This window comes from Pseudomonas sp. NPDC087817 (assembly GCF_044742875.1).
Classification (GTDB): Bacteria; Pseudomonadota; Gammaproteobacteria; order Pseudomonadales; family Pseudomonadaceae; genus Aquipseudomonas.
Map to the genome: position 1 here is coordinate 159816 of NZ_JBIUVJ010000005.1, position 54878 is coordinate 214693.

At 58.8% G+C, this 54878-nt stretch carries 62 protein-coding genes, 1 tRNA gene and 1 pseudogene (1 of these 64 only partly in view); 25 read left to right on the forward strand and 39 right to left on the reverse strand.

Annotated features, from left to right (window positions below; translation table 11 throughout):
• From ACIONG_RS07470 to dapA, 3 genes are all read right to left on the reverse strand, one after another.
• Positions 1-812: MBL fold metallo-hydrolase (locus ACIONG_RS07470; RefSeq protein ID WP_401297821.1), on the reverse strand; the 812-nt coding region annotated here is incomplete at its 3' end.
• Between the two features lie 6 nt (positions 813-818).
• Positions 819-1934 carry an outer membrane protein assembly factor BamC gene (gene bamC, locus ACIONG_RS07475; protein ID WP_103305605.1) on the reverse strand — a complete coding sequence of 372 codons (1116 nt, stop codon included), beginning with the start codon at positions 1932-1934 and terminating at the stop codon, positions 819-821.
• A gap of 17 nt (positions 1935-1951) precedes the next feature.
• A complete protein-coding gene (dapA, locus tag ACIONG_RS07480) occupies positions 1952-2830 on the reverse strand; it encodes a 4-hydroxy-tetrahydrodipicolinate synthase (RefSeq protein WP_401297824.1) in 879 nt (292 codons plus the stop codon).
• Positions 2831-3169: 339 nt separating this feature from the next.
• On the opposite strand from dapA, the gene ACIONG_RS07485 reads away from it, so the two are divergent.
• Together ACIONG_RS07485 and ACIONG_RS07490 are read left to right on the forward strand one after the other, a co-directional pair.
• Positions 3170-3730: a glycine cleavage system protein R gene (locus tag ACIONG_RS07485; RefSeq protein ID WP_016984694.1), complete on the forward strand. Its 561-nt coding sequence runs from the start codon at positions 3170-3172 to the stop codon at positions 3728-3730.
• A 10-nt stretch (positions 3731-3740) separates the two neighbouring features.
• Complete coding sequence (locus tag ACIONG_RS07490) at positions 3741-4214, forward strand: peroxiredoxin (RefSeq protein WP_103305603.1); 474 nt, start codon at positions 3741-3743, stop codon at positions 4212-4214.
• Between the two features lie 127 nt (positions 4215-4341).
• Here ACIONG_RS07490 and ACIONG_RS07495 read toward each other — a convergent pair whose 3' ends face one another.
• Entirely contained in the window at positions 4342-5412 is a 1071-nt protein-coding gene (locus ACIONG_RS07495; protein ID WP_103305602.1) for an AI-2E family transporter, read from the reverse strand.
• Between the two features lie 32 nt (positions 5413-5444).
• The gene (locus ACIONG_RS07500) at positions 5445-5684 is read right to left on the reverse strand and encodes a sulfurtransferase TusA family protein (RefSeq protein WP_038358357.1); all 240 of its coding nucleotides are present in this window, start codon (positions 5682-5684) and stop codon (positions 5445-5447) included.
• Between the two features lie 99 nt (positions 5685-5783).
• Between ACIONG_RS07500 and ACIONG_RS07505 the strand changes: the two genes are divergently transcribed.
• A complete protein-coding gene (locus tag ACIONG_RS07505; RefSeq protein ID WP_401297828.1) occupies positions 5784-7217 on the forward strand; it encodes a M48 family metalloprotease in 1434 nt (477 codons plus the stop codon).
• Between the two features lie 78 nt (positions 7218-7295).
• Here ACIONG_RS07505 and ACIONG_RS07510 read toward each other — a convergent pair whose 3' ends face one another.
• The 4 genes from ACIONG_RS07510 to rpoE form a co-directional block, all read right to left on the reverse strand.
• Positions 7296-8726: a DegQ family serine endoprotease gene (locus ACIONG_RS07510; RefSeq protein WP_401297831.1), complete on the reverse strand. Its 1431-nt coding sequence runs from the start codon at positions 8724-8726 to the stop codon at positions 7296-7298.
• A 210-nt stretch (positions 8727-8936) separates the two neighbouring features.
• On the reverse strand, positions 8937-9902 hold the full coding sequence (locus ACIONG_RS07515) for a MucB/RseB C-terminal domain-containing protein (RefSeq protein WP_213027840.1): 966 nt from the start codon (positions 9900-9902) through the stop codon (positions 8937-8939).
• 8 nt (positions 9903-9910) lie between these two features.
• Positions 9911-10498: a sigma-E factor negative regulatory protein gene (locus ACIONG_RS07520; protein WP_034153146.1), complete on the reverse strand. Its 588-nt coding sequence runs from the start codon at positions 10496-10498 to the stop codon at positions 9911-9913.
• Between the two features lie 30 nt (positions 10499-10528).
• A complete protein-coding gene (gene rpoE, locus ACIONG_RS07525) occupies positions 10529-11110 on the reverse strand; it encodes an RNA polymerase sigma factor RpoE (RefSeq protein WP_003172477.1) in 582 nt (193 codons plus the stop codon).
• A gap of 559 nt (positions 11111-11669) precedes the next feature.
• On the opposite strand from rpoE, the gene nadB reads away from it, so the two are divergent.
• Positions 11670-13286, forward strand: a complete 1617-nt coding sequence (gene nadB, locus ACIONG_RS07530; RefSeq protein ID WP_401297836.1) for an L-aspartate oxidase — start codon at positions 11670-11672, stop codon at positions 13284-13286.
• Here nadB and ACIONG_RS07535 read toward each other — a convergent pair.
• Together ACIONG_RS07535 and ACIONG_RS07540 are read right to left on the reverse strand one after the other, a co-directional pair.
• Positions 13255-13707, reverse strand: a complete 453-nt coding sequence (locus ACIONG_RS07535) for a protein YgfX (RefSeq protein WP_401297839.1) — start codon at positions 13705-13707, stop codon at positions 13255-13257. The two genes, nadB and ACIONG_RS07535, sit on opposite strands and share 32 nt — an antisense overlap.
• Positions 13691-13951: a succinate dehydrogenase assembly factor 2 gene (locus ACIONG_RS07540; RefSeq protein WP_103305596.1), complete on the reverse strand. Its 261-nt coding sequence runs from the start codon at positions 13949-13951 to the stop codon at positions 13691-13693. The genes ACIONG_RS07535 and ACIONG_RS07540 overlap by 17 nt, the downstream gene beginning before the upstream one ends.
• A gap of 150 nt (positions 13952-14101) precedes the next feature.
• On the opposite strand from ACIONG_RS07540, the gene ACIONG_RS07545 reads away from it, so the two are divergent.
• Positions 14102-15043: a YgfZ/GcvT domain-containing protein gene (locus tag ACIONG_RS07545; RefSeq protein ID WP_401297843.1), complete on the forward strand. Its 942-nt coding sequence runs from the start codon at positions 14102-14104 to the stop codon at positions 15041-15043.
• A 35-nt stretch (positions 15044-15078) separates the two neighbouring features.
• Positions 15079-15900, forward strand: a complete 822-nt coding sequence (locus tag ACIONG_RS07550) for an HDOD domain-containing protein (RefSeq protein ID WP_401297846.1) — start codon at positions 15079-15081, stop codon at positions 15898-15900.
• A gap of 151 nt (positions 15901-16051) precedes the next feature.
• Here the strand turns inward: ACIONG_RS07550 and ACIONG_RS07555 are convergent, their stop codons facing one another.
• Both ACIONG_RS07555 and ACIONG_RS07560 read right to left on the reverse strand, forming a co-directional pair.
• Positions 16052-17437: a sensor histidine kinase gene (locus ACIONG_RS07555; protein WP_213027837.1), complete on the reverse strand. Its 1386-nt coding sequence runs from the start codon at positions 17435-17437 to the stop codon at positions 16052-16054.
• Entirely contained in the window at positions 17430-18101 is a 672-nt protein-coding gene (locus ACIONG_RS07560; protein ID WP_007898613.1) for a response regulator, read from the reverse strand. Before ACIONG_RS07560 ends, ACIONG_RS07555 begins: the two co-directional genes overlap by 8 nt.
• 236 nt (positions 18102-18337) lie before the next feature.
• On the opposite strand from ACIONG_RS07560, the gene ACIONG_RS07565 reads away from it, so the two are divergent.
• The 5 genes from ACIONG_RS07565 to ACIONG_RS07585 all read left to right on the forward strand — a co-directional run bounded on the left by ACIONG_RS07565 (position 18338) and on the right by ACIONG_RS07585 (position 23775).
• Positions 18338-19630 (forward strand): OprD family porin, encoded by a 1293-nt coding sequence (locus tag ACIONG_RS07565; protein ID WP_103305592.1) that lies wholly within the window; start codon positions 18338-18340, stop codon positions 19628-19630.
• A gap of 109 nt (positions 19631-19739) precedes the next feature.
• Positions 19740-20717 (forward strand): tripartite tricarboxylate transporter substrate binding protein, encoded by a 978-nt coding sequence (locus ACIONG_RS07570; protein ID WP_315447812.1) that lies wholly within the window; start codon positions 19740-19742, stop codon positions 20715-20717.
• 56 nt (positions 20718-20773) lie between these two features.
• The gene (locus ACIONG_RS07575) at positions 20774-21232 is read left to right on the forward strand and encodes a tripartite tricarboxylate transporter TctB family protein (RefSeq protein WP_103305590.1); all 459 of its coding nucleotides are present in this window, start codon (positions 20774-20776) and stop codon (positions 21230-21232) included.
• A gap of 1 nt (position 21233) precedes the next feature.
• Positions 21234-22748: a tripartite tricarboxylate transporter permease gene (locus ACIONG_RS07580; protein WP_213027836.1), complete on the forward strand. Its 1515-nt coding sequence runs from the start codon at positions 21234-21236 to the stop codon at positions 22746-22748.
• Positions 22741-23775 carry an AbrB family transcriptional regulator gene (locus ACIONG_RS07585; protein WP_401297853.1) on the forward strand — a complete coding sequence of 345 codons (1035 nt, stop codon included), beginning with the start codon at positions 22741-22743 and terminating at the stop codon, positions 23773-23775. The genes ACIONG_RS07580 and ACIONG_RS07585 overlap by 8 nt, the downstream gene beginning before the upstream one ends.
• Positions 23776-23914: 139 nt before the next feature.
• Here the strand turns inward: ACIONG_RS07585 and ung are convergent, their stop codons facing one another.
• Positions 23915-24607: a uracil-DNA glycosylase gene (ung, locus tag ACIONG_RS07590; protein ID WP_213027835.1), complete on the reverse strand. Its 693-nt coding sequence runs from the start codon at positions 24605-24607 to the stop codon at positions 23915-23917.
• A gap of 132 nt (positions 24608-24739) precedes the next feature.
• Between ung and ACIONG_RS07595 the strand changes: the two genes are divergently transcribed.
• Positions 24740-25852: an enoyl-CoA hydratase/isomerase family protein gene (locus tag ACIONG_RS07595; RefSeq protein ID WP_401297856.1), complete on the forward strand. Its 1113-nt coding sequence runs from the start codon at positions 24740-24742 to the stop codon at positions 25850-25852.
• A 65-nt stretch (positions 25853-25917) separates the two neighbouring features.
• Here the strand turns inward: ACIONG_RS07595 and ACIONG_RS07600 are convergent, their stop codons facing one another.
• Both ACIONG_RS07600 and ACIONG_RS07605 read right to left on the reverse strand, forming a co-directional pair.
• Positions 25918-26325: a hypothetical protein gene (locus ACIONG_RS07600; RefSeq protein ID WP_401297858.1), complete on the reverse strand. Its 408-nt coding sequence runs from the start codon at positions 26323-26325 to the stop codon at positions 25918-25920.
• Positions 26326-26503: 178 nt separating this feature from the next.
• The gene (locus tag ACIONG_RS07605; RefSeq protein ID WP_401297860.1) at positions 26504-26767 is read right to left on the reverse strand and encodes a hypothetical protein; all 264 of its coding nucleotides are present in this window, start codon (positions 26765-26767) and stop codon (positions 26504-26506) included.
• Positions 26768-27005: 238 nt separating this feature from the next.
• Here ACIONG_RS07605 and ACIONG_RS07610 point away from each other — a divergent pair, with 238 nt between their 5' ends.
• The 5 genes from ACIONG_RS07610 (at position 27006) to ACIONG_RS07630 (ending at position 30875) form a co-directional block, all read left to right on the forward strand.
• Positions 27006-28493: a diguanylate cyclase domain-containing protein gene (locus tag ACIONG_RS07610; protein ID WP_401297863.1), complete on the forward strand. Its 1488-nt coding sequence runs from the start codon at positions 27006-27008 to the stop codon at positions 28491-28493.
• On the forward strand, positions 28486-28716 hold the full coding sequence (locus ACIONG_RS07615; protein WP_103305583.1) for a cysteine-rich CWC family protein: 231 nt from the start codon (positions 28486-28488) through the stop codon (positions 28714-28716). The genes ACIONG_RS07610 and ACIONG_RS07615 overlap by 8 nt, the downstream gene beginning before the upstream one ends.
• A 33-nt stretch (positions 28717-28749) precedes the next feature.
• Positions 28750-29442 (forward strand): pseudouridine synthase, encoded by a 693-nt coding sequence (locus ACIONG_RS07620; protein WP_103305582.1) that lies wholly within the window; start codon positions 28750-28752, stop codon positions 29440-29442.
• A 316-nt stretch (positions 29443-29758) separates the two neighbouring features.
• The gene (locus ACIONG_RS07625) at positions 29759-30643 is read left to right on the forward strand and encodes an alpha/beta fold hydrolase (RefSeq protein ID WP_103305581.1); all 885 of its coding nucleotides are present in this window, start codon (positions 29759-29761) and stop codon (positions 30641-30643) included.
• A 158-nt stretch (positions 30644-30801) separates the two neighbouring features.
• Positions 30802-30875: transfer RNA gene (locus ACIONG_RS07630), tRNA-Gly, on the forward strand.
• Positions 30876-31114: 239 nt separating this feature from the next.
• Here the strand turns inward: ACIONG_RS07630 and ACIONG_RS07635 are convergent.
• Positions 31115-31927, reverse strand: a pseudogene (locus ACIONG_RS07635) (DUF1206 domain-containing protein).
• A gap of 250 nt (positions 31928-32177) precedes the next feature.
• Here ACIONG_RS07635 and ACIONG_RS07640 point away from each other — a divergent pair.
• Positions 32178-32426, forward strand: coding sequence for a CsbD family protein (locus ACIONG_RS07640; RefSeq protein ID WP_123536273.1), 249 nt, complete (start codon positions 32178-32180; stop codon positions 32424-32426).
• Between the two features lie 320 nt (positions 32427-32746).
• Positions 32747-32905 carry a hypothetical protein gene (locus ACIONG_RS07645; RefSeq protein WP_401298026.1) on the forward strand — a complete coding sequence of 53 codons (159 nt, stop codon included), beginning with the start codon at positions 32747-32749 and terminating at the stop codon, positions 32903-32905.
• 125 nt (positions 32906-33030) lie between these two features.
• Here ACIONG_RS07645 and ACIONG_RS07650 read toward each other — a convergent pair whose 3' ends face one another.
• Entirely contained in the window at positions 33031-33705 is a 675-nt protein-coding gene (locus ACIONG_RS07650; protein ID WP_401297869.1) for a hypothetical protein, read from the reverse strand.
• A gap of 90 nt (positions 33706-33795) precedes the next feature.
• Here ACIONG_RS07650 and ACIONG_RS07655 point away from each other — a divergent pair, with 90 nt between their 5' ends.
• From ACIONG_RS07655 to ACIONG_RS07665, 3 genes are all read left to right on the forward strand, one after another.
• Positions 33796-34017, forward strand: coding sequence for a zeta toxin family protein (locus ACIONG_RS07655; protein WP_401298019.1), 222 nt, complete (start codon positions 33796-33798; stop codon positions 34015-34017).
• Positions 34014-34172 (forward strand): hypothetical protein, encoded by a 159-nt coding sequence (locus tag ACIONG_RS07660; RefSeq protein ID WP_315447825.1) that lies wholly within the window; start codon positions 34014-34016, stop codon positions 34170-34172. The genes ACIONG_RS07655 and ACIONG_RS07660 overlap by 4 nt, the downstream gene beginning before the upstream one ends.
• Positions 34173-34384: 212 nt before the next feature.
• A complete protein-coding gene (locus tag ACIONG_RS07665) occupies positions 34385-34789 on the forward strand; it encodes a type II toxin-antitoxin system HicB family antitoxin (RefSeq protein WP_315447886.1) in 405 nt (134 codons plus the stop codon).
• 87 nt (positions 34790-34876) lie between these two features.
• On the opposite strand, the gene ACIONG_RS07670 is transcribed toward ACIONG_RS07665, so the two are convergent.
• Positions 34877-35239: a DUF6124 family protein gene (locus ACIONG_RS07670; RefSeq protein WP_315447827.1), complete on the reverse strand. Its 363-nt coding sequence runs from the start codon at positions 35237-35239 to the stop codon at positions 34877-34879.
• Between the two features lie 571 nt (positions 35240-35810).
• Here ACIONG_RS07670 and ACIONG_RS07675 point away from each other — a divergent pair.
• Together ACIONG_RS07675 and ACIONG_RS07680 are read left to right on the forward strand one after the other, a co-directional pair.
• Complete coding sequence (locus ACIONG_RS07675; protein ID WP_401297872.1) at positions 35811-36539, forward strand: class I SAM-dependent methyltransferase; 729 nt, start codon at positions 35811-35813, stop codon at positions 36537-36539.
• Between the two features lie 142 nt (positions 36540-36681).
• Positions 36682-37926, forward strand: coding sequence for a VWA domain-containing protein (locus ACIONG_RS07680; RefSeq protein ID WP_401297875.1), 1245 nt, complete (start codon positions 36682-36684; stop codon positions 37924-37926).
• 90 nt (positions 37927-38016) lie between these two features.
• On the opposite strand, the gene ACIONG_RS07685 is transcribed toward ACIONG_RS07680, so the two are convergent.
• The 14 genes from ACIONG_RS07685 to tam form a co-directional block, all read right to left on the reverse strand.
• Positions 38017-38595, reverse strand: a complete 579-nt coding sequence (locus ACIONG_RS07685) for a TerD family protein (protein WP_401297878.1) — start codon at positions 38593-38595, stop codon at positions 38017-38019.
• Positions 38596-38622: 27 nt separating this feature from the next.
• The gene (locus ACIONG_RS07690; RefSeq protein WP_103305570.1) at positions 38623-39198 is read right to left on the reverse strand and encodes a TerD family protein; all 576 of its coding nucleotides are present in this window, start codon (positions 39196-39198) and stop codon (positions 38623-38625) included.
• Between the two features lie 32 nt (positions 39199-39230).
• On the reverse strand, positions 39231-40232 hold the full coding sequence (locus tag ACIONG_RS07695) for a TerC/Alx family metal homeostasis membrane protein (RefSeq protein WP_103305637.1): 1002 nt from the start codon (positions 40230-40232) through the stop codon (positions 39231-39233).
• 44 nt (positions 40233-40276) lie between these two features.
• A complete protein-coding gene (locus tag ACIONG_RS07700; RefSeq protein WP_103305569.1) occupies positions 40277-40726 on the reverse strand; it encodes a tellurite resistance TerB family protein in 450 nt (149 codons plus the stop codon).
• Between the two features lie 46 nt (positions 40727-40772).
• On the reverse strand, positions 40773-41990 hold the full coding sequence (locus ACIONG_RS07705) for a TerD family protein (protein WP_401297883.1): 1218 nt from the start codon (positions 41988-41990) through the stop codon (positions 40773-40775).
• Positions 41990-42574 (reverse strand): TerD family protein, encoded by a 585-nt coding sequence (locus ACIONG_RS07710; protein WP_213027821.1) that lies wholly within the window; start codon positions 42572-42574, stop codon positions 41990-41992. The genes ACIONG_RS07705 and ACIONG_RS07710 overlap by 1 nt, the downstream gene beginning before the upstream one ends.
• A gap of 2 nt (positions 42575-42576) precedes the next feature.
• A complete protein-coding gene (locus ACIONG_RS07715) occupies positions 42577-43332 on the reverse strand; it encodes an HAD family hydrolase (protein ID WP_401297886.1) in 756 nt (251 codons plus the stop codon).
• Positions 43329-44279, reverse strand: a complete 951-nt coding sequence (locus ACIONG_RS07720; protein WP_103305565.1) for an HpcH/HpaI aldolase/citrate lyase family protein — start codon at positions 44277-44279, stop codon at positions 43329-43331. The genes ACIONG_RS07715 and ACIONG_RS07720 overlap by 4 nt, the downstream gene beginning before the upstream one ends.
• Positions 44279-45373, reverse strand: a complete 1095-nt coding sequence (locus ACIONG_RS07725) for a cysteine protease StiP family protein (protein ID WP_401297889.1) — start codon at positions 45371-45373, stop codon at positions 44279-44281. The genes ACIONG_RS07720 and ACIONG_RS07725 overlap by 1 nt, the downstream gene beginning before the upstream one ends.
• A complete protein-coding gene (locus tag ACIONG_RS07730) occupies positions 45366-46124 on the reverse strand; it encodes a trehalose phosphatase (protein WP_315447844.1) in 759 nt (252 codons plus the stop codon). The genes ACIONG_RS07725 and ACIONG_RS07730 overlap by 8 nt, the downstream gene beginning before the upstream one ends.
• Positions 46114-47241 carry a phosphoribosyltransferase domain-containing protein gene (locus ACIONG_RS07735; protein ID WP_315447846.1) on the reverse strand — a complete coding sequence of 376 codons (1128 nt, stop codon included), beginning with the start codon at positions 47239-47241 and terminating at the stop codon, positions 46114-46116. Before ACIONG_RS07735 ends, ACIONG_RS07730 begins: the two co-directional genes overlap by 11 nt.
• Positions 47242-47311: 70 nt before the next feature.
• The gene (locus ACIONG_RS07740) at positions 47312-48451 is read right to left on the reverse strand and encodes a trypsin-like peptidase domain-containing protein (RefSeq protein ID WP_103305561.1); all 1140 of its coding nucleotides are present in this window, start codon (positions 48449-48451) and stop codon (positions 47312-47314) included.
• Positions 48452-48544: 93 nt separating this feature from the next.
• Positions 48545-49546, reverse strand: a complete 1002-nt coding sequence (locus tag ACIONG_RS07745; RefSeq protein WP_213027816.1) for an ATP-grasp domain-containing protein — start codon at positions 49544-49546, stop codon at positions 48545-48547.
• A gap of 167 nt (positions 49547-49713) precedes the next feature.
• Entirely contained in the window at positions 49714-50487 is a 774-nt protein-coding gene (gene tam, locus ACIONG_RS07750) for a trans-aconitate 2-methyltransferase (RefSeq protein WP_401297894.1), read from the reverse strand.
• A 233-nt stretch (positions 50488-50720) separates the two neighbouring features.
• Here tam and ACIONG_RS07755 point away from each other — a divergent pair, with 233 nt between their 5' ends.
• Positions 50721-51131, forward strand: coding sequence for a low affinity iron permease family protein (locus ACIONG_RS07755; protein ID WP_103305557.1), 411 nt, complete (start codon positions 50721-50723; stop codon positions 51129-51131).
• Between the two features lie 59 nt (positions 51132-51190).
• On the opposite strand, the gene ACIONG_RS07760 is transcribed toward ACIONG_RS07755, so the two are convergent.
• From ACIONG_RS07760 to ACIONG_RS07785, 6 genes are all read right to left on the reverse strand, one after another.
• Positions 51191-51694, reverse strand: a complete 504-nt coding sequence (locus ACIONG_RS07760; protein ID WP_401297897.1) for a DUF4142 domain-containing protein — start codon at positions 51692-51694, stop codon at positions 51191-51193.
• A gap of 75 nt (positions 51695-51769) precedes the next feature.
• Positions 51770-51928, reverse strand: coding sequence for a KGG domain-containing protein (locus tag ACIONG_RS07765; RefSeq protein WP_081500477.1), 159 nt, complete (start codon positions 51926-51928; stop codon positions 51770-51772).
• A 116-nt stretch (positions 51929-52044) separates the two neighbouring features.
• Positions 52045-53394 (reverse strand): diguanylate cyclase domain-containing protein, encoded by a 1350-nt coding sequence (locus ACIONG_RS07770; protein ID WP_401297901.1) that lies wholly within the window; start codon positions 53392-53394, stop codon positions 52045-52047.
• Positions 53395-53473: 79 nt separating this feature from the next.
• Positions 53474-54112, reverse strand: coding sequence for a LysE family translocator (locus ACIONG_RS07775; protein ID WP_213027813.1), 639 nt, complete (start codon positions 54110-54112; stop codon positions 53474-53476).
• A gap of 60 nt (positions 54113-54172) precedes the next feature.
• Positions 54173-54589, reverse strand: coding sequence for a fosfomycin resistance glutathione transferase (gene fos / locus ACIONG_RS07780; protein ID WP_315447859.1), 417 nt, complete (start codon positions 54587-54589; stop codon positions 54173-54175).
• 4 nt (positions 54590-54593) lie between these two features.
• Positions 54594-54878, reverse strand: the final stretch of a protein-coding gene (locus tag ACIONG_RS07785; RefSeq protein ID WP_103305552.1) for a hypothetical protein. The gene runs 432 nt beyond the window's last position; the window shows 285 of its 717 coding nt (coding positions 433-717); its start codon lies beyond the right edge, outside the window; it ends in the stop codon at positions 54594-54596.

The following is a 54878-nucleotide window of genomic DNA, read 5'->3' on the forward strand; positions in this document are numbered from 1 at the left end:
GCTGCGGCAAGTTGTTCTTGCTGCTCACTTGGTCCTGGCCCACCTGAGCAGCAAGAACAACTTGCCGCAGCTGGCCCTGAATCTTGATCGGCCAGTTGCAGCCAGTCCGGGTCGCACCCGAGGGTGTCGACAAAACATTGCCGGGCCAGCTGCGGCAAGTTGTTCTTGCTGCTCAGGTGGGCCAGGACCAAGTGTTGCAAGCCCTGCCAACCCAACTCGGACACCAGGAATGCCGCCTGATGATTGTTCAAATGTCCCAGCTCGCCGCCCACCCGTTGCTTGAGAAAGTACGGATAGTGACCGCGGGCCAGCATGTCGCGGCAATGGTTGGATTCGATCATCAACGCATCGAGATCCCGATAACCGTCCAGCACCCGCTCGCAGTAGGAACCCAGGTCGGTCAGCAGGCCGAAGCGCCGCTGCTCGTTATCACTGAATACATACTGGGTCGGTTCCTGCGCATCATGGGCCACGGCAATGACCCCGATATTCAGCGCACCGATCTGCAGTTGCTCGCCGCCGGCCAGAAAGCCTGCGGGTTCAATCGGTTTGCGCATCCCGCGCAGTGTGCCGCGACTGAGGTAGACCGGTAGATTGTAGCGCCGAGACAGTAAACCCACGCCATGCACGTGGTCGGCATGTTCGTGGGTTACGAGTATCGCGCTCAGTTGCGCCGGGCTCACACCCAGGCGCAACAGGCGTTTTTCGGTTTCCCGCAGGGAAAAACCACAATCCACCAGCACATACGTATCAGCACTGGCGATCAGCGTGCCGTTCCCTTGGCTACCGCTGCCGAGAACGGCAAAACGCATGGTTGATCAGCCCAGGTTGTCCTGAATCACGCTCAACACTTTACGCGCCACTTCAGCCGGCGCGACGGTGTTGATGTTTTTCTCGACGGTCACCTGAATGTTCTCGCCAACCTTGCTCAGACGAACCTGATAACGCTCGGCACGGGCTTCGACTTCTTCCTTGCTCGGCGCGCTGCCGAACAGGCTGCTGAAGAAACCAGGCTTGTCGTCTTTCTTCTCGGCTTTTTCGGCCAGGTTGATGTAGTACAGGCCCAGGCTGCGGTTGATGTCTTCAACGCGCCATTCGCCCTGTTCCAGCGCGCGGCCAACACTCGACCAGGCACGGTCCAGATCGGTACCGACGTTCAATACCGGGTTACCGCTGCCGTCTTCGCTGAGGCTGACACGGCTCGGTGTATCGAAATCACGCGACGCCAGCATCGATACCGAACCACCCTTCTCGGCGATTCGGCTCATGCTCGCGAGCATGTCGTCGACCAGCGCTGCGTCCAGGCCAGTATTGACCGAACGATTGGTGAAGGCGACGTCGGCGGTGCTGCCGGCAGGACGCTCGGCGCTGACCACGTAGATTTCACTGGTGTTGCGCTGCACGCCCGGTTCGATACGCACACGAACGCGGGTTTCGCTGTCGCTGGCGACACCCGCCGCGCTCAGGCGCTTGGCCATGGCGGCGGACAGTTCATCGGAATGCTGCCAGGTGGTGGTGAATTCGCCGGTTTGCGGGCGCTGTTCATCCAGACGGAAACCGTTGTCCTGGAAGAACTGCACCGCCACTGGCCAGACTTCAGCCGGTGGATGCTGGGCCATGACCCAACGCGAATCGCCACTCTTCTGCAGCGAGTAGTCGGTCGCATCGGCGATGGCCGACAACGGCTGTGGACGTGGAACGATGTATTCGCCCTGGGCGGTGTCGTCAGCAACGTTACGCGGGATCGGCAGCAGCGGATCCAGACGCTTGGAGGTGCTGACATCCGGTGGCAGTTGCATCGGTGCAGTCTGTTGCGCTTGCAGGTAATCGCTACCACGGTCGCGGAAATAACCTTCCGGCCCCCAGACCCATCCACAGCCACTGGTGCTGGAGATAATCAAGGCAAGTGCGGAAAGTCCGGCCATTCGCTTCATGCGTTGTACTTCCTCAATTAAACCAGGACGCTGCACTGGCGCAGGGCCGTGCGAAGCGTTTCATGACAAGGTGCGCTCAGCCAGGTCAGCGGCAGGCGGATGCCTTCGTGCATCAGGCCCATTTCAACCAAAGCCCACTTCACCGGAATCGGGTTGGCTTCGATGAACAGGTCCTTGTGCAGCGGCATCAGTTTTTCGTTGATGGCCCGTGCGGTGTCGGCATCGCCCTTGAGCGCGGCCTCGCACAGATCAGCCATTTCGCGCGGGGCGACGTTGGCGGTAACAGAGATGTTGCCCTTGCCACCCAGCAGGATCAGCTCGACTGCGGTCGGATCATCGCCGGACAGCACGATGAAGTCCTTGCTCACGCCGTCGATGATCGCCTTGGCACGTTTCAGGTCGCCGGTGGCTTCCTTGATGCCGATGATGTTCGGCACGGTGGACAGGCGAATCACGGTCTCGGCCTGCATGTCGCAAGACGTGCGGCCAGGCACGTTGTAGAGAATCTGTGGAATGTCGACCGCTTCAGCGATGTGCTTGAAGTGCTGGTACAGGCCTTCCTGGGTCGGCTTGTTGTAGTACGGAACCACCAGCAGGCAGGCATCGGCGCCGGCTTCTTTGACGTTGCGGGTCAGCTCGACGGCTTCACGGGTCGAGTTGGCGCCGGTGCCGGCAATGACCGGGATGCGCCCGGCAACCTGTTTGACCACGGCTTTGATGACGGCGATGTGTTCTTCTACATCAAGTGATCCCGAATCCCAGCTAGAACCCACAGCCACAATTTCATGCGTGCCGTTATACAGAATTAAGTCCACGAGTTTGCTGAGGCTGTCCCAGTCAAGACGCCCTTGTGCATCCATGGGAGTGACCAGTGCCACCATACTGCCCGCAATCATGAAACCGCTCCTGCCGGAAAAAGAGAGCGGTAATGGTACTGGCGCCAAGATGCTTGCACAAGCGAAGTACTGCGCTGCCGCCATTCCCCTTGGCGTCGCTTTTCGCTACCCTTCAGACTTTGATCGGTACTGATCAGCTTGTACGCCGGGTTCCAGCCTCCCTTTTCGGCCTCCCAGACCCCGTTCCTGCGTCGCATCGACGCGCTCCCGCTATAGTGGAGCGAGCCGCGAGCGCATGCCGGGGCATTTTGAACGGACCGCCCGAATCGGCACACACTGGCGCAGCCCGGCGCCCAACGTCCGTAACCTACCGACCGCTCATCGCTTTAGGAATGCTGCATGTCCACCCCCACAGTCCGCGAACAATTCCTTGTCATCAGTGCCCTCGGCGCCAACCCCATGGAGCTGACTAACGTCCTGTGCCGCGCCAGCCATGAAAATCGCTGCGCCGTGGTTACTTCACGCCTGACCCGCCACGGCGAGTGCAGCGCGCTGATCCTCGAGATCTCTGGCAGCTGGGACGCCCTCGCGCGCCTGGAAGGCAGCCTGTCGGGGCTCGCCAAGAAGCACGCCTTCACCGTCAACGTGGTGCGCAGCGCGGCGCTGGAAAATCGGCCACAGGCGCTGCCATACGTGGCTTACGTCAGCTCGGCTTATCGCCCGGACATCATCAATGAGTTGTGCCAGTTCTTCATGGACCACAACGTCGAACTGGAAAACCTGACCTGCGACACGTATCAGGCACCGCAGACCGGCGGCACCATGCTCAATGCCACGTTCACCGTGACCCTGCCGGCCGGCACCCAGATCAGTTGGCTGCGCGACCAGTTCCTCGATTTCGCCGACGCGATGAACCTCGACGCACTGATCGAGCCTTGGCGCCCACAAAACCCAATGTAAGGAAGCTTTCATGGCCGTTGTCATCGACCAACCGGTTACGGATTTCGAAGCACCTGCCACCAGCGGGCAAACCGTCAGCCTGTCTGCCTTGAAAGGCAAGCAAGTGGTGATCTACTTCTATCCGAAGGACAGCACCCCCGGTTGCACCACCGAAGGTCAGGGCTTTCGTGATCAGTACGCAGCGTTCCAGGCTGCCAACACGGAAATCTTCGGCATTTCCCGCGACAGCCTGAAGTCGCACGAGAACTTCAAGTGCAAGCAGGAGTTTCCGTTCGAGTTGATCAGCGACAAGGACGAGGCCGTGTGCCAATTGTTCGACGTGATCAAGTTGAAGAAGCTGTATGGCAAGGAATATCTGGGCGTTGATCGCAGCACCTTCCTGATTGATAAGGACGGTGTGCTGCGTCAGGAATGGCGCGGCGTGAAAGTGCCGGGGCATGTGGATGCGGTGTTGGCTGCGGCTCAGGACCTGAATAAAGCCTGATGTTTTTGTGGCGTTATCACTGATGCCATCGCTGGCAAGCCAGCTCCCACAGGGTTTCCGGCACACACGAAATCTGTGGGAGCTGGCTTGCCAGCGATGAGGCCAAAAGCCTCACCAAAGAAACGCTTTAAAGCAGCGGCGCCACTACCGGCTCCTTGCGCGGCCACGCATCCAGCACAGCCTTGAACAGCGTCGCCAGCGGAATCGCAAAGAACACCCCCCAGAATCCCCACAACCCGCCGAACAACAGCACCGCGCAGATGATCGCCACCGGGTGCAGGTTGACCGCCTCCGAGAACAGCAGCGGCACCAGCACGTTGCCATCGAGCGTCTGGATGATTCCGTAGGCCGCCATCAGATAAATGAACTGATCGCTCCAGCCCCACTGGAACAGCGCAATCAGCAACACTGGCACGGTCACCACCACCGCGCCGACATACGGCACCACCACTGACACACCGACCAACAACGCCAGCAGCGCCGCATAATTAAGCCCGAGCGCAACGAATGCGATGTAAGTCACGCCACCGCAAATCACGATCTCGATGACTTTGCCGCGAATGTAGTTGGCGATCTGCCGGTTCATTTCCTGCGCGACCCGAGTGATCAGCGCCCGCTCACGGGGCAAGTAGCCACGCACCCACTCGCCGATCATGGCCCGATCCTTGAGGAAGAAGAACACCAGGATCGGCACCAGCACCAGATAGATCATGATGTTGACCAACAGCGGCAGGCTCGACAGCGAGAAGGTCAGCGCCCATTGGCCGAACTTGCCGATCTCGCCGCGTGCCGCTTCGATCGCCTGTAGCACTTGCTCATCGGACACCAGGTGCGGATAGCGCTCCGGCAGCAGCAACAGTAGCGATTGCCATTTGGCGAGCATGCCCGGCAATTCGTTGAACAGCGTGATCAACTGATGCCAGAGCAGCGGCAGCACCACGACGATGAACAGCATCAGCACGCCCATGAACAGCGCAAACACTAATCCCACCGCCGCACCACCCGGGACCCGCAGACGCTCCAGCGTGACCACCAGCCCCTGCATCAGATACGCCAGCACCATTCCCGCCAATACCGGCGCCAGCATGCCACCGAGGGTGAGCACGGCGGTAAAGGCCAGCACCAGCAGAACGGCCAGCACCACGGCTTCCTCATCGGAGAAGTAGCGCTGAATCCAGTCGCGTAACACTTTGAACATCAATAATCCTTAGGTCTTTTACGCTGTCGGTTTCAGGCTTTTTTCAACCAGTAACGGTAGACGCCCGCCTCGTCTTCTTCGCGCAGCAGCGTATGACCTGCCAATCGGGCAAAGGTGCGGAAGTCGCGCTGCGAACCCGCATCCGTGGCGATCACCTTGAGTACGGCGCCGCTCTGGAGCTTGTTGAGTTCCATTTTTGCCTTGAGCAACGGCAACGGACAATTCAGGCCACTGGCGTCCAGTTCCACGTCATGGGCTACAGCGTCAGTCATTGCGTCACTCCGGATCAGGTCAGTCGAGCTGCCTAGAATATCTGGTCGCAGCTTCGGTGTCCGGCTACAGTAAGGTCTTTGTCTTCTAAGGCTTTGTGCATGACTTTTCTGCGCCCTACCCTGCTGACGCTCGCTTGCCTGCTCGCCTCACCGGGCTTTGCCGACGATCTGCCGTCACTCGGCGACGCCAGTTCTGCCATTGTCTCGCCGCAACAGGAATATCAGCTCGGGCGCGCCTGGCTGGCCATGTTGCGCAGCCAGGTTTCACAGCTCAACGATCCGCAGCTCAAGGACTACGTCGAGTCCAGCGTTTACAAGCTGGTTGAGACCAGTCAGGTCACTGACCGGCGCCTCGAATTCATCCTGATCAACAGCCCGCAGCTCAACGCCTTCGCAGCGCCGGGCGGGGTGGTCGGGGTCAACGGTGGTTTGTTTCTGAACGCGCAGACCGAGGGCGAATACGCTTCGGTACTGGCGCACGAACTGGCTCACTTGTCGCAACGCCATTTTGCCCGCGGCGTCGAAGCCTCGCAGCGGATGCAGGTGCCGATGATGGCCGCGCTGCTGGCCGGTATTGTGATCGCAGCGGCGGGTGGCGGTGATGCTGGCATCGCGACCATCGCCGGCACTCAAGCGGCAGCGATTCAATCACAGCGCACCTTCTCCCGTCAGAATGAACAGGAAGCCGACCGCATCGGCATCCTCAATCTGGAAAAGGCCGGCTACGACCCGCGTTCGATGCCGACCATGTTTGAACGCTTGATGCGCCAATACCGTTTCGACGCCAAGCCACCGGAATTCCTCCTGACTCACCCGGTCACCGAATCGCGTATTGCCGACACCCGCAACCGCGCCGAGCAAGCCAAACCGGGCGGCATTGAAGACTCCAAGCGCTATCAGTTGATCCGCGCACGCGTGCAGGTGATCTACGAAGAAACCCCAGGATTGGGCGCCAAGCGTTTTCGCGCGCAGCTGGACGAAAACCCGAAAAACGACGTGGCACGCTACGGTCTGGCAATTGCGCAGATCAAGGGCGGTCAGTTGAATGAGGCACGCGAGAATCTCAAGCAATTGCTGGCGACATCGCCGAACGAAATCATCTACAACCTGGCGCAAGTCGACCTGGACATCACCAACAATCGATTGCCCGATGCACAGTCGCGGGTCGAGCGGATGCTCACGCAATATCCCGGCAACTATCCGCTGAATCAGGTTCGCGTGGATCTTCTACTCAAACAGAACCGCGCCGCCGATGCCGAGAAGGCGCTCGAAGGCTTGCTCAAAACACGCCCGGATGATCCGGATGTCTGGTATCAGGTCGCCGAAACCCGTGGGTTGTCGGGCAACATCATCGGTTTGCATCAGGCGCGTGCCGAATACTTTGCACTCGTCGGCGACTATCGTCAGGCGATTCAGCAGCTCGATTTTGCCAAGCGCAAGGCGGGCAGCAACTTCCCGCTGTCGTCGCGCATCGACGCACGTCAGCGCGAGCTGATGGAGCAGGAGCGGATGATCAAGGACATGATGGGCTGATCATTACCCGTCAGCACAAAAGCTTCAGGCATAAAAAAACCGCCTCTTTCGAGGCGGTTTCTTTTTATCTACCAGCGGTTATTCAGCCAGTTTGAACGTGATGAAGCTCGCACGCCCTTGGCGCAGGACCCGCATCGACACCGAACGATTCTTCGGCAATGCCTTGGCGATCTCGGCGAACTCCTTGCTGGAGCTGATGGCCTGATTGTTCAGGTGAGTGATGACATCACCCGGTTGCAGACCGATCAGGGCCGCGGGACCGTCCTGCACTTCCTTGATGACCACGCCACCTTTGAGGTCGTAGGTTTTCTTCTGTTCGGCGGTCAGTTCGCCGACAGAGACACCGAGGCGGTTGCTGTTGGTTTCAGCACCGGACTTCGGCAGCGCACCCAGCTCTTTGTCTTCGTCAGGAATAGCGCCAACCGTCAGCTCGACGTTTTTGCGCTTACCTTCACGGATCACTTCCAGATTGGCTTTCGCCCCCGCCTTCAGCGCGCCGACCAGATGCGGCAGATCAGCAGACATGATGATCGGCTGACCGTTCATGCTGAGGATCACGTCGCCCACTTGCAGACCGCCCTTGGCCGCCGGGCCGTCATCCTGGATCTGCGCTACCAGCGCGCCGGCCGGTTTCTCAAGGCCGAACGACTCGGCCAGATCCTTGTTCACTTCCTGGATGACCACACCCAGCCAGCCGCGACTGACCTTGCCACCGCTCTTCAGCTGATTGGAAACGTCCATCGCCACATCAATAGGGATCGCGAACGACACGCCCATGAAGCCGCCGGAACGGGTGTAGATCTGCGAGTTGATCCCGACCACTTCGCCGTTCAGATTGAACAGCGGGCCACCAGAGTTGCCCGGGTTGATCGGCACGTCGGTCTGGATGAACGGAACATAGTTTTCGTTCGGCAGGCTACGGCCCACGGCGCTGACGATACCTTGGGTCACGGTGTGGTCGAAGCCGAAAGGCGAACCGATTGCCACGACCCACTGGCCAGCCTTCAGGTCTTGGGACTTGCCGAGCTTGAGCACTGGCAGATCCTTGCCTTCGATTTTCAACAACGCCACGTCGGAGCGCGGGTCGGTGCCGATCAGCTTGGCTTTCATTTCGCTGCGATCAGCCAGACGCACGAGGATTTCGTCGGCATCGGCAATCACGTGGTTGTTGGTCAGGATGTAACCATCAGAAGAGATGATGAAGCCCGAGCCCAACGATTGCGCTTCACGCTGGCGACCACCACCTGGCGAACGCTGCTGAGGCGGCATGCCGCGTTCGAAGAACTCGCGCAGCATCGGCGGCAGGCCTTCGAGATCAGGCATCTGCTGGTTCACTTTGCGATCGGGCAGTTTCTGCGTGGTACTGATGTTCACCACGGCAGGCGAGGCCTGTTCAACCAACTGAGTGAAATCAGGCAAATCGGCCGCTTGCGCAGCCGGGACCGCCTGACCGAGCAACAGCACGGTGGCGAAAATGGAGAGATAAGACTTCAAGCTAGGTATCGACATACAGCTCCCGTTACGACGAGCAGGTTTAAGCGATATGGAACAAGAATCACCGGAAACCACTGGCCGGGACTTTTATTCCAGGAACAACAAACAAGGCCAGAGCCGTGAGGCTCTGACCTATAAAAAACTTTCGGGTTATTTGCAAATGAAAATGCTCAGCAAACATTTCATCTCCGTCTCGACGAAGAAATGGTAATGACTGAAATCAGCTCACTGCTTGCTGGTTGCAGCGCCATCAGTATTACGCATCGATAGAGCAATTCGTTCGGCAGTGCCGATCGGAATCTCGCCTACCACGGTGACCATCATTTCGCCTTCTGGCGTGGTCAGGCGACGGGATACAGCGACGGTCGGACCGAGTTGAGTACGGGTATCGGTGACCGTAGCGCCATTCAATGGCTCGAGGAAAACCGAAAAGCGCGCCAATCCGTCGTCATACATCAGGCTGTTGACCTGAGTCTTGGTTTCAGGATCTTTGTGCGAGGTGCTGCTGGTCAGCTCGAAGCCCGGCGGCAGCCAGTCCGAATGCCATACCTGAGCAGTCTTTACGGCAGAGGCCTTGTCGCTGTCGAGGGTAATCGGCTTGCAATCAGCGGCAGCTAAAAGATCTTTATCCGACGGTACATCATCGGTATCGAGGCTGGTGAACTGGAATCGTTCGAGCAACTGCCCTTTGTCGTTCAACAGCAGCGACTTCAATGGCAGACCGGTCCTTTTGTCCAGATGCAACTCGAACCCGTAACGGTGCTGGTCACGAGGCGTCAGCGATACGATTACTGCGTCTCGCCCGGCCACGCGCGACTTGCCAATGACGGCAAGGTCATACCAGTTTTTCAGCTTTTGCGGATCGAGCGGACGAGCGGCCGAGTTGGGAGAATCCCCCAGTCCGGCAATCAGGGTGCCGCTGACGCATTGAGTATGCCCATCAATGCGCACGACTTCCTGAGCCGAGCCGTCGAGCTGGAGTAAACGCTCGCGGACTTGGCCATTCTGGACGCGATGCCAGATGTTATGGGTAGAAAAACTACCGTTACGCTCATAAACAAAGGTGCCGTGGAAGCTTTGCTGCTGCTCGGCCTGGCCCAGTCGGGTCAGCCAATCCTGGGCCTCATCGGCATGGGCTGGAACGATGAACCAGCCACTGAGCAGAAGCGAAAGTAGAGGTATGGCGCGCATGATCCTCCTTAACGGTTTTCCAGGCTTGCTGCACGTGCATACGGCAATGCACTTTCAGTACCTTTCAGCGCTGCCTGTTGGGCGTGCTGACGCAGGTAGCCTGGCAGACGCTGATCGTGCCAGCCTGGTTGACCTTGCAATACGCCGTTGGCCATTGGGCCAGTGGCTTCCGAACTCTCACTATAGCCTGCCAAAACAGCCGGACCTTTGACCTGTGGGGTGGCCAAGGTTGGCTGATTGGATTGCTGTGCCAGTTCGACACCAGCGATTTCGTCCTGGTTGTACAGACGAACACCCGCCAGAACGGCAACAGTCACCGAGGCTGCAACAGCCAGACGGCCGAGGTTGCGCCATGGGCTGCGAGATACTTTGGCCGGAGCCGTCTCGTCTTCCAATGCAGCAGATACTGCCGCAGCAATGTCCAGACGTGGCAGCAGCAGATCCTTGTGCATAGCTGCCCGAGCGATCTGGTAACGAGCCCAGGTCTCACGGGTATCGACGTCGTCCAGTGCATTGAGCACTCGACGCAATTCCAGTTCGTCCGCTTCGTTATCCATCACTGCGGACAGCGATTCCTGCAGGGCTTCACGACTCATGGCGTTCCTCTCTTGGCTGTCGCCGCTGTCTCAGTTTTCCTGCAACAACGGCTGCAGGGCTTTATCGATGGCCTCCCGGGCGCGGAAAATCCGGGAGCGCACGGTACCCACCGGACACTGCATGACACTCGCAATGTCCTCGTAACTCAGACCATCGAACTCACGTAAAGTTAAAGCAGTACGCAAATCCTCTGGCAGTTGCTGGATGGTTCGATGGACGGTGCCTTCGATCTCATCCCGCAGCAATGCACGTTCTGGTGACTCGAGATCCTTGAGGCCATGATCGCCATCGTAGAACTCTGCGTCTTCGGAACTTACATCACTATCTGGCGGCCGACGGCCGCGAGAAACCAGGTAATTCTTTGCCGTGTTAATGGCAATACGGTACAGCCACGTATAAAACGCACTGTCGCCGCGAAAGTTTCCAAGTGCTCGATACGCCTTGATAAAGGCTTCCTGAGCCACGTCCTGGGCTTCATGGGTGTCGTGCACAAAACGCACGATCAACCCGAGAATTTTGTGCTGATATTTCAGCACCAGCAGATCGAAAGCTCGCTTATCGCCACGCTGAACGCGTTCGACCAGCTGCTGATCCTCTTCCTGGGTTAGCATGAACACTCCTCGATAAGCCCGAAGGAGACTTGCATAACTAAACGACCAGACTTGCAAACATAGACTCGGGCTTTTCGCAAAAGTTCTCCCCCTCCAAGCAAGTTTCCTGCGGGCTCTGATTTGGCACGCACGAAAAACGCAGCTCGGGATAAACCGGCTGCGCGAATAATCTTGTCATCGGTTTCGCCGGCAGGAACCCCAACCACAGATTCCGCACTGAAGCCGACACTGTCCCTTGTTTCTGGCACCGACTATTGATCTTGGGCCTTTGGCAAAAGTTCCAATTATTTATAGCCGTACCCACTGCACATTGGGCGACCCTGAACGGAAAAAGCGTGTTTCACCGCCGATACAGTCGTCTTTTCCCAAAACCTGCGGAAAAATCTTCCGACGAAGCACCCGATTTTTCCCGTCACAGTAGTTTCACAATGCCATATAGGCTCGGCTATTGTGCCGCCCCACCCCTCTATATACTAGTGGGCTGTGTGGCTGTCTTGACTCGCCGATCCAGCTGTCTTGCGCCAACCCCGACCCGGGTCGCTTTGAGCGGAATCCTGTAATGAGCCAACAATTCCAACATGATGTTCTGGTCATAGGCAGCGGTGCTGCCGGTTTGAGTCTCGCGCTGACCCTGCCGGGTCATTTGCGCATTGCCGTATTGAGCAAGGGCGATCTCGCCAACGGTTCGACATTCTGGGCGCAAGGTGGCGTCGCCGCCGTGCTCGACGATACGGATACTGTCGAATCCCACGTCGATGACACCCTCAACGCGGGCGGCGGCCTGTGCCATGAAGACGCCGTGCGCTTCACCGTCGAGCACAGCCGTGAAGCCATCCAGTGGCTGATCGACCAAGGCGTACCGTTCACCCGCGACGAACAATCGGGCACTGAAGACGGTGGTTTCGAATTCCACTTGACTCGCGAAGGCGGCCACAGTCATCGGCGCATCATCCACGCGGCGGATGCCACCGGCGCCGCAATTTTCAGAACTCTATTGGCCCAGGCCAAAGAACGTTCGAACATCGAACTGCTGGAACAGCGGGTGGCGGTCGATCTGATCACCGAACGACGCCTGGGCCTGGACGGCGAACGCTGCCTCGGCGCCTACGTGCTGAACCGCGCCACTGGCGAAGTCGACACCTACGGCGCGCGCTTCGTGATTCTCGCTTCCGGTGGTGCAGCCAAGGTCTACCTCTATACCAGCAACCCCGACGGCGCCTGCGGTGATGGCATCGCCATGGCCTGGCGCTCTGGCTGTCGGGTGGCGAATCTGGAGTTCAACCAGTTCCACCCCACTTGCCTCTATCACCCGCAGGCCAAGAGTTTTCTGATTACTGAAGCCTTGCGTGGCGAAGGCGCGCACTTGAAGTTGCCGAACGGCGAACGCTTCATGTACCGCTTCGACAAACGCGCCGAACTGGCACCCCGCGATATCGTCGCCCGTGCCATCGACCACGAAATGAAACGTCTGGGCGTGGATTGCGTTTACCTCGACATCAGCCACAAGCCCGAAGCCTTCATCAAGACTCACTTCCCGACTGTTTATGAGCGCTGCCTGGGCTTTGGCATCGATATCACCAAACAGCCGATCCCGGTCGTACCGGCAGCGCACTACACCTGTGGCGGCGTGATGGTCGATCAACATGGCCGCACCGATGTGCCAGGGCTGTACGCTATTGGCGAAACCAGCTTCACCGGCCTGCACGGTGCCAACCGCATGGCCAGCAATTCGCTACTGGAATGCTTCGTCTACGCCCGCTCGGCGGCGGCGGACATTCTTGCGCAACTGGACGCTGTTACAGCGCCGGACGCCCTGCCCGTCTGGGACGCCAGCCAGGTGACCGACTCTGACGAAGACGTGATCATTGCGCACAACTGGGATGAGTTGCGGCGATTCATGTGGGACTACGTCGGCATCGTGCGCACCAACAAGCGCCTGCAACGGGCTCAACACCGCGTGCGCCTGCTGCTGGACGAGATTGACGAGTTCTACAGCAACTATAAAGTCAGTCGCGATCTGATCGAGCTGCGCAACCTCGCGCAAGTTGCTGAACTGATGATCAGCTCAGCCATGGAGCGCAAAGAAAGTCGCGGCCTGCATTACACCCTCGACTATCCGGACCTGCTGCCCGAGGCGCTCGACACTATTCTGGTGCCGCCCACCTACGCCGGCTGAACTTGAGCCGAACCCGCAGGCGTCGGTGCAGATCCGCCGCCTGCGAGTCGCGTGGTACGCAGATCGATCTGACTCGCCATTCCCCGCGCAAGCGAAAACGCAGCACCACGATCAGCGGCAGCGCCAGGCTGTCCGGTCGCAGTTGCACCGCTTGCCAACCATCAGCCTGATTCCACAGTTGCCAGCCATCGGCATCCCGACGCAGGCGACAAAAAGCACTGGGATGACTCAACAGAATCTGCCGTGGCATCACGTAAAAGCCGTGAAGCAGACAAGCAAAAGCGCCAAGGAGACTGGCCCAGAGTGGAATTGAAAGCAGGAACAACGAACCCAAAGCGAACGCCTGGGCCAACAGATACGCCGCCAGCAACTGCCGCGAGGCATGCCAGCGGCATTCGAACGTATTACTTGGGCTGGACACGATCCAGGATCATGCGAACCATGCGTTGCAGCTCAGGATCTTCAGACTCGCTGCGCTCCATGAACCAGCCGAACATGTCCTGATCCTCGCACGTCAGCAGACGCACATACAGATCGCGATCCACCTGGTTCAACGTCGCGTAGACCTCCTGCACGAACGGCACCAGCAATACGTCAAGCTCAAGCATGCCGCGACGGCTGTGCCAAAAGAGGCGATTCAGTTCAACTTGTTCGACTTCGGCCATGGGGCCCTCCTCAAATTTGGCGGCAAGTATACAGCCCGTGCGCAAGTCGCACAGTCGGCTTTGGTCGGGCACCACCGATCCTTTATCAACTACCCATTTCAACAACGCGCCCTTATGATGTGCCCCAGTCTATTTACCCTGCGATGACCCATGGCCGATTCTGCTTTTTTCTGCACCCTGTCTCATGAAGGCGTTCTCGCGGTTCGCGGCGCGGATGCCGGAAAATTCCTGCAAGGCCAGCTGACCTGCAATATCAATTACCTGAGCGACACCCGGGCCAGCCTCGGTGCGCGCTGCACGCAGAAAGGCCGGATGCAGTCGAGTTTCCGCATTCTGCTCGAAGGTGACGGCGTGCTGCTGGCGATGGCCAGCGAACTGCTGGAACCGCAACTGGCGGACCTGAAAAAGTACGCAGTGTTCTCCAAATCCAAACTGACTGACGAAAGTGGCTCATGGGTGCGCTTCGGCCTGGAGCATGGCGACGCCGCACTGGCCAGCCTCGGCCTGGATCTGTCCACCGAAACCGACAGTGTCGCGCGTAACGAAGGCCTGATCGCGATCCGCGTTTCGCCGCAGCGTGCCGAACTCTGGGTACCCGTCGATCAAGCTGAATCCATCAAAGCCAGGCTGTCCGCCGTCCTGCCTGAAGGCGAGCTGAACCAGTGGCTGCTGGGCCAGATCCGCGCCGGTATCGGTCAGGTCATGCCGAGCACCCGCGAGTTGTTCATCCCGCAGATGCTTAACCTGCAAGCCATCGGCGGCGTGAGTTTCAAGAAAGGTTGCTACACCGGCCAGGAAATCGTCGCGCGCATGCAGTACCTGGGCAAGCTCAAGCGTCGTCTGTATCGCGTGAGCCTGGACGCCGCCGAATTGCCGGAACCGGGCACCCCGTTGTTCGCGCCGAGCCACAACAGCTCGATCGGCGAAGTCGTACTGGCCGCCAATTCCGGGAAAAACATTGAACTGCTGGCGGTGTTGCAGGCCGAAGCTGCCGAAGCGGGCGATCTGCATGTGGGCACCCTTGAGGGGCCAGCGCTGCACTTGCTCGATTTGCCCTACGAACTGGATCGCGACCGCGAAATCCAGCGCTGATCGCAGCATTTGTTGCAACACCCTAGAGAGCATAAATGAACGAACTGGCGGATAAGATCCAACAGGATTTGGTTGAGGCCATCGATAACGATGACCTGGTTCTGCCAACACTGCCGGAAGTGGCCCTGCAAATTCGCAAGGCCGCTGAAGACCCGGAAATCAGCGTCAGCGACCTGAGCAAAGTCATTGGCCGTGACACTGCGCTTTCTGCGCGCCTGATCAAAGTGGTCAACAGCCCACTGCTGCGCGCCGCGCAGGAAGTCACCGACCTGCACACCGCCATCACTCGCCTGGGCATCAACTACAGCAGCAACCTGGCAATCGGCCTGGTGATGGAGCAGATTTTCCACGCCAGTTCCGATGTGGTGGAACAGAAGATGCGTGAAGTCTGGCGCAAGAGCCTGGAAATCGCCGGGGTCAGCTACGCGCTGTGCCGTCGCTACACTCAGCTCAAACCCGATCAGGCAGCACTGGGCGGTCTGGTGCATCAGATCGGTGTGCTGCCGATTCTGACCTACGCCGAAGATCACTACGAATTGCTGTCGGACCCGGTCAGCCTCAACCATGTGATCGACCAACTTCACCCATTGCTGGGCGACAAACTGCTGCGCGTCTGGGAGTTTCCGGAGCGGCTGGTGGAGTTGCCGGGGCTGTATCAGGACTTCAAGCGCGACTCGTCAGAGATCGATTACGTCGATCTGGTGCAAGTGGCGAGCCTGTATTGCCACAAGGGCAGTGATCATCCGTTTGCGCGGATTGACCCACTCACGGTACCGGCATTCAAAAAGCTTGGGATCGACCCGGAGAACAAGGCGTTGTGCGCGGATCTGGAAGAATCGCGGACGATGTTTTACTGATCGCTGTGGTGAGGGGATTTATCCCCGATGGGTCGCGAAGCGACCCCAAGATATGCAATCCGATTTTTCCCGACAGACCGTACTTTCCGAACTGCGACTGCTCGGTCGCCGATCGGGGATAAATCCCCTCGCCACAAAGGCCCTCGCCAATTTAGCCAGCAATAAAACTGACCCGCACCTTCAACCCCGCCTGCTCACCATCATGCAACGTGATCTGCGCCAGATGCGCCCGGCAGATCTCACCGACAATCGCCAGCCCCAACCCCGAACCGGCGACCTGCTGATTACGTCGGTAGAAGCGCTCGAACACCCGATCACGCTCTTCCAGAGGAATCCCCGGTCCGTCGTCTTCAACCTCAAGCACCGCCGGCGCCGTCACGCGCAAAATCACGTTGCCGCCCGGTGGCGTGTGCGCCAGTGCGTTGTCCACCAGGTTGCTCAGCAACTCATTGAGCAACGTCGGCTCGCCGCGCAACCACACCGGTTCATCCGCCTCCAGCGCCAGCGCAACACCACGGGCGTGGGCCAGTGGCGCCATGGCCATGCCCAGTTCCCGGGCCAACTGACTCAGATCGAGCAATTGCGCCCCGCCCTCGGCAATCGCCCGCGCGCCGTTCTCGACACGCGCCAGCGAGAGCAATTGATTGGCCAGATGGGTCAGGCGATCGGTGCCCTGCGCGGAAGATTCCAGCGTCGTGCGCCAGACCTGCGGGTCATTTGAACGCAAGCCCAATTCAAGTCGCGCCTTCAACGCCGCCAAGGGTGTGCGCAATTCATGCGCGGCGTCGGCGATGAACTGTGCCTGTCGCTCGAACTGACCACGCAGGCGCTCGGTGAAATGGTTGAGCCCGCGCACCAGCGGCCACAACTCATGCTGCACCTCTACCAGCGGCAACGGCCGCAAGTCGTCGGGTTGGCGCTCCTCGACGGCGGTGCGCAAACGCTCCAGCGGTCGCAACGCTGCGCTGACCGCGAACCAGACCAACAGCAACGCGCCGATCGCCAACATGCCCAAACGCAACAAGGTGTCGGCGGCGAGACTGCGGGCCATGCTGACCCGGGCTTCATCGGTCTCGGCGACGCGGATTTCCGCCATGCCGTTCATGTTGGGTTCGGTCACGGCTTTGAGCAGGCTGACCACGCGCACGTTTTGTCCGCGATAAGTCGCGTTATAAAAGCGCGCCAAGGCCGGGTAGTCATCGGTCCTGGGGGTACCGGGCGGTGGGCCGGGGAGGTTTTCGTAGCCGGAAATCAGCTTCTGGTGGATATCGTTGACCTGGTAATAGATCCGTCCGGCGCTGTCGTAGGCAAAGGTATCGAGGGCCACGTAAGGCACGTCGGCACTGAGGCTGCCGTCACGCTGTGACAGGCCGGCAGCGATGGTTCGCGCCGACGCCAGCAAGGTACGGTCATACGCCGTGTCGGCCGCTTCGCGTCCATTCCAGTAAGCACTCAAGCCACTGGCGAGCATCAGCACCACCAGCAGCAACGCGAGGTTCCACAGCAACCGCCAGCGCAGGCTGCTGGGCTTATGCATCGCGGCTTTCCAGCAGATAGCCGAGGCCTCGGAATGTCACGATCGCCACCGGTTGACCGTCGAGTTTCTTGCGCAGCCGATGCACGTAGATTTCGATGGCATCGGGGCTGGCTTCTTCGTCGAGGCCGAATACCTGCGCGGCCAGTTGCTCCTTGCTCATCACCCGTCCCGGTCGGGCGATCAGCGCTTCGAGTACGGCTTGCTCGCGGGAGGTCAGGGTCAGCAACTCTTCACCGAGGGTGAAGCGCCGTGTGTCGAGGTCATAGGCCAGCACGCCGCAGCGCTGCTGGCGCTCGCCGCCGAGCACACTGCGGCGCAACAGGGCTTTGACCCGGGCTTCCAGTTCGGTCAGTTCGAACGGTTTGGCGAGGTAATCGTCAGCGCCGAGATTGAGGCCATGCACGCGATCTTTCACATCACTGCGCGCGGTCAGCATCAGCACCGGCAGATTTTTTCCACGAGCACGCAAGCGCGCCAACACCTCAAATCCATCCATGCGCGGCAAGCCGACATCAAGAATCGCCACCGCGTATTCCTCACTGCTCAGGGCCAGATCGGCGGCGACACCATCGTGCAACACATCCACGGTCAGACCGGTGCTCTTGAGCGCCTGGGCCACACTTTCGGCCAGTTGCAGATGGTCTTCGACGAGCAGGACACGCATGGATTCTTACCTCGTTCAGGGGTGGCCGGCGCCACTCTTTGTCGCGGAGTTTACAGCCGCAACCGCCGCTGTGAAGCCCGAAAACCGTGAAAGTCAGCTGAAAGGTTAGCGAAAGGTTGGGCCGTTAGAGTCGGTTTACGGACAGTTTCGACTGCCGTCGCTGCTGCCACACAGCGTGACGAAAAACGCCACGAAGCGTTTTCGACCAATAAGAACAATAAACGGAGTACACCCGCATGCCGTCCATGCAGACCCGGGCTCTCATGCCCGTTCGCCCTTCCCGTTTCAGCCACGCCACCCTCGCCAGCGCCGCCGCCCTCGCCGGTTTTTCGCCGTTGAGTTTTGCCGACTTCATTGAAGACAGCAGCGCCACCTTCGAAACCCGCAACATGTATTTCAACCGCGACTTTCGCGATGGCACCAGCGCCCAGCAATCCAAGCGTGACGAATGGGCACAAGGCTTCATGCTCAATCTGCAATCGGGTTACACCGACGGCACCGTGGGGTTCGGTGTCGATGCGTTGGGCATGCTTGGGGTCAAGCTCGATTCGAGCCCGGACCGTACCGGCACCGGCCTGTTGCCGACCCACGACGACGGGCGCGCGGCTGACGAGTACTCCAAGGTCGGCCTGACCGGCAAAGTGAAAATCTCCGCCACAGAACTGAAAATCGGCAGCCTGATCCCCGAACTGCCGATCCTCAAGCCTAACGACGGACGCATCCTGCCGCAGACCTTTGAAGGCGGATTGCTGACGTCCAAAGAAATCAAAAACCTGACCTTCACCGGCGGACGCCTGGAGAAAGCCAAGGATCGCGACAGCACCGATTTCGAGGACATCGCCCTCAACAACAAGAACAGCCGTTTTGCCGGCACCGCTGCCGGCAAGCACTTCGATTTCGGCGGTGTGGACTACAAGTTCACTGACAAGATCACCGGCAGTTACCACTTCGCGCAACTCGACGAAGTCTACAACCAGCACTTCTTCGGTCTGGTCGCCTCGCGCCCGATGGGCCCGGGCACATTTGCCACCGACCTGCGTTTTGCCGTCAGTGACGATCAAGGCGCGGCGCGTGGCGGCGAAATCGACAACCGCTCGCTCAACGGTCTGGTCAGTTATGCCTTGAGCGGCCACAAGTTCAGCGCCGGTTATCAGCACATGTCCGGCGACAGCGCATTCCCGTATGTCGATGGCAGCGACCCGTACCTGGTCAACTTCGTGCAGATCAACGACTTCGCCGGCGCCGAAGAACGCTCCTGGCAAGCACGTTACGACTTCGACTTCGCCAAACTCGGCATCCCCGGCCTGAGCTTCATGAGCCGTTACTTGAGCGGTGACAACATCAAGCTCAAGAACGGTGAAGAAGGCAAAGAGTGGGAGCGCAACACCGAGATCAAATATGTAGTACAAAGCGGCGCCTTGAAGGATGTCGCCGTGCGTTTGCGTAATGCCACTTACCGCTCGAATTACTCCGCTCGCGATGCTGATGAAGTGCGGTTGCTGGTGAGCTATAGCGTTGCGCTTTGGTAATTGATTGAAATGTCGAAGATGAAGATCAAAAGATCGTCCGATCGCGATCCGAGCCTTCGGCAACTCCTACAAAGAATCCCCTACAACAAAAAAACCTGTGGAGAGACCAATGAATTTGTCACTGCGTAAAGTTGCTTTAGCTATCGGCACGGTGCTGGTTGCCGGCCAACTCATGGCCGAACCGAAACGTCCGGAATGCATCGCCCCGGCCTCGCCGGGCGGCGGTTTCGATCTGACCTGCAAACTGGTGCAGAGCGCGCTGGTCAACGAAAAACTGCTGAGTAAACCGATGCGCGTCACCTACATGCCCGGCGGCGTTGGTGCGGTGGCGTACAACGCCGTGGTCGCGCAACGTCCGGCCGATGCCGGCACGCTGGTGGCGTGGTCCAGCGGTTCGTTGCTGAACCTGGCCCAAGGCAAGTTCGGCCGTTTCGATGAAACCAATGTGCGCTGGCTCGCGGCCGTCGGCACCAGCTACGGTGCCATCGCGGTGAAAAGCGATTCGCCCTACAAGACCCTCGACGATCTCGTTCAGGCATTGAAGAAAGATCCGAGCTCCGTGGTCATTGGTTCCGGCGGCACAGTCGGCAGCCAGGACTGGATGCAAACCGCTCTGATCGCCAAGGCTGCCGGGATCAACCCGCGTGACCTGCGTTACGTCGCCCTCGAAGGTGGCGGCGAAATCGCCACCGCCCTGCTCGGCGGCCACATCCAGGTCGGCAGCACCGACATCTCCGACTCCATGCCGCACATCCAGAGCGGCGATATGCGTCTGCTCGCAGTGTTCGCCGACAAGCGTCTCGACGAGCCGGAAATGAAAGACATCCCGACCGCTCGCGAGCAAGGCTACGACATCGTCTGGCCAGTGGTGCGCGGCTTCTACCTCGGGCCAAAAGTCAGCGATGAAGACTACGCCTGGTGGAAAGACTCGTTCGACAAACTGTTGGCCTCCGACGAGTTCGCCAAGCTGCGCGATCAGCGTGAACTGTTCCCGTTTGCCATGACCGGTCCGGAACTCGACACCTACGTGAAGAAGCAGGTTGCGGACTACAAAGTGCTGGCCAAAGAGTTCGGCCTGATCCAGTGATCGCCTCTGTCTAGCGGCTGCGTTCCCGATTGCGGGGACGCGGCACAGGAGCTCCCATGCTTATTCAACGCATTTTCGCTTCAGTGCTGTTGCTGGTTTGCGCCGGCCTGGCCCTGATGGCGTGGCCGTATCAAGCGGCTTTTTCCTACGAACCGGTGGGCCCGCGCGCCTTCCCTTTGCTGATGCTCGGCCTGATGGGCGCGGCGCTGCTGTACATGGTGTTCCGCCCGGCACCGATCAAACACAGCGATGAAGATCCACCGCTGGATCGCGAAACCCTGACCAAGATTGCCATCTGCGTCGCCTTGTTGCTGGTGTTCGCCGGTTTGTTCGAACCGTTGGGTTTCATCCTCAGCAGCATCCTGATCGGCATTCCGATGGCGCGCCTGTATGGCGGTCGTTGGTGGCCGAGCGTGGTGGTGACCACGCTGATGGCCATCGGTCTGTACCTGCTGTTCGACCGTGTGATGGACGTTCCGCTGCCCCTTGGCCTGCTCGACGTGCTGGAGAACTGATATGGATACCCTCGGTTATTTGGGGCAGGGCTTCGGCGTCGCGCTGAGCCCGTACAACCTGGTCACGGCCCTGACCGGCACACTGATCGGCACCGTCGTCGGCTTGCTGCCGGGCCTTGGCCCGATCAACGGCGTGGCACTGCTGATTCCGATTGCTTTTGCCCTCGGCCTGCCGCCGGAGTCGGCGTTGATTCTATTGGCAGCGGTGTATCTGGGCTGCGAATACGGCGGACGGATCAGCTCGATCCTGCTGAACATTCCCGGCGAAGCATCGACCGTAATGACCACCCTCGACGGTTACCCGATGGCCCGCAAAGGTCTGGCCGGTGTGGCGCTGTCGCTGTCGGCGTGGAGTTCGTTTATCGGTGCGTTCATCGCCACCTGCGGCATGGTGCTGTTCGCGCCGTTGCTGGCGAAATGGGCGATTGCCTTTGGGCCGGCGGAATACTTCGTGTTGATGGTGTTTGCGATTGTCTGCCTGGGCGGCATGGCCGGTGATCGACCGCTGAAGACGTTTATTGCGGCGTTGATCGGTCTATTCCTGTCGAGCGTCGGCATCGACGCCAACAGCGGCGTGTACCGCTTCACTGGCGACAACATTCACCTGACCGACGGCATTCAATTCGTGGTGCTGGTGTTGGGCTTGTTCTCGATCAGCGAGATTCTGTTGCTGCTGGAGAAAACCCATCGCGGCCAGGAAGCAGTGAAAGCCACCGGGCGGATGATGTTCAACTTCAAGGAAGCGTCTTCGGTGTTCGTGGTGAACATCCGTTGCGGCCTGCTCGGTTTCATCATGGGCGTATTGCCGGGTGCCGGCGCCACATTGGCCAGTGCCGTGGCCTACATGACCGAGAAGCGTATCGCTGGTGCCAGCGGCAAGTTCGGTGAAGGCGATGCCCGTGGCCTCGCCGCGCCGGAAACTGCGATTGGCGCTTCGGCCTGTGGCGCGCTGGTGCCGATGCTGACCCTTGGCGTTCCCGGCTCGGGCACCACGGCGGTGATGATCGGCGCGCTGTCGCTGTACAACATCACTCCAGGTCCGCTGCTGTTCCAGCAACAACCGGACATCGTCTGGGGCCTCATCGCTTCGTTGTTCATCGCCAACATCATGCTGGTGATCCTCAACATCCCGATGATCCGCATCTTCACCCGCATCCTTGCGGTGCCGAACTGGGCACTGGTGCCGGTGATCGCGATCATCACCGGGATCGGCGTCTACGCGGTGCACGCGACCACGTTCGACCTGTTCCTGATGGTCGGTATCGGCATTTTCGGTTACATCCTGCGCAAGCTCGACTTCCCGTTGTCGCCGGTCCTGCTGGGCTTCATCCTCGGCGGTCTGATGGAGCAGAACCTGCGTCGTGCGTTGTCGATTTCCAACGGAGCGCTGGAAATCCTCTGGTCGAGCCCGATCACCTTCGGTGTCTGGGTACTGACCGCGATCATGTTGCTGATGCCGCTGCTGCGCATCTGGCGCAAGCGTTCGGTCGCGCGTCGCGCCATCGCCGATGTTTGATCGCGCCTCACTGAAATCCTGGTGGGGAACCCCGCTGGTCGGTCTGCTTGGCGGTTACCTCGCCAGCCAGATCGGCTGGCCACTGCCGTGGATGGTCGGCTCGTTGCTGGCGATCATCCTCGTGCGCTGCCTGACGCCGTGGCAACTCACGGAAATCCCCGGCGGCCGCAAGTGCGGCCAGTGGATTGTCGGGATCGGCATCGGCCTGCACTTCACTCCGGTGGTGATGGAGCAGGTGCTCAGTCATTTCGGTTTGATCTTTTTCGGTGCGCTGGTGACCAGCGTGTCGGCGGTGGTTGGCGTGTGGTTGATGCGCCGCACCGGGGAGGATCGCGCCACCGCCTTCTTTTCCAGCATGCCTGGTGGTTCCGGCGAGATGGTCAACCTCGGTGCACGCAACGGGGCGATGCTCAGCCACGTTGCGGCAGGGCAAAGTCTGCGGGTGTTGGTGGTGGTGTTGTGTGTGCCGGCTGCGTTCAAATATCTGCTCGGTGACGGCACGCCGATTGCTCACGCTGGCAGTGTCGATTGGCGCTGGCTGGCGATCCTGTTTCCGGCAGGTGGTCTGCTTGCTTGGCTCTGGCAGCGTTTGCGTCAACCCAATCCATGGCTGTTCGGACCGTTGCTGGTGAGTGCAGCGGTGAGCATCGGTTGGGATCTGCACATCGGTTTGCCCAATGGTGGCAGTCAGATTGGCCAGTGGTTGATCGGCAGCGGCCTGGGTTGCCACTTCAATCGACAGTTTTTTCGGCGTGCGCCGTCGTTCATGGGCCGCACGTTGATCGGCACGGCGCTGATCATGTTGATCGCCACATTGGCGGCGTTGGGCTTGAGTGCCTTGACCCATCTGGATCTGCGCTCACTGACGCTGGGCATGATGCCCGGCGGGATTGCCGAAATGAGTTTGACGGCGGAGACCCTGCAACTGTCGGTGCCGCTGGTGACGGCGATGCAGGTGATGCGGCTGTTGTTTGTGCTGTTTCTGGCGGAGCCGTTGTTCAAATACTGGAATCGTAATCCCGAGTAACACCGAGTCGACTTTATCGCTGGCAAGCCAGCTCCCACAGGGTTCTGAGGTGTACACATAATTGTGGCACCCACAAAAACCTGTGGGAGCTGCGGTGCGACGACTCGACTTGCCAGCGATGGGGCCCCTCAGGCCGACATCAAACCGGCGGCAAACGCCACTCGATCGGCGTTTCGCCATTCTGCTCAAGAAACTTGTTGGTCCGGCTAAAGTGCCCGCAGCCCAAAAATCCGCGATACGCCGACAGTGGCGACGGATGCACCGAGGTCAGCACCAGATGCTTGGTCGCGTCTATCAGTTTCTGTTTGCTCTGCGCATGCGCGCCCCAAAGCATGAACACCAGATGCGGCTGGCGCTCGCTGACCAGTTCAATGATCCGATCGGTGAAAAACTGCCAGCCCTTGTCCTTGTGTGCGTTGGCGGTGGCGCGCTCGACGGTCATGGTGGTGTTGAGCATCAACACGCCCTGATCGGCCCAGCTCTGCAGATAACCGTGGTTCGGGATGTCGATGTTCAGATCGCGTTTCAACTCTTTATAGATGTTGACCAACGACGGCGGCGCCGGCACGCCCGGCTGCACCGAGAAGCACAAACCATGGGCCTGTCCCGGGCCGTGATACGGATCCTGACCGAGGATCACCACTTTCACTTTATCCAGCGGCGTCGAATTCAGCGCATTGAAAATCAGCGGACCCGGCGGATAGATTTCCTTGCCGGCCGCCCGCTCCTGCTGCAGAAAGTTGCGCAACTCTGCCATGTAGGGCTGGTCGAATTCAGCACGCAGTGCCTCCTTCCAGCTCGGTTCGAGTTTGATACGGTCGTCAGCAGTCATGGTCATATCCGGCAAAAACAATGGGGCGAACCCTAGGAAAGCCGACCACGCTTGTCAATTGATCTGATGCACATCAGGCACTTTCCCACACAGCGATCATACTGATCGTTCAAATTCCCGATCGAGGTCACGATGAATCTGCACTTCGAAGAACTCTCCGGCACCGACGGCGCCCGCCTCGGTATCGCCAGCCTGGACGCTGAAAAATCGCTGAACGCGCTGTCTCTGCCGATGATCAACGCCCTCAGCGACAAGTTGAATGCCTGGGCCAAGGATCCACAAATTGTCTGCGTATTGCTGCGCGGCAATGGCGCCAAAGCCTTTTGCGCTGGCGGTGAAGTGCGCAGCCTGGTCGAAGCCTGTCGCGCCCATCCCGGCGAAGTACCGCCGCTGGCCGCGCAATTTTTCGCTGCGGAATACCGCTTGGACTACAGTCTGCACACCTACCCGAAACCGTTGATCTGCTGGGGCCACGGCTACGTGCTGGGCGGCGGCATGGGTTTGTTGCAAGGGGCGAGCACGCGGATTGTCACGCCGAGCAGCCGTTTGGCGATGCCGGAAATCACCATTGGTCTGTATCCGGATGTTGGCGCCAGCTGGTTTCTGGCGCGGCTGCCGGGCAAGCTCGGCTTGTTCCTTGGCCTGACCGGCGCGCACATGAACGGCCGCGATGCGCTTGATCTGGATCTGGCCGACCGTTTCCTGCTCGACGAGCAGCAGCCAGAACTGATCGAAGGCCTGTTGCAACTCAACTGGCAGGAACAGACCGCCATGCAGCTCAACAGTCTGTTCAAGGCCCTGCAGCAGGAAGCGCTGGCGCAGATGCCCGAGCCGCAGTGGCTGCCACGGCGTCGGCAGATCGACGAACTGCTCGACGTCAGCGACGTGAGTTGTGCCTGGAAAGCCATCAGCCTGCAACGTGACAGCAGCGACGCGCTGATCGCTCGAGCGGCAAAAAACCTGAGCGAAGGTTCACCCCTGACCGCGCATCTGGTGTGGGAGCAGATCGCCCGTGCGCGACATATGTCGCTGGCCGAAGTTTTCCAGATGGAATACACCCTGAGCCTTAATTGCTGCCGGCACCCGGAGTTCAGCGAAGGGGTTCGCGCGCGGCTGATCGACAAGGATCAAAAGCCGCACTGGCATTGGCCGGACGTCAGCAGTGTGCCGGATGCGGTGGTCGAGGCGCATTTTCACAAGGTCTGGGAGGGGCGGCATCCGTTGGCCGATCTGAGCCAATACTGACCCTCCAATAAAAAGCAGGCACAAAAAAAGCGGCGCTCAATGCGCCGCTTTTCGTTTGCGATGGATTACCAGCGGTTGCCACGTCCGTTGTGGTCGCCGCGACCACTGTGACGGTCGTTGTTGCCGCGACCGCGGTGATCGTTGTCCCAGCCGCCGCGACGGTGGCCGTCCCAGCCGCCACGATCATTGCCGTGCCAACGACGGCTTTCGTAGTAGCGCGGAGCCGGCTGGTAGTAGCGTGGTGCCGGTTGGTAATAACGCGGTTGCTGGTAGTAACGCGGGGCTGGCTGATAGTAGCGCGGGGCCGAATAGTACGTGCTGCCACCGCTGTAATAAGTGCCGCCACCGTTGTAGTACGCCGGCGCGGGTGAGGTATAGACCTCTGACCTGTAGTAGCTGTCTCCGTATGAATAAGGGACGCATCCGCCAATGGAAAAAAACATCACGGCAAGCAGAAGAATTCGGCGATACATGGCGGCCTCCTGGACCGCGGGTAGCCACACCAGCGACGCTGGCAGGCGTCAGTCGTTTATTCGGTGACTGACGAAGTATCTGACAGCGTTTTCAGAATCTGGTGCGTTTCTGAAACAAGTTGAAACAAGTGATTCATGAAACCTTGTTCATCCGCCAACTCCGTCATTCAGGAGCTGATTAGTGGTGCCCACCGTGGTATCCGCCGCCGTGATAACCCCGTCCGTAACCGCCGTAATAGCCGCGACCACCATAGTAATAACGCGCGCCACCGTAATAGCGCGGGCCGTAATAACCGCCGTAGTAATAAGGCGAGTAATAGCCGGGAGAGTAATACGTGGCGGGATATGCATCGTAGGGACCGGCGTAGTAGTAACAACCGGACAAGCCCAGACCGAGCACGGCTCCAAGCAGTGCTCGACGCAACAGTTTCGAAATTTGCATGACGGCCTCCTGAAAGACCCACAGCCGCAACAGGACAGAGCAGCCGATACAGCTTTTGACTGACGCGGATCGATCAAGTGCCCGGTTCAGTCCGGCTTCAGATCAGTGGTGCTGGAACCCTGAAAACCACAGGTTGATGTCCAATACAGAAGCGACCATTCGCGCCGCGCATGGAGCAGTTATTTCCGCGCAGTGCCACTAGAATGCTTGCCATCGGGCCACTGCCAACGGAACTGCCATGCCGCTTCGTTCTCCGCTGTACTCGCAACGCTCACTGGTACTGACGCTGATTGCCCTGCTTGGCGCCGGTTTTCTCGCCACGTCGCTGCTCAGTTACTACGCTTCGCGCACGTCGATTCGCGACAACATCGTTAACACCGAACTGCCGCTGACATCCGACACGGTCTATTCGGAAATCCAGAAAGATCTGATCAGACCGATCCTGATTTCCTCGATGATGTCCCGCGACACCTTCATGCGCGACTGGGTGGTGAACGGCGAACAGAATCCCGAGCAGATGACCCGCTACCTCGACGAAGTCATGAGCCATTACGGCGCCTACACTGCGTTCTTCGTCTCCAACAGCACCCTCACCTACTACCACGCCAAAGGCGTGCTCAAGCAGGTCAAGGTCGATGAACCCCGCGATGCCTGGTACTTCCGTGTGCGCGACATGAAAGATCCGTACGAGATCAACGTCGACCCGGATCTGGCCAACAAGGACAACCTGACGTTCTTCATCAACTACAAGGTCTACGACTACCACAACCGCTTTATCGGCGCGGCGGGCGTGGGTCTGACCGTAGATGCGGTGATCAAGCTGATCGACAAGTACCAACAGCGTTATCAACGCAGCGTGTACTTCGTCGACACCTTCGGCCGACTGGTGCTGACCGGTGCCGAGGGCGGGCCAGAAGGTGCGCATAGCGGGCAAAGCCTTGGCGAACTCGACAGCATGAGAAGTCTGGTCAGTCAGTTGCCGAAACCACACAGCGGCAGCTACGAATACTCCGCTCACGGCCAGGGGCATTTTCTCAACGTTAGGTTTATTCCGGAGTTGAACTGGTACCTGTTCGTCGATAAACGCGAGGACGGCGCGCTGAGCGAGATCCGTCAGTCGCTGTATCTGAATCTGTTGATTTGCCTGTTGGTGACGTTGATTGTGCTGGCCTTGCTCAACCGGGTGATCAAACGATTTCAGTCGAAGATCCAGGCCCAGGGCACCCTCGACAGTCTCACCGAGCTGCCGAACCGCCGTGGCTTCGATCTGCTCGCCGTGCAAGCCCTGCACGAAGCGCAACGGGAAACGAAGCCATTGACCGCGCTGTTGCTGGATCTCGATCACTTCAAGGCGTTGAACGACACCTATGGGCACATGGCCGGTGATCAGGTGCTGATCGGTTTTGCCCGCGACCTGCAAAGTTGCCTGCGCCATGCCGACATTGTCTGCCGCTGGGGCGGTGAGGAATTCATTGTTTTGCTGAAGGATACCGACGGCGACACCGGTCAGAAAATTGCCGAGAAAATCCGCCAGCATGTCGAGCAGCACGAATATCCCTACAACGGCCACAGCCTGAATCTGACCGTGAGCATCGGCGCCACCACCCTGCAACGCGAAGACACCTTGCACAGCCTGCTGTCGCGGGCCGATCATGCGATGTACCGGGCCAAACAAACCGGCCGCAACCGCACCTGCGTGGAAATGCCTCACTCGACTTATGCCTGACGTCATCGAAAGACCCGAACTCTGCCCGGCCTGCGGCGCCCGCAACGATTGCAGCCTGGCCGATCCGCGCACCGCCGACCGCGCATGCTGGTGCTACGGCGTCAGCATCGACGCGGCCGTGCTCGAAGCCTTGCCGCCGGAACTGCGGAACAAGTCCTGCCTGTGCCCGCGTTGCGCGCAGGTCGAGGCGCAACTGCAAGCGGCCAAGCCGTCGATCCCGTAAGATGCGCGCCCCGCCATCCACTGAAACCTGAACATGCGCGTCGACCGTTTCCTCAGCAACTTGCCCCGCTACAACCGTCAGCAGGTTCGCCTGTTGCTGGTGGAAAAGCGCGTACGCGTTGATGGAAAAGTCGTCACGGATCCGCACAGCGAAGTGCTGGAATTCAGCCGCGTCGAAGTCGACGACGAGGTGCTGCAACTGGGCAAACCGGCGCGCTACTTCATGCTGCACAAGCCGCCGGGATGCGTCAGCGCCACCCGCGATCCGCAACATCCGACCGTGCTCGACCTGCTCGATGAACCGGACAAGGACGACTTGCACATTGCCGGACGTCTGGATTTCAACACCACCGGTTTAATGCTGATCACCAACGACGGCACCTGGTCGCGGCGCCTGACCCAGCCACAAACCAAACTGCCAAAGGTTTATTACGTCGAAACCGAGCAGGACATTGGCGCGGAGTATGCGATGACGTTTGCCGAGGGCATCTACTTCGCCTTCGAAGACCTGACCACGCAGCCTGCACATCTGGAACTGCTCGGCCCGAGGTCGGCGCGCCTGAGTATCGTCGAGGGTCGCTACCATCAGGTGAAGCGCATGTTTGGCCACTTCAACAACAAAGTGCTGCGCCTGCACCGCGAATCCATGGGCCCGCTGCTGCTCGATCACGCGCTAAAACCGGGCGAGTACCGCGCTTTGCGCACCGAAGAGATTCATTTGTTCTAAGCCGGCGACCGCTCAGCAGAAGTTGTCGAACAATTTACCAAAGGCACTTGCGCGATCCTCCTCCCCCTGCTTGAATCAGGACGTCGGCCAAATTGTGACCGATGAGTCACACCATACATCCAAGAAACTTTTTGCCGGTCGTCAGCCCTCTGGGTTGCGCCTCAGCCGGCAGACTGCCCGCCAATAACAATACCCGTCGACCGCTGTCATGGATCGACATGGGCCAAGCAAATTCCAGGCGTATGCCTACCTGTCACAAAGCTCGTGCAATCTCTTTTTGCGCGCATACCCGCTTGCTTGCCAGGAGTCTTATGACATGAGGCCAGAAATCGCTGTGCTGGATATACAGGGTCAGTATCGGGTTTACACGGAGTTCTATCGCGCAGACGCCGCAGAAAAGACCATCATCCTGGTCAACGGCTCGATGGCCACGACTGCGTCGTTTGCACAAACCGTGAAGAACCTGCACCCGCAATTCAACGTGGTCTGCTACGACCAGCCCTACGCGGGCCGGTCAAAAGCCCACAACCGTCACGAGAAACATCTGACGAAAGAAGTCGAAGGGCAGATCCTGCTGGAGCTGATCGACCACTTCGCCGCCGAACACGTGTTGTCGTTCTCCTGGGGCGGCGCCGCGACGCTCGTGGCCCTCGCGCACCAGCCACGGCGCATCGAGAAAGCCGTGATCAGCTCGTTCTCGCCAGTGATCAACGCGCACATGCTCGATTACCTGGAACGCGGCGTCGATTACCTTGGCCAGCGCGACGGCGATCGGGTCGGTGAACTGGTCAACAGCACCATCGGCAAACACTTGCCGTCGCTGTTCAAACGCTTCAACTATCGCCACGTCAGCAGCCTGGCCGAGCACGAATACGGGCAGATGCACTTCCACATCAGTGACGTGCTGCACAGCGATCGCCAGTGCTATTTGAACGCGGCGAAGAGAATCAACGTACCGGTGCTGTTTCTCAACGGCGAATGGGACGAATACACCGCCGCCGAGGATGCGCGCCTGTTCGGCAACCACGTAGCGCAGAGCACCTTCACCACCCTGCAAGCTACCGGGCACTTCCTCGACATGGAGCATAAAGCGGCGTGCCGCGATAGCCAGAACGCCCTGCTCGGCTTCTTGAAACCGGCACCGCAGGCGAGCCGCACGCGATACTCGTTTGTTCAGGATCAACATGCATTGGCTATTTGAAAGAGCGTCGTCGCGAGCAAGGCTGCCGGGCTGAATACATTGTTTACAAGGCCCGCAGCGCTTGCCCGCGATTGACCGTTTTCAACGTTGTAACGCCATGCGCACAAAAGAAAACTTCAAATCCGTGGCCGAGTCTGGTACAAAGTCAGCCGCTCTGAGCGGGTGTCGTATAATGGCATTACTCCAGCTTCCCAAGCTGATAACGAGGGTTCGATTCCCTTCACCCGCTCCAATCGAATTTTTGTCTCACGTTGTTTTTTGACGGGGGATGCAGGAATAAAAAACCGGCCTTGATGGCCGGTTTTTTTGTGTCTGGGATTTGAGGGCGGATACTTAGCCAGCGCAGAACAATCAGGAAACACCGTTGATTACAGGTTCGCCAGCCCTCTTTACGCTTCGGTCGCTATAAGACTTCGTCCGGTTGGCATACGAGACATGACCTTATGACCATGATCGCGATTATTGCGACACCTATGTTCGCGATACTCCTGGCACATCCATATTTATCTTGCGCCAGAAAGCTTCAGAGAAACTGTAAACCGAGAAGGCAATCAACCCAAAGGCCATCACTATCAAAATCAGCCAGCCAGCAGGCAGGTTCTGAAGCGCATCGAGGGCTTCCTTCATACCGGGTGGATCCATGGCTTGATAAGTGGAACCGCTGATTGCCAGCAGCAATGCAATTTCTATAAACACGACTCCACGGGCGATCAGACCGAACCGAGACACCGGACGGACGTAGCGCATGACGTGTTCGTCGGCCTCAAAATATTTCTCGAACGACGCCTTCCATCCCTTGATGATGTGAGCAATACCAACACCAAGCGGAACGAGAGCGATCAGGTACACCAGCAAATTCGAGTGTTCCCAAGACAAAAGATGTGCCAGCCAATCTTTGGTTTGCCCTGCGGAGTTGCCTGAGCTTCGAATGCCGCTTATGAGCAGACCCAATGCAAAGAACGCCAGAGCACCATTAACCAAACCTCCCGCAAACAGGCCGGCGCGAATCACCAGGCCTTTGAGTTTTTTGCCGTGATGATCGACATCACGCGTAGCTTACAGGACACGCCAAGCCGCAAATGCGAGCAGCCCCGCCACCACAACGCCAACTAAAAAATACCCGAATGGCTGGCCTAGCAAGGCTTCCAGACTCTTGTGGCTGTCTTTGGGTTTTGTCGAATCTTGTGCGGCCAGCAATGCGAAGATACCGATGATCAAATAAAGCACTCCGCGAGCGGCATATCCTCCCCGAGCGAGTACTACAAGGCTGTGTTGAGCGGACATTGGATCTATTCCCAAAAGTAATACAAGAGCAGACCCCTCTCGCTGTGAGGGGTTCTATTACAAAAATCGCTCACTTCACGGCCATGACTGCTGCAGATCGCCATGCAAGAACGTCACTGTTCGCGGACAGCTCCTCAAGCTCATCTTCATTGAACTAATCATCAGGCTCGCGCCCTTAATATCTTGCAGGTTAATCACTTGCATAGAGCTGACCGGATTCCCCCACTGACACACGAAGGTTGAATGAATCATGAAGAGTGAACAGGTAGAAGGCGTAGCAGAAAAGCTGGCCGGCAAGGCACAGAGCGCGGTCGGAAAACTGATTGGTGATTCGACGCTGGAGGCTGAAGGCGCCGGGCGCCAGGCTGCTGGTCAGTTGACCAAAACCTATGGCGATACCCTGGACAGCGTATCTACGTTCGTCAAAGAAAAGCCAGTTGCCGCACTTGCAATCGGCGCAGTCGCCCTGCTGGTGCTAGACCGCCTTCTGCGCCGCTGAGCCAACCAGGGCGTACGTCCCGGAATTGGACACTTACCCGTGTCGTTACTCATTCTCGTACTCCCTGATGTTGCCCATCAGGAGAGTGCGAGCTATGTCAGTAAACTCTCGCACCCTTAGCAAAAAACCGGCGAATCGTCCGACATTACAGTTCCCCAACACTCCCCCGGTTCTCACTTCCCACCCGACCCGCTAGCATTTCCCCATCGACCACCACCCTCCCCCTGCGCGGCCATCGACGAATACGCGTCATCACTTTCGAGGGAACCCCATCGCGGCCACTTTGCCGCTGACGACCGAACTCAAAAGAGCACTCCCCCATGACTCAAAACATCTACGACGATCCCCTTTTCTCGGCTCCGTTGCCGAAGCTGCTGGACGCGAAGTTGGCAGGAATAGCGGTTACAGGCTTTGTCCTCAGTGGCATTGAGTTCATCGACGGATGCGCCTACGCGCAATCTTGGTGGTGCAGAATCTAAAATCACTTATGAGAAAGGCGCCCGGTGGCGCCTTGTCTTTTTCATCCGTTACAGATCCTGCCTTCTAGCTTAGCTTGATTGGTTTACCGCTTCTTACCCGACAATGTGACATAGCTCAGGGAAAACTAATCAGGTTCCTTCACTCCCTTACCGTAGAGTTTAATGTGTATTTCCGGCGCCTTATTCACCGGTGTGCTGGCTTCATCTCCGAACTCAAAAATTGTTAAAACCGGAGACGGCTCATTATCAACTATTGCTAAAAAATCTGATGCCCGCCCCCACCAATCGTTAATCGGGAACTCATGATCATTGAATTTCAGAAAACACCCATTGGAAGTTTTCTGATTAGCATTAATTGGTGAAAAGACAGCAATTGCCAACAAACCAAAAATCACCTTCTCACTTAGCCTAACCTTGCCTGTAACAAAATCTATCTGACAGCCGTTAAGCCCTGGGATGAGTTCGTAGCCATCTGGAAGGTCCTGCCCATGATTATGGCTACATCTATGTACACCATAGATAACATCTGCGATATCCGGCTTACCCCCCGAAGCTTTAGGCTTGTCCAACTTTACGTTGTATCGGGTTTTATCCAAATCTAATCCGGCAATCGCCATCGGCCCAAGTATTGAATAGTTATCTCGGATTAAAGTCGTAAATCGCAGATTGCTTCCTTCTATTTCGGGATAAGCTTTTTTAGCAGTACCATCTATCGCATTGCACGCATGTATCATGGCAGGTTCCAAATCGCCCAATTGCCAATCCGCAAGTGCCTTAGCTACCGAATCAACAATTTTCATAGGTACTCCCCAGTTATGATGCTTGCTTAGATCCTAGCGGATCTCTACATTTTTCATTTGTAAAATTCATTGCACAACAACACTTTCCTGTTGGACGGCACGCTTTCCAATATAGAGATCGCTAGGAAAAATGTGCAGCGCTGCCTAGACAAAGGGAGATTCGTGCAAATTCTCTACGTCTATCAAGATCCTAGACTTGCATGGTCCTTTGTCAGAGCCCGTGAGGAAGCCGAAGGACGCAGGATTCGACCGAGGCATACGAGATACGACCTGATGGTCATGCTTGGGATCAATGACGGAGCAACCCCATGAAATTCGGATCCACAAAGGAGTCCACGAGTTCATTCGCAGACTTCATTCGGAATGCGAAATCGGAAGAGAAGAAGCGCGTTTACAGTGAAGTGCTCACCGAAGCTACCAAAAAACAGAATGAAGTGATGTCGGCGGCGCGTGAAAAGCAGGCGTGATTACCTCACTGAATTTTAAAAAAAGCCCGGCAAAGTGCCGGGCTTTTTCATTCAGGTATTGACCGCCCCCCACTGTCTATTCCGGTTTTTAACCGTTTGTCCCGTTGCAGAACGATTCAGAAACACACCGTTGGTTGCAGATACACCATCCCCCTTTACCCTTTGCTCTCTCTAACGATAAGAAGCGCTGCGTGCTCAAGGGGATTATCCAGATGCTCTATCCAATCGCGATCTCTGCCAGTGACGGTGAATGTGCCTGGGGTGTTGAAGTGCCGGATCTGCCGGGGTGTTTTTCTGCAGGAGAGGATCAAGAGGATGCCATTGAGATGGCAAAAGCAGCCATAGAGGCCCACATCGAAATTCTGGCGGAAAGTGGTTCAGCCATTCCGGTCGCTGGCAAACTCGGAACTCACTTTTCCAATCCGAAATACGCAGGCTGCGTTTGGGCGTTGGTGGATGCGGATGTCGGTCGGTGCCTCGGGAGTCCGCAGAAGGTAAGTATTACGCTGCCGGGCTACCTGCTGGAGCGCATTGATCTTCACGTTCACCATCATCCGGAGGAGAAGAATCGTTCGGCGTTTTTGACTTCGGCGGCGTTGCGGATGTTGGCGCCCTGAATCGTGAATGTCCGCAGGCGCAACTACAAAAAAACCGGCCTTTAGGGCCGGTTTTTTTGTGTCTGCTACACATCAACGATTTTGTGATTACCCGGCCGGCACAACCTTATCCAGCGCCTGATTCACCGCCAACTCCCCCAACATGACGACCTGTGCAATGCCGAGCGCTGTCTTGCGGTGTGAGGTGTCGAGCAGTGCGGCGAAGTTGTTGAGCATGGTGGTGGCCGAGCCGAGGGTTTCGCTGGCGTTGGCCAGCAAGGATTCGGTGTCGTAGGCAGGGTTGGCGAGGTACATCGGTTCGGGTTCGCGGGTGGAACCCATGATCTGCGCGGTCGGACTGAGGTAGTGGTCGAGGGCGCGCTCGGCGGCTTCGTGGAATTTCTTTGAATCAGGTGATTCGTAGGGGGAGGCCGGATCGGTTTCCGGCGGATTGGGCGTTACTTTGAACATTGGATTGAGACCTTTTAGTAAGGCCGCAACCGATCTCGCTACTAAACGGATGGGTGGCAGCTGTGCGCAAGTTAGTAGACCGGACCCCAATCCAAATCCGGCGCACCCGAGGGCGCCATGCGCACAGCCACCATCAGGTGCAAGCATTCGCCTGACTGAGTGGTACTCATGCAGCTATTTAGATTGAGGATGCCGGGCTACTAAACCCGATCACTGGAAATCAGTGACGCGAACCAAGTTACCGACCGCCCCTAAAGCGCACAAGCCGGCGGATTCTGGCGTAGCGGTAGGCAACGGCGCAAGGATTTGTAGGCTTCAGGACGTAACACTGCACGCCTTTAAACGCCTCACTCGGAAGATGTTTACGCAGCGATAACACATAGCGATTTTCCCGACATTACAGATCCACAACACTCCACCGGTTTTCACCTCCCGCCCGACCGACTAGCATCTCCCCATCAGCCACCACCCTCCCCCTGCGCGGCCATCGACGAATACGCGCCATCACTTTCGAGGGATTCCAATCGCGGCCACTTTGCCGCTGATGATCGAACTCAAAAGAGCCTTCACCATGACGCAAAACATTTACGACGATCCCGAATTCTTCCAGGGCTACAGCCAGATGAACCGCTCCATCGGCGGCCTCGACGCGGCGCCTGAGTGGCCGGCGCTCAAGGCGTTATTGCCGTCCATGCACGACTTGAACGTGGTGGATCTGGGTTGCGGTTATGGCTGGTTCAGCCGTTGGGCCATCGAGAATGGCGCGGCGAGCGTGCTGGGGCTGGATGTCTCGGAGAAGATGCTGGAGCGCGCGCGCGAAACCACCTCGGCGGCGAACATCCGCTACGAACGCGCCGATCTTGAACAGCTCGACCTGCCCGCCTGCTGTTTTGATCTGGCTTACAGCTCTCTGGCGCTGCATTACATCAAGGATCTGCCGGGGCTGTTTGCCCACCTCTACGCCGCGCTGAAACCGGGTTCGCACTTTGTGTTCTCTATCGAGCATCCGATCTTCATGGCGCCGCGCAATCCCGGCTGGCTGATCGACAACGAGGGGCACAAGCGCTGGCCACTGGACAGTTATCAGATGGAGGGCGAGCGGGTGACGAACTGGCTGGCCGACGGCGTGATCAAGCAACATCGTACGGTCGGGACGTTGCTCAATTCGCTGATCGCTGCTGGTTTCACCCTTCGTCATCTCAACGAATGGGGCCCGAGCGATGCCGAAGTGGCGGCACAACCGGCGCTGGCGGAAGAGCGCGAAAGGCCAATGATGATGTTGGTGGCGGTGCAGCGCTGAGACCAAATCTTTCGACCGGCCAGCCCGGTTTTTAGGGTGATAATGCGCGGGCGATTCAATCGCCCGCTTTTCCATCGGGCAGCAGAATATCCGGCGCACTCAAACGTGCGTCGAGGCAGTACCCACCACTCAAGGAAGCAAGATGCAGATCACCCAGGGACAACGACTACCTCTTTCAAACATTCTTCAGGGGCAATCGCTCACACTCGCGGTACAGATCCAGTCCAGCGATGTGATCGATTTCGTCTGCTTCGGCGTCGACGCGCAGGGCAAACTTTCCGACGAACGCTACATGGTCTTTTTCAACCAGCCGACCACGCCGTGCGCCAGCGTAAAAATCGAAGATCAGGGGCGTTTTCAGATCAACCTTGCGCAGTTGCCAGCGTCGATTGACCGCTTGGTGTTCACGGCCTCCATCGACGGTGCCGGGGCGATGAGCGCAATCGGTGCCAGCCACTTCACGGTGTCTAACCCTGCCGGCCAGGCCGTCGCCCACTGCGCTTTTTCCGGCGCAACGTTCAGCGCCGAAAAAGCCATCATGGTGGCCGAGTTGTATCGCAAAAACGGCGAGTGGCGCCTGCTCTCGAACCTGCAAGGGTACGCACAAGGCCTGGATGCGTTGGTGAACCACTTTGGTGGCGAAGTGGCCGAAAGCCCTGCACCTGCACCAGCCCCGGTGAAAATATCCCTCGAGAAAAAAATCGCCGACGCCGCACCGCATCTGGTCAGTCTGGCGAAGAAAGCGCAGATCAGCCTGGAGAAAGCCAACCTCACCCAGACCAAGGCCCGGGTGGTGCTGGTGCTCGACGCTTCCGGCTCGATGAACCATCAGTACGCCAAGGGGCGGGTGCAGGAAGTCGTCGACCGGTTACTGCCGCTGGCGGTGTCGTTCGATGAGGACGGCGAACTCGATTGCTGGGCGTTCGGCGCCAAGCCTTTGCGCCTCTCGCCAGTGACGTTGAGCAATCACAAAGCCTTCATCGATACCGACAATGGCGGCTGGAGAAAATGGGAGCTGGGCAGCCGCATCAACGATGAGCCCAAAGTCATCCAGAAGGTCATCGAGCAGTTTCAGCAAAGCAATGACGGTACACCGATGTATGTGCTGTTCATCAGCGACGGCGGCGTGTCCCAAAGCACCAAGATTACCCGTCTGATGGTCGAGGCGGCCAACTTGCCGATCTTCTGGCAATTCGTCGGACTCGGTGGCCACGGCTACGGCATTCTGGAGAAACTCGACACCCTGACGGGGCGCGTAGTAGACAACTGCGGTTTCTTTGCTCTGGACGATCTGCACGACATCTCTGAAGAGCAGCTCTACGACATGTTGATGGCGGAATTCCCGATCTGGCTCAAAGAGGCCAGGGCCAAGGGCATCATTCGCTGACTCGCTGGCAACTCGGCGGCAATCGCTGAAGCCCTGAACGACGGACAAGAAAAAGCCCCCTCGCGAGGGGGCCTTCTCAACCCTTGCGGGTTAGCCGATGCTCACACCGTGGGCTTCAGCCAGAGGCTTCAGGCCGCCAGCAAAACCCTGGCCGATCGCCTTGAACTTGAACTCTTCACCGTTACGGTACAGCTCACCGAAAATCATCGCGGTTTCGGTGGAAGCGTCTTCGCTCAGGTCGTAGCGAGCCAGCTCTTTACCGTCAGCCTTGTTGATCACTCGGATGTAGGCGTTGGACACCTGACCGAAGCTTTGCTTGCGGGCTTCGGCGTCGTGGATGGTCACCGAGAACACCAGTTTCTTCACAGCAGCCGCCAGGCCGTTGAGCTTGACGGTGGCTTGCTCGTCGTCGCCTTCACCAGCGCCCGAGCGGTTGTCGCCCAGGTGCTCGACGGAGCCGTCGGTGGATTTTTTGTTGTTGTAGAAAATGAAACCGTTGTCGTCGAGGACTTTGCCGTTTTCACCCACGATGAAAATCGAAGCATCCAGGTCGAACTCGGTGCCTTCAGTGACACGCGGATCCCAACCCAGGCCCACGATCACTTCGGACAGGCCCGGAGCTTCTTTGGACAGCGAAACGTTGCCACCTTTGGACAGACTTACAGCCATGTTCACATTCCTTTTGTTGGGGGTTGGTTAAAAGTTCATGCCGTAGGAGTTGGCCAGGGCGCGCAGACCACCGGCATAACCCTGACCAACGGCGCGGAATTTCCACTCGCCGTTGTGGCGATACAGTTCGGCGAACACCATCGCCGTTTCGGTCGAGGCGTCTTCAGCCAGGTCGTAGCGGACCACTTCGGCACTGGTCACGTCATTGACCACGCGGATGAACGAACCACCCACCTGACCAAAGCTCTGCTTGCGCGATTCGGCGTCATGGATGGTGACAACGAAAACCACCTTTTCCACGTCGGCCGGAACACGGCTCAGGTCGACCTTGATCACTTCGTCGTCGCCGTCGCCAGCACCGGTGCGGTTGTCACCGGTGTGCTCAACCGAACCGTCCAGGCTTTTCAGTTGGTTGTAGAAAATGAAGTCGGCTTCGCTGCGGACCTTGCCGTTCGCACCCAGCAGAAGAGCGCTCGCGTCCAGGTCAAACTCTGCGCCGTCAGTGGCGCGCGGGTCCCAGCCCAGGCCAACCAGAATCTTGCTCAGGCTCGGGTCGGTTTTGGTCAGCGACAGGTTTGCACCCTTTTGAAGAGTCAGTGCCATGGGGTATTACTCCTTGTGGTGAAGACGATTACTCATTGGTTTTCGATCGGTGCTTCTTCTTCCTTTCCGGGGAAGATCAGACTGGCGACGACACCGATTGCCAGCACCACCATAACGATCAGCAAACTGGTGTTCGCATCGATGGTGTAGCCGTGATGGAACATGTGGTCGGTTGCATTCAAGCCCAGCTTGACGGCAATGAAGAACAGCAGCGCGATCACCGATTTTTCCAGGTGCACCAGATAGCGTTTCAGGGCTTCCAGGACGAAGTACATGGTCCGCAGGCCGAGAATGGCGAAGAGCATGGCCGAGTAAACGATCAGCGGCTCGCGGCTCACGGCGATGACTGCCGGTACGGAGTCGAAGGCAAACAGGATGTCGGAAACTTCTGCGACCACCAGGCAAAGGAACAGTGGCGTGGCGAAAATGGTGCCCTTCGCCGCCAGTGTCATGCCCTGGTTCTCGGGTTTCTTCAGTTCCACTTCGAGTTGCTTGCGCGACACGAAGAAGTTATGGCCGTGCAGCTTTGGCCATACCGGGAAGAGTTTTTGCGCAAAGCGGTAAGCCATGTGCTTGGAATAGTCTTCCTCTTCTTCGTCATCACCGCCGCTGCGCAGCATCATGATGGCTGTCCAGGCGACGATCACGGCGAACACGATCTCGACCCACGGGCCGAACGCCAGCAGACCGGTACCGATAGCAACGAAGATCCCACGGAATACGATCGCGCCGATGATGCCCCAGTACAGCACGCGGTGACGCATGCCATCAGGCACTTTGAACCAGGCAAAAATCGCCATGAATACAAAGAGGTTGTCGACGCTGAGGACTTTTTCCAGCGCATAACCGGTGACGAACAGGCTCGCGACATCCGGCCCGTGCTGCACATACAGAAAACCTGCAAACGCCAGCGAGATCGCAATCCAGAAAATCGACCAGATCGAGGCTTTGGCCAGCGAAATGGGTTTGTCCCCACGGTGGGTGACCATGTCGAGCAGCAGCGCGCCCAGCGCTATACCGACGAACACCGCCATGGTCAGCGGGGGAAATCCAATGTGACTGTCCAAGGTACCGCTCCTTAAAGTTCGAAATCAGCCGGGTTCAATCCCAGCTCGAGGCAAATCAGACGGCATGCCGCTTTTTCTTTGTCGTCGAAGTTGCCATCCGACGCACCGATGGCACACGCGACACGCACCAGCAGGCGGCCGGCACCGGCATCGCCCTTGATCTTGCCGATAGCCTTGAGCGCTTCCGCCTGACCGATCTGAAAGTCGAACTCGAACTTTTCGCAGTGACCGTTGAAGGATTTGATGACGTCGGCCATGTTGAAAACCTTCAATTCCGACGAGTTATTGATAAACCCGGCCATTTTGGTTTTCTCGGCGGAAGAGATCTCACCGTCTGCAGCGGCGACGATTGCGCACGCGGCAGTCGTGGCCTCCATGAATTTCTGGTTTTTGAACTTGCTCACCTCAGTGGTCAGTTTGTCCCGCGCCAATGCAGCGTTTTCTTTAAGCCATGCAAGCATTTTGAGGTCCTCTCAAAGGGCGGGGCACCAAGCCCCGCCAAGGTAACTATTTAGAGCCGGCGCGCCAGTTCATGCCCCAGCCGTAGGCTTCGTCCATCGCCGAATGCCCGCGGTGGAAATCCACTCGCCGGGAAACCTTGACGGCACCGTTGACGTTTTCGAGCATTGCAATGGCGCACATGCCATGGCGACCGCCCTCTTCGTTGAGGCGAACCTCGATGTCCGGCTGATTCGGGATGTAGATGGTCACGACGCCGTCGGTCTCGCGCCAGTTCGGCGCGCCTTCGTAGATGAAGGCGAAAATCAGGATGCGGCGCACTTCTGCCCACTTGCCGCCATTGATGTGCATCCATTCGCCACCGGCCACGGAGCCGGTACGGTCGTCGCCCATCAACTGGATGTAAGGCGCATGCTTCAATTCGCCGAAGCAGTTGCCAAGGGCTTGCACCACACCCTTTTCACCGTCCTGCAACTCGTACAGGCAACCGACGTCCAGGTCGACCGAGGTGCTGCTGCGGAAGAAGCCGCCGGAGCTGCGCTTGTTCCAGTTCAGGTTGACCTTGATCTCACCGAAGCCGGCCGCCGTCTTCTCCAGACTGATGGAGCTGCGGGTCTTGTCGAGGGTGACCTTGCTCAGGCTGATCGACGATTTCGCTGCCGCAGGAGCCGCTGGCGGCACGGGGGCTGGGGCTGGGGCTGGGGCTGGGGCTGGGGCTGGGGCTGGGGCTGGGGCTGGAGCCGGTGTCGGCGCTGCTGCCGGAGTAGCCACATCCACACCGAAGTGCCTGGCCAACGGCTCAAGTCCACCGTTGAAGCCCTGTCCGACGCAGCGGAATTTCCACTCGCCCTGACGACGATAAAACTCGCCGAGGATCAGCGCGGTTTCCTTCATGCCACTGGTCGGGATCTGCGCTTCGACGCCCCCGGACACCACCACCGACAACTGCGAGACGCGCTCGAAACTGGCCTTGTTTTCGTAGATCGTGGCGGTCAGTGCGACCTTTTCCACGGCCGCTTCAAGTCGGCTCAGATCGACCGTGAACACCGCACGACCCGCCGAGGCGTCGGACAGGGTGACTGCCCCGCCCAATACGCTCGGTTGCCCGTAAAAGCACATGTCGCCATCGCCGCGAACCTTTGCCGTGGTTCCCAGAACAAAGGCCGAGACATCAATGTCAGCGCCAGGAATCGGCGAGTAATTGATGTCGACGCGAAGCGGGCCGCTGGCAACTGGCGCGTTGCCACCCGGAGCAAGGGTCGCCATTAACGCAGCGCCTGAACGGCCAGGTTGACCAGATCGTCGGCGGTGCGGCCATTGGTGGTCTGACCGATCGCGGTGAATTTCCAGCCATCGCTGTCGCGGGACAGGCTGGCCATGACGATACCGGTGTGAGCGCCACGCTCGGACAGATTGAAGCGGGCCAGTTCGTTTTTGTTACTGGCGTTGACGATGCGGCAGTAGGCATTTTCGACTTTTTCGAAGTTTTGCCCGGTGAAGCTGTTCACGGTGAACACCAGGTGCTGGACGACGGCCGGCAGACGTTGCAGGTCAACGTGGATGGTTTCGTCGTCACCCGCACCTTCGCCGGTGCGGTTGTCGCCGGAATGCTGGATCGAGCCGTCCTGCGACTTGAGCTGGCGGAACCAGACGAGATCGACCGGCTGCAGGCTGCCGTCGAGCAGGATGCACGAAGCGTCCAGGTCGATATCACCGCCATTGCCCATCAGCTTGCCGAGAAAGCCGGCCTTCACCGGGTCCCAACCCAGGCCGAGGCTGACGCTGGACAGCGCCGTACCAGCGGTTTTTTCCAGGGAAATGGACTGCTTTTTTTCTAGGGTAAGTGCCATCGTTACGCTCCTTGTTGGTCATCGGTGTTCATGGGGCGCTCGGATGTGTGCGCCTCATGCAGGTCGGCCTGCGCATCGCGCACGCCCGGATTTCTTCCATTGCTTACCCGCAGGCGTCCACGCCGCCATGACGGGTGAAAGTGCCGCCAGTGCGCATCTTCGGCCGCCGCGAGCAATTCGTGATCGCCGCGTGTATCGCCCCAGGCCCTGATCCGGTATTGCAGCAAACTGCCGTAAACCGCTTCCAGCCTGATGACTTTGTTCGCGCAGCGGCAGTTGTCGCCGGTGATGTGCCCGGTCAATACGCCGTCCACCACTTCCAGTTCCGTACCGATCAAATTGATGCCCAAGCGCTCGGCGAAAGGCTGCAAGACCAGTGCAGGCGAGGCGGAACACAACGTCACCACGGCACCGGACTTGAGCTCGGCCTCGATCGCCAGCAACCCTGACGGACGCATCAGGCGCGGCCAGGCCTGCGCGCAATAACTCGTGGCCTGCTGTTGCAGCCACTCAAGCTTCACACCGCTCAGAAACGTGCGTATCAACTGCGCTTTGAGTTCGTCACGGCTCATCCGCCGGGCGACGAATCGCAGGCTGGGCAGCGCCAGTCGGAGCAGGCGCCGATTGAACTCACGCTTGCCGAACGCAAACTTCAGAAACGGCACGAAACTGTCGTGCCGGGTCAGCGTGCCGTCGAAATCAAACACGGCGAGGACTGGCCGCTGCGGCGCGGCGGGGTTGTCGATCTGCTCTATCATCCTGCGGCCTCTGCCAGGCGAATCGAAACTTCGCCGACACCGTTTTCCGCATGGCGGATACCGTGCCAGCGCGCGCGCTCAAGAATGTTCGTCGCCCACTTGTAGTGGGTGGCGGGCTCGCACATCGCGTCGTTGTGGCGGAATACCGCAGGGGCCACGTCACTGACGATCAGCTTGGCGCTGTTGAAGTCTTCGAGGCTGACGCGCAACGTGTCCTGGATGATTTCGATCTGGCTCGGGTGAATGGCGGTCTTGCCGACCAGGCCATGGGCGATATCGAATTCCAGTTCTTCCTTGAGCAACTGCGGCGACGCCAATTGTTCGAACACCGGCGCGGTCAGGGCAAAGCCCAGCGAACCCATGACCCCCGCCAGCATCGGAATCACGTAGCCCATCGGCGTGCTATAGAGCGTGGTGGTCGGATTGCGGCGCAGACCGAGGCTGCCCATCAAATCGTTGCCACCGATGCGCAGGGCGATGATTCGCTGGTCGAGGCTGGCCTTGAGGGCATGCCCCAGTTCGACCATCGCGCCGGGGTTGAAGACGTCCGTGGTTTCCAGCGTCGGCATCAGGAACAGCGCAGGGTTGGTCACGGCCTGTTCCCAGGCGCCCAGATTGGCCAGGGTCAGTTTCGGGATGACAAAGCCGTCGACATGCGCCATCAGCGGCCAGTCATTGAGAACAGCGGCCATCTGTGAATCGCGCGGGCGCACGAACAGCAGCGGGCCGCCCTCTGGCCGACCACCGCGTTGCTCGATGACCGTCAACAAACCATGCAGGTTGGCTAGCGCCGTCTCGATATCAATGTCCGCGACCGCGTCTTCCAGGCACACCACCAGCGAACGCAGTTCCGGCAGCTTGGTGCGGAACACCACGTCCAACAGATCGGCGCGAGTTGCGGGCATGTAGAGCGTGGCCCCGAGGGCGTAAGGAGAAAGCATCTTCATCAGCCCAGACTCCGAATGATCGTCACTGCCCGATAAGGGCCCAACTGCGCGCCGACCTCTTCCACCGGTACGCCGGCGGCTTCGGTCAGGTGCATGAGCAATTGCACGTCGCTGTCGTTGCGGTCGCGAATCAGCACATGGTGCGGGACGCGGCGCAACACTGCGCGGGTCGCCTCGGCGATGCCTGGCTTGACCCGATTGAGGTTGCTCACCTCGAAACGTGCTGCCAGTGCTGCAACGACGTGGGTGGCGGCCCCCTGAAGCTCGAGACGCTGTGCGTCGGTCCATGGCACGGCTTTCGGCACGATGCCCAACGTTTTACGGTGAGTTTCGATCTGCTCGATGAACGTCTGTGTCACATCGTGTTCGCGCAAGTGGTCGTAGACCACGCAGCCATGCAGTCCGCCGTTTTCAGGCCAGATCGAACGCGACACCAGGCCGGAGACAGTGGCGCCGAGAATCCCCGACGGAATCACCCAGTCTTCGGACGAAGCGGCCATCCAGGCGCGACCACAGGGGTCAGCCAGCACGACCAGTCGGGGAGATTTCGGGAAACGTGCATCTGCGCCAAGGCTGCGTTGAATTTCGCCGCTGATCGCGCCCTTGCCGGTCCAGCCATCGACGAAGACGATGTTTTCGGCCCCGTGGGTCTGGATAATGGCTTCCAGAGCAACCGTGTCGATGCCGCGATCACGGACGATGCTGATGCCGTAATGGAAGGCTTCGCGCCCCATCTCGATGAGCGCGCGACGCAACAGCACACCCAGCGGCAGGCCTGCGCGCACGAACGACACCAGCACAATCGAAGCGCCGGTGCAGGTCTCGTTCAAGCCCAGCGCCAGGGCTTGCACATCGGCCGCCATGCGCGCACCGTTCTGCGACAGCACCCGTTCGTACAGGGCCTTGTGCACATCGCTTGGGGCACTTTCCAGACTGATCATTTCGGAATAGTGCTTCTGCTTCGTCTGAATCAGGCGCTCTTTTTCCTCGACGTCCGTCACGTCCATCTGCACCGCTTGCAGCAGGAAATGCACGTCATCCGGCGCGTAGCTCGCACTGCCCACCGTCACCAGGCTGGAGATCGCATCACTCATGGATCGAAGCCCCTGCCCGCTTGGCCAACTGGCTGCGCGTCGGGGTCGCCCACAGGTGGCACTCCTCCATGAACGCCAGGTCGGTGATGCTGTCGCCGAAGCCCAGCACAGGGCGTTCACCGTTGATTTCACGATCACGGCGCAACCATTCCTGAACCGCCGCTTGCTTCGACAGGCCTTGCGGCAGGAACGCCAGATTGTTGCTGTTGCCATGAATGTGCAGGCCATCCAGCAAGCCTTGCGCCCGGACTTCAGCCAGCACCGCGTCGAGAACGTCGTCACTGCTTTCGTTGTGTTTGGTCACCACGTAATGGCGCAAGCCCTGCTCTTCAACCACCCAGCCGCGCAGGGAAATGCCCAGTTGCTTGCCGATGGCCAGCGTCGCCTCACTCAGCTCCGGCAGGCGGCGCTGATAGTTGGCGAGGAGGTCTTCCATGCGCGCCTGCCAGGCCTGGTCGAGCGTGCCGTCCGCGCCGAGGATCACACCGCCATGGGAGCAGATGGCACCGTGCTGAAAGGGCAACCGGACCCGGCTGAACGCCTCCACGCTGCGCGCCGTGACCGGGACGACATCGGTCGTCGCCAGCAGCCACTCGACCATCGATTTCTGCACCGGGCTCATGTAACCGTTGGGCTGACCGTCGACATCCAGGGTCGCTGTGTGGCGAGGTGTGCCCTCTTTCATCTTGCGTGCGGTTTGAAACAACGTGTCGTCGAGATCAACCAGCGTCAACGGACGGTTACTTGGCATCGACGATCACCTGCGCATTCAAGGTTTTCAACAGTTCGGCAGAGACTGCCTGCTGTGGGGTTTCCGAACAGATCAGCACCCGGTCGAACTGACCCGGACGCACGTTGTAGAGAAAATTTGGAATGCCCAGACCGTAGTTGTCGGCGAACGACAAGGCATGCTCGATCGCATGGCCCAGCGCAATCGGCGAGCGGCTGGTCGAACTGAAATGGACATCGGCGCCAGCACGTTCCAGACGTTCGGCGAGCAGGAACGGACGCCAGACAAACTCGCTGGTGCCCACCACCAGAATCCGCTCACCCGGTTGTACCTGAAGGCCTGGCGCCAGGGTGTCGGCGACAGCCCGCACGCCGAGGCGGCCCCAGTCATTTTCCGCGCTCACCGGCCAGTCACCGGCAGCAATGGTGCCCACCGCCGGCATGTCGGGCAAAGGCGCATCCGGGTCTTCATGGAATTGATACGAGCCCTGCAGCAGGGAAACCTGATGCGCGCAATCACCCAGCGCATCACGCACCGCGCCGCCGGACCAGTCCGTGAGTACACAGGTCACGACCTGTTCGAGTTTATCCAGACCGGCATCGACCAGCGCCCGATGCAGATTGATGAACGTCTTGCCCGTCGAGGCCTCGTCATCAACCAGCACCAATGAACGGGCGCTGAGCATCTGCTCACGCACTTGCGGATCGACCGGCAGGTGAATCAGATGCGCACTGGCGTGACTGTGTTCTTCTTCGAAACGGGCGAACAACTCGGTCCCGGTGGGGTGACGGGTGCTGACCATGTACACGGTATCGGGGCGAGTGGCGCTGTACGCACGGTGAACGCCGGCGCCGAGGCCGACTGCGGTTTCGGCCATGCCGATGACCAGCACAGGGCCTGGCAGGTCCGCCGGAATTTCGGCGGCCAGACTTTCAAAACTGGCGGCCATCACTGATGGCCGGACCGGAATATGCCGTCCGAGTACTTTCGACACGAACAGGAATGCGCGCTTCGGATTACGTCGTTCGGCAAAGCCGAACAGTGATTCGGGGGCAATGACAGCATCATCAACGTTGACGTCCAGACGTCCACGCATCAGTTGTGCGCTCAGCGCTTTCGTTGCTGTACCAGATTCCATTAACAATTCCTGACTTGGCGTGTGATCGAAGATCCAGCGCCTCTTCCGTGGGTTTCAATTCAAAAGTGAATCAGAGATTTGTGGCTTCCACCCGCCACATTGATGCTTGTGCTTCGCGAGCCAACTGCGCCGCTGTGAACGTCTGGCCAGACGCATTTATTTTTCCATCGACCCGACAGGCATCGAGGAACGAAACCAGCAGCGAGGCTTTCACCGCAAAATTCATGTTTTGCGCATCGGGTACCGAAGAGGTCACGAGGCCAATCACGGCACCGGAAAAATCGAATAGCGGACTGCCGCTTGAGCCCGGCTGAATGGGCGCTGTGAACTGCAACAGACTGGCATCGTTGCGCAAACCGAACAGCGCCGACACACCACCCTGAGTGACGTGGACGCCGCCACCGGCGAAACCGGCCAGCGGAAAGCCCAACGCGACAATGTCTTCACCCAGATCGCAACCGAATCCGGACTTGAAAGCCACCGGTTTCAACGGCGGGCAGTCGATCACCCGTAAAAGAGCAATATCGTTGCGCCGATCGACCACCACGGGGTCGACACGATAGCGTCCGTCAAACGAGGCAATGTGAATCTCGCGCATGCCTTCAATGACGTGGGCACAAGTCATGACATGGGTAGGAGAAACGGCAAAAGCAGTGCCGGTGGCGCTGTCCGGGGCTCTGCCGGAGCCCGGCGCGTTCTGGCGTCCATTGGGGTGGGCTTCGTCGATATCGAGGCCGATGCGACGGCCGAGTGCCGCCAGCCCGTAGGCAGAACCTTCGGCCAGTGCGCGAAATTTCCACTGCTGATTGCGGCTGTAAAATTCGCCGATGATGATGGCGGATTCGCCGTTTTCGCGCAGATCCAAGGAGTACTCGATCTGGCCATCCACCTGCAGGCGCAGGTTCTTCAGCTCACTGACCGGGCCAACGGCGGAGAACGTGTAGACCACCAGCAGCACACGGTCGCTGCCGGCCGGAATTTCATCCAGGTTCAGCTTGCAACCGACTTTTTGCTGATCGCCGACCCATTCCATCCACGCGCGTGGCGTCTGAAAAAGGGCGGCATCACCTTTCGGGCGGCGTTTTTCGTCAACCGGCAATATGGCAACGGCGGCGTACTCCCCGAAAGCCGAGGAGTTTCCACATTCCAGAGTCCATTCACTCCGGGCGTTTGATACTGCGGTGTTTGCGCCAGGCGCGAGCACCATCATTCCTTGAAAACTCCTTGTCTTGCTTCCTGCATGGGGCCGTATCGAACGACAAAAACGCGCAAATGGTAACAGATTCCATATGTCTATTTAACATCAGGATGATGCTAGCGCAGCCACGGTCACCCCTTTTAAACGCACGTTCGGCCGCCAAACGCCCGCAGGCTCAGGCAAACCCAGCCGACGAGTGGCAAAGATGCCGGGCAGGTTCAAACCCGCTTCCCGGGTGTAACCGATGCCCCCGGAGTAACGAGCGTTAATTTCCAGCAAATGCGGTTTACCGTCTGCATCGTCACGGGTCTGGACATTGACGATGCCATCGCATTGAAAGTGTTCGGCTGCCTTGAGCGCGAGTTCTACAGCGGCACCTTCACGCTCGAGCAACTGATACAGACCGGTCTTGCGACGGCCAACAAACGCAATCGGACGACCGGCTTCACAGACCATATCCACCGAACATTCGCTTCCCGCCATATAGGGCATCACTAGCATCGGTGGCGGCGGCGTATCAGCCGAGCGATAGGCATGCATATAAAGGTCGAAGTTGACCTCACGCTCGTCGGGGTTGGCGAAACAGCGGAAAGGGTCGGCACCTGCCTTGAAACGCCAGAACCCCTGGCCATAAATACCCACGGCCGGTTTGACGCACACTTCGCCCGATGCACTCAGCGTCTGATAAGCGGCGAGCATCTCTTCGGCATTGGCGGCGGTGATCGCCGGCACGCAGGCCAGCCCCGCTCGCTCTGCCTCAGCGGTGAATCGGCTCTTGTTATCGACCCGATCAAACGTATCCAAAGAGAGTGCGCCGGTAACCAGTACCAGGCCGGCCTCCTCGAAGCGCTGCCGAGCCTGTTCGAAGACGCTGCCAACGCGGCCCGCCAGGATGACTTTGATGTTGTGAGCCTGAGCGGTCGCAATGACCCAATCGATGCGTTCCTGATTGTCCGCAGGCTCCACAAAGCTGATGTCGGCGAACGAGGTGATTTCCGGGCGATCCCGTCGATGCGACGCATAAATCTTCACGTCGGCCGGCAGCGCCTCGCGCGCGCCGAGAATGATGTCGCGCTGACTGGACTGCCCTTCTAGAAACCAGATCACTATGTTTACCCTCCCTTGTCGTTACGCCGAATGCCGAAACATTTTCTGAGAACGTTCGTCTCACATCCGCCAATGGGTGCGGACAGTACCGTCTTCCACTGCAAACTCAAGGGGAACATTCGGCAGTGGATCCGGCGCTCTCGGAGCGTCATTAGTGCTTCCCGGGTTTATTCTCGGGTGGCCACAATAAACAGGCGCGGGAACGGCAACAGCACCGAGCCATCGGCCATTGCCGGGTAAGCCTTTTCGATTTCGGTCAGATACTGCTGCAGATACTGCGCCCGTTCGCTTTCAGTCAAAGGGCTCAGAAACGGAATCAACCCGCTGCCCTTGAACCACTCGACGACGCCCGCCGCACCGCCCACCAACTGATGGTGATAGGTGGTGCGCCACACATCGACTCGCGCGCAGTGCGCACGCAACATCGAGAAGTATTCGCTGGCACTCGCCATGTCAGTGCGCTGCCCGGCGGCACCGGCGAGTTTGCTGGCCCACGGGCCGTTTGCGGCGACTTCGCGCATCAGCCGGTGGGAGGGTTCGTTGAGGTTGTCCGGCATCTGGATCGCCAGACTCCCGCCTGACGCCAGTTTGCCCGCCAGCTTCGGCAACAGCGTCGCGTGGTCCGGCACCCACTGCAACACCGCATTGGCAAAGATCACATCGAACGGACCTGCATCGGACCATTGATCAATCTCGGCCACATCGAACTGCAACAGCGGCAAGCGCTTGCGGGCGGCGTCGATCATGTCGGGCGAACTGTCGAGTCCGCTGACCTTCGCTCCGGGAAAACGCTGCACCAGCAACTCCGTCGAGTTGCCCGGACCGCAACCGATATCGACCACCGCTTGCGCCTGCGCCGCAGGAATGGCCGCCAGCAGATCGCGGGCCGGGCGAGTGCGTTCATCTTCAAAAGCGACGTACTGTTTGGCGGACCAACTCATTGCGTTCTCCTGTCGGGGCATTCAGCGGTTGGTCACGATACAGGCAGCGACGCGAGCAGTTCCAGAGCCACTCGTTGCAAAGCATTTCAGCTCGATCACTCACACCTCAAGGCCAATCATGACGAAACCAGTCGCAAGGCCGATTTCACATGGAATACCTCGGTAACAAACAGAATTTTCATAATGCCGTCAGTGTCTGAATTTCAAGCACTCCGCCAATAAGGAACACGGCCATGAAATTCGCGAAGATTTCCCAGAAGCTCGCCCTGTGGGCCGGCAGCCCCAAGACCTTCATGGGGGCGCTGATCCTGATTGGGTTATGGGCATTGACCGGGCCGATTTTTGATTACAACGACACCTGGCAACTGATCATCAATACCTCGACGACGATCATCACGTTCCTGATGGTGTTCCTGATTCAGAACACGCAGAACCGCGACACCGACATTCTGCACTTGAAGATCGATGAGTTGCTGCTGGTAACCAAGGAGGCGCAGAACGCAATGCTGGGGCTGGAAGCGTTGGATTTGAAGCAACTTGAAGCGTTGCGCAAGCACTACCGTACGCTGGGTGAAGGGGAGGTGTTCAACCTTGAAGGTTTGGGCGAGAAGAGCAAGCCGAAGCAGGATTTGAATGATTGCTGAATCGTCTTTGTGGCGAGGGAGCAAGCTCCCTCGCCACAGGATTCTTGTAAGACTTGAGATTAGCGGCTGGCTTGCAGCGCTCTGGCCATCTCCAAATGATTTTGCAGTTTAGGCAATGTCTCATCAGCGAAAGCCTTGATCTCCGGAACATCGGTGGTCTGTGCTTCTTGCTGGATCTGCTGAATGGCTTCTTCAGTGGCTTTGACTTGGCTGGCGGCGTAGGCCTGGTCGAAGGTTGCGCCGTCTTTCACTTCAGGGATCATCTCCTTGGCCTTGTCGGCCATCTCGTCACGCGGTGCGACGGGCAGGTCGAGCTTTTTGGCGATTTTCGCCAAGTGCTGATTGGCCGTGGTGCGGTCGTTGATGACGACGATGGTGTAGTCCTTGACCTCTTTGGATTCGGTCTTCTGATGCGCCAGACGGCTGGCTTCGATGTCAGCCATGCCTTTGGCTGATGCATCGTTGATAAATTCGGCTGGCGACTGGGCAAAAGCGCTGCTGGCGAACAGTCCCAGAACAGTGACAAAACTCAAATGACGTACTTGGGTGGCCATCCGGCTCATGGTCGCGCCCTCCTTCTCTCAAAATTCAAGCGGGAGCTTGCGCCCCCGCCTCTCAATCAAAACAACCTTCACCGACTACTTCGATTTCTGAGCGGGCTTGCGGCCCATGTCTGTTTTCGCAGGCTCTTTATCGACCGTCGTTGTGGTGGTTTTCCCACCTTTGCGACCGGCTTCAGACGCCTTCGTTCGATCGTTGGCGAAGTTTCCCGAGTTCGAGTTTCTTGAATTAGGCATGATTCTCTACCTCTTGGTATTGATCGTGGCGAGCAGGTGCCCGCCTAGATTGAGAATTTTCTGGCTGGCAAAGGTTTAGAAAAGTTGCCCGCGTCGCGACGAACGGTGAACCCGCATCAGCCATTGAGCCCGCGATGGTTCTGGCGCTTGGCGGCATACATCGCCTGATCGGCATGGCGAAACAATTGATGTTCCTCGCAACCATGCTCGGGATAGCGGGCGACACCGATACTCGGTTCAATCTGCAGGTTGTGGCCATCCAGGCGCATGGGTTGCACCAGCACTTGGCGGATTTTTTGCGCGACGCTGTCGGCATCTTCCACCGCTTGCACGCTGTGCAACAACACGACGAACTCATCACCACCGATCCGCGCGACCGTATCGGTCTCGCGCACGCAGCCCTTGAGGCGGTTGGCCACGGTTTGCAGGAGCATGTCGCCTACCGCATGGCCGAAGGTGTCGTTGACCTGCTTGAAGCGATCCAGGTCGACATACAACAGCGCCATGTGCCCGGAGTGCTCGCGGGCGCTGGCCAATGCAGCCTTCAGACGGTCACGGAGCAGCTCACGATTGGGCAGTTGAGTCAGTTGATCGTATTGCGCCATGCGCCGCAGTCGCGCGTGCAATTGCTGACGCTCGATGGCGGTAGCGACCTGGGCGCAGACGTATTGCAGCAGTTCCTTGTCCTGTTCGGTGTAGCGCTCGCCGCCGGGCAGACTTTTGACGATCAACGCGCCGATGGTGCCGTTTTTCGAGCTCAGCGGGACGCCGAGCCAGCACGGTGAATTCTGTTCGGCCACCAATGCAGCAAAATCCGGCGGGGAATCGGCGCTGTCCGGCGTCAGAAGAATCGGCTGACCACTACGGATCACTTGCGTACACAAACGCCCGGTGATCGTCCCGGGTTGCTCGGGCTGCAATTCGTGATCGTCAACGTGATAGGGAAAGTTCAGCTGTGCACAGTGTTCGTCGTAGAGCGCCACCGAGAAATTCATCGCCGGCAGCCACTCGCCGATGATCAGGTGGATACGTTTGAACAACGCCAGCAAATCTTCCGCCACATGCGCCGCCTCGGAAATCGCATACAGCGCCGCTTGCCGCGATTCGGCCTGCTTGCGTTCGGTAATGTCGCGGGCCACGGCGATGCGTAATTGATCCACTTCCGACCAGCGCGCCGACCAGAGAATGTGAGCGACGCCGCCGTCCTTGCGCACGTAGCGGTTCTCGAAATTGAGCTTGGGCTCGCCACCCATGATCTCGCTGGCGGCAGCGAGCGTGCGCTGGCGATCCGCCGGGTGCACCAGCTCGATCATTTGCCGGCCGATCAATTCCTCAGGCGTGTAGCCGAGTATGCGCTCGCAGGCGGCACTGACAAAAACGAAGCGACCCTGCTTGTCCACCGCGCAAACGGCGTCCAGCAACAGGTCGATAAAACTCGCCAACGGCGCGGAATTTCGGCTTTCCATGGTTCAGCACAGGTGTCCGGGCAATGCAGCACTGATCAACCATCCTTGACCGTTCGATCCCGCATCCCTGCACGCAAAATCAAGCCTTGTTCGGCATCAGCCCCGGCAGCGCATGTAGCAGCGCATTGACGGCGAAACCGATGAACATCACGCCGCACAACCGGGTGATCAGCAGTTCATGGCGCTGATAAATCGTGCGCACTCGCTGCGCGCCGACAACGCCAATGAGGATAGCGTAAGCCAGCAATCCGCCGAGGAAACTCAGGGCGATCAGCGCTGGCAGCATCGACCAGTTGAGCAGTTCGGCGCGGCTCGACAGCAGCGCTGTGAACGTCGCCACCGCCACCGGATAGGCCTTGGGATTGGTCAAGCCGAACAGGATGCCGTGCCAGAACGGATTGCGCGCCGCGCCTTGCGGCTGGTCATCGCTGCGGCGTTGCGCACGCACCGCGCGCCAGCCCAGCCAGAACAGGTACAAACCGCTGAGTACGCCGAGCACATCGAACGCAGTGCTGCCGATTTCCCGTGCGCCGACAATCGCGATCAACGCGGTGCTGCACCAGACCACGTCGCCGAGCAGGTGCCCACAGAGAAACCCTGCCCCGGCCCGTCGCCCGTGGGCCGCGCCGATGCCGAATACCGCCAGCACACCCGGCCCCGGCGTAATGCCGTAAATGAAACCCGAGGCCAGAACGGCCATTAGTAACGATGGGGTCATGGAATACCTGCAAGCGCCAGAACACGTGGCCGCCAGTCTATATCAGCAAAATGTGTCAGATCACGGCGCGTCGTAAATACGCATGCCGGCGTACGGTTTCAGTCGACATGCCGCCAGCCGCGAAGCCAGTCCACCGACGTGGGCTTCGAGCTTGTGGCCATCGGGATCGAGGAAGTAGAACGACGCACCTTCGCTGCGGTTATCCCGCCATTCCTGCACGTTGGCCGCTTTTAGAGTCTCGACGAACAGCGGAAAATCCGCCGCATTCAGGCTGAAAGCGTAATGGGTGTAGTCGGCGGACGCCTCGGCGTTTCGTTTCGGGTCAAGCGACAGGCACAGCCACAACCCGGGCAGCGATAGATAGGCACCGGCATCCCACGTCGCGTCGACGCGCAATTGCAGCACGTCGCGATAGAACGCCAGGCTGCGATTCAGATCAGTGACGGCCAGGGTCAGGTGGTTGAGGCCGGTGAGCATCGGATCAGTAACCTCTGAGGTCTTCAGGGACGACGTATTGCTGGCCGTCGTAAGTCAGGGTGATCTGGGTTTTCTTCAGGTCGGTGGTTTTCGAAACACACTGATCGCCCGACTGGGTGTTTTTCATCTTACTGCCGCTGGTGGTGATGATCAGATCGGCGAGGCCGTGATGACTGGTGGTACCGATTTCGAGCGTCCTGCGGGTTTTCTTCATGTAGCCCGCGCAACCGCTCATGAACTCACCGTGGTTCTTGTAGACCACCAAGCCTTCCAGTACCGGGCGCAGCTC

Bases quoted from the DNA above. Each gene is read 5' to 3' on its own strand.
- ACIONG_RS07550 (WP_401297846.1), top strand. From the start codon at position 15,079: ATGAACGAACTGGCGGATAAGATCCAACAGGATTTGGTTGAGGCCATC.
- ACIONG_RS07505 (WP_401297828.1), top strand. From the start codon at position 5,784: ATGACTTTTCTGCGCCCTACCCTGCTGACGCTCGCTTGCCTGCTCGCC.
- rpoE (WP_003172477.1), bottom strand. From the start codon at position 11,110: ATGCTAACCCAGGAAGAGGATCAGCAGCTGGTCGAACGCGTTCAGCGT.
- ACIONG_RS07665 (WP_315447886.1), top strand. From the start codon at position 34,385: ATGCTCTATCCAATCGCGATCTCTGCCAGTGACGGTGAATGTGCCTGG.
- ACIONG_RS07625 (WP_103305581.1), top strand. From the start codon at position 29,759: ATGAGGCCAGAAATCGCTGTGCTGGATATACAGGGTCAGTATCGGGTT.
- bamC (WP_103305605.1), bottom strand. From the start codon at position 1,934: ATGAAGCGAATGGCCGGACTTTCCGCACTTGCCTTGATTATCTCCAGC.
- ACIONG_RS07765 (WP_081500477.1), bottom strand. From the start codon at position 51,928: ATGCCTAATTCAAGAAACTCGAACTCGGGAAACTTCGCCAACGATCGA.
- ACIONG_RS07690 (WP_103305570.1), bottom strand. From the start codon at position 39,198: ATGGCACTGACTCTTCAAAAGGGTGCAAACCTGTCGCTGACCAAAACC.
- ACIONG_RS07650 (WP_401297869.1), bottom strand. From the start codon at position 33,705: ATGAAAATTGTTGATTCGGTAGCTAAGGCACTTGCGGATTGGCAATTG.
- ACIONG_RS07680 (WP_401297875.1), top strand. From the start codon at position 36,682: ATGCAGATCACCCAGGGACAACGACTACCTCTTTCAAACATTCTTCAG.
- ACIONG_RS07595 (WP_401297856.1), top strand. From the start codon at position 24,740: ATGAATCTGCACTTCGAAGAACTCTCCGGCACCGACGGCGCCCGCCTC.
- ACIONG_RS07645 (WP_401298026.1), top strand. From the start codon at position 32,747: ATGACTCAAAACATCTACGACGATCCCCTTTTCTCGGCTCCGTTGCCG.
- ACIONG_RS07570 (WP_315447812.1), top strand. From the start codon at position 19,740: ATGAATTTGTCACTGCGTAAAGTTGCTTTAGCTATCGGCACGGTGCTG.
- ACIONG_RS07555 (WP_213027837.1), bottom strand. From the start codon at position 17,437: ATGCATAAGCCCAGCAGCCTGCGCTGGCGGTTGCTGTGGAACCTCGCG.
- ACIONG_RS07600 (WP_401297858.1), bottom strand. From the start codon at position 26,325: ATGTATCGCCGAATTCTTCTGCTTGCCGTGATGTTTTTTTCCATTGGC.
- ACIONG_RS07715 (WP_401297886.1), bottom strand. From the start codon at position 43,332: ATGATAGAGCAGATCGACAACCCCGCCGCGCCGCAGCGGCCAGTCCTC.
- ACIONG_RS07520 (WP_034153146.1), bottom strand. From the start codon at position 10,498: ATGAGTCGTGAAGCCCTGCAGGAATCGCTGTCCGCAGTGATGGATAAC.
- ACIONG_RS07735 (WP_315447846.1), bottom strand. From the start codon at position 47,241: ATGGAATCTGGTACAGCAACGAAAGCGCTGAGCGCACAACTGATGCGT.
- ACIONG_RS07660 (WP_315447825.1), top strand. From the start codon at position 34,014: ATGAAATTCGGATCCACAAAGGAGTCCACGAGTTCATTCGCAGACTTC.
- ACIONG_RS07545 (WP_401297843.1), top strand. From the start codon at position 14,102: ATGGCCGATTCTGCTTTTTTCTGCACCCTGTCTCATGAAGGCGTTCTC.
- ACIONG_RS07610 (WP_401297863.1), top strand. From the start codon at position 27,006: ATGCCGCTTCGTTCTCCGCTGTACTCGCAACGCTCACTGGTACTGACG.
- ACIONG_RS07640 (WP_123536273.1), top strand. From the start codon at position 32,178: ATGAAGAGTGAACAGGTAGAAGGCGTAGCAGAAAAGCTGGCCGGCAAG.
- ACIONG_RS07725 (WP_401297889.1), bottom strand. From the start codon at position 45,373: ATGAGTGATGCGATCTCCAGCCTGGTGACGGTGGGCAGTGCGAGCTAC.
- ACIONG_RS07510 (WP_401297831.1), bottom strand. From the start codon at position 8,726: ATGTCGATACCTAGCTTGAAGTCTTATCTCTCCATTTTCGCCACCGTG.
- fos (WP_315447859.1), bottom strand. From the start codon at position 54,589: ATGCTCACCGGCCTCAACCACCTGACCCTGGCCGTCACTGATCTGAAT.
- ACIONG_RS07685 (WP_401297878.1), bottom strand. From the start codon at position 38,595: ATGGCTGTAAGTCTGTCCAAAGGTGGCAACGTTTCGCTGTCCAAAGAA.
- ACIONG_RS07605 (WP_401297860.1), bottom strand. From the start codon at position 26,767: ATGCAAATTTCGAAACTGTTGCGTCGAGCACTGCTTGGAGCCGTGCTC.
- ACIONG_RS07575 (WP_103305590.1), top strand. From the start codon at position 20,774: ATGCTTATTCAACGCATTTTCGCTTCAGTGCTGTTGCTGGTTTGCGCC.
- ACIONG_RS07700 (WP_103305569.1), bottom strand. From the start codon at position 40,726: ATGCTTGCATGGCTTAAAGAAAACGCTGCATTGGCGCGGGACAAACTG.
- ACIONG_RS07670 (WP_315447827.1), bottom strand. From the start codon at position 35,239: ATGTTCAAAGTAACGCCCAATCCGCCGGAAACCGATCCGGCCTCCCCC.
- ACIONG_RS07580 (WP_213027836.1), top strand. From the start codon at position 21,234: ATGGATACCCTCGGTTATTTGGGGCAGGGCTTCGGCGTCGCGCTGAGC.
- ACIONG_RS07720 (WP_103305565.1), bottom strand. From the start codon at position 44,279: ATGAAGATGCTTTCTCCTTACGCCCTCGGGGCCACGCTCTACATGCCC.
- ACIONG_RS07710 (WP_213027821.1), bottom strand. From the start codon at position 42,574: ATGGCACTTACCCTAGAAAAAAAGCAGTCCATTTCCCTGGAAAAAACC.
- dapA (WP_401297824.1), bottom strand. From the start codon at position 2,830: ATGATTGCGGGCAGTATGGTGGCACTGGTCACTCCCATGGATGCACAA.
- ACIONG_RS07585 (WP_401297853.1), top strand. From the start codon at position 22,741: ATGTTTGATCGCGCCTCACTGAAATCCTGGTGGGGAACCCCGCTGGTC.
- ACIONG_RS07675 (WP_401297872.1), top strand. From the start codon at position 35,811: ATGACGCAAAACATTTACGACGATCCCGAATTCTTCCAGGGCTACAGC.
- ACIONG_RS07760 (WP_401297897.1), bottom strand. From the start codon at position 51,694: ATGAGCCGGATGGCCACCCAAGTACGTCATTTGAGTTTTGTCACTGTT.
- ACIONG_RS07565 (WP_103305592.1), top strand. From the start codon at position 18,338: ATGCCGTCCATGCAGACCCGGGCTCTCATGCCCGTTCGCCCTTCCCGT.
- ung (WP_213027835.1), bottom strand. From the start codon at position 24,607: ATGACTGCTGACGACCGTATCAAACTCGAACCGAGCTGGAAGGAGGCA.
- ACIONG_RS07775 (WP_213027813.1), bottom strand. From the start codon at position 54,112: ATGACCCCATCGTTACTAATGGCCGTTCTGGCCTCGGGTTTCATTTAC.
- ACIONG_RS07560 (WP_007898613.1), bottom strand. From the start codon at position 18,101: ATGCGTGTCCTGCTCGTCGAAGACCATCTGCAACTGGCCGAAAGTGTG.
- tam (WP_401297894.1), bottom strand. From the start codon at position 50,487: ATGAGTTGGTCCGCCAAACAGTACGTCGCTTTTGAAGATGAACGCACT.
- ACIONG_RS07485 (WP_016984694.1), top strand. From the start codon at position 3,170: ATGTCCACCCCCACAGTCCGCGAACAATTCCTTGTCATCAGTGCCCTC.
- nadB (WP_401297836.1), top strand. From the start codon at position 11,670: ATGAGCCAACAATTCCAACATGATGTTCTGGTCATAGGCAGCGGTGCT.
- ACIONG_RS07740 (WP_103305561.1), bottom strand. From the start codon at position 48,451: ATGATGGTGCTCGCGCCTGGCGCAAACACCGCAGTATCAAACGCCCGG.
- ACIONG_RS07515 (WP_213027840.1), bottom strand. From the start codon at position 9,902: ATGCGCGCCATACCTCTACTTTCGCTTCTGCTCAGTGGCTGGTTCATC.
- ACIONG_RS07695 (WP_103305637.1), bottom strand. From the start codon at position 40,232: ATGGCGGTGTTCGTCGGTATAGCGCTGGGCGCGCTGCTGCTCGACATG.
- ACIONG_RS07620 (WP_103305582.1), top strand. From the start codon at position 28,750: ATGCGCGTCGACCGTTTCCTCAGCAACTTGCCCCGCTACAACCGTCAG.
- ACIONG_RS07755 (WP_103305557.1), top strand. From the start codon at position 50,721: ATGAAATTCGCGAAGATTTCCCAGAAGCTCGCCCTGTGGGCCGGCAGC.
- ACIONG_RS07490 (WP_103305603.1), top strand. From the start codon at position 3,741: ATGGCCGTTGTCATCGACCAACCGGTTACGGATTTCGAAGCACCTGCC.
- ACIONG_RS07770 (WP_401297901.1), bottom strand. From the start codon at position 53,394: ATGGAAAGCCGAAATTCCGCGCCGTTGGCGAGTTTTATCGACCTGTTG.
- ACIONG_RS07705 (WP_401297883.1), bottom strand. From the start codon at position 41,990: ATGGCGACCCTTGCTCCGGGTGGCAACGCGCCAGTTGCCAGCGGCCCG.
- ACIONG_RS07495 (WP_103305602.1), bottom strand. From the start codon at position 5,412: ATGTTCAAAGTGTTACGCGACTGGATTCAGCGCTACTTCTCCGATGAG.
- ACIONG_RS07730 (WP_315447844.1), bottom strand. From the start codon at position 46,124: ATGCCAAGTAACCGTCCGTTGACGCTGGTTGATCTCGACGACACGTTG.
- ACIONG_RS07500 (WP_038358357.1), bottom strand. From the start codon at position 5,684: ATGACTGACGCTGTAGCCCATGACGTGGAACTGGACGCCAGTGGCCTG.
- ACIONG_RS07540 (WP_103305596.1), bottom strand. From the start codon at position 13,951: ATGGCCGAAGTCGAACAAGTTGAACTGAATCGCCTCTTTTGGCACAGC.
- ACIONG_RS07615 (WP_103305583.1), top strand. From the start codon at position 28,486: ATGCCTGACGTCATCGAAAGACCCGAACTCTGCCCGGCCTGCGGCGCC.